Source organism: Sulfurimonas sp., from assembly GCF_016744025.1.
Lineage (GTDB): Bacteria > Campylobacterota > Campylobacteria > Campylobacterales > Sulfurimonadaceae > Sulfurimonas.
Map to the genome: position 1 here is coordinate 1 of NZ_JADGFC010000005.1, position 57,671 is coordinate 57,671.

48 protein-coding genes (1 of these 48 running past the window's edge) are annotated in these 57,671 nt (G+C 31.0%); 9 read left to right on the plus strand and 39 right to left on the minus strand.

Features of this window, described 5'->3' with window-relative positions; translation table 11 throughout:
- From QZZ48_RS01725 to QZZ48_RS01855, 27 genes are all read right to left on the minus strand, one after another.
- A partial coding sequence (locus tag QZZ48_RS01725; protein ID WP_294961190.1) for a hypothetical protein occupies positions 1-1,295 on the minus strand: 1,295 nt, incomplete at its 3' end.
- A gap of 36 nt (positions 1,296-1,331) precedes the next feature.
- Positions 1,332-2,162 (minus strand): SDR family oxidoreductase, encoded by an 831-nt coding sequence (locus tag QZZ48_RS01730; RefSeq protein ID WP_294961193.1) that lies wholly within the window; start codon positions 2,160-2,162, stop codon positions 1,332-1,334.
- A gap of 8 nt (positions 2,163-2,170) precedes the next feature.
- Entirely contained in the window at positions 2,171-2,953 is a 783-nt protein-coding gene (locus QZZ48_RS01735) for a nitrilase-related carbon-nitrogen hydrolase (RefSeq protein WP_294961196.1), read from the minus strand.
- Positions 2,954-2,961: 8 nt separating this feature from the next.
- Complete coding sequence (locus QZZ48_RS01740) at positions 2,962-3,705, minus strand: SDR family oxidoreductase (RefSeq protein WP_294961199.1); 744 nt, start codon at positions 3,703-3,705, stop codon at positions 2,962-2,964.
- Between the two features lie 3 nt (positions 3,706-3,708).
- Positions 3,709-4,536: a sugar phosphate isomerase/epimerase family protein gene (locus QZZ48_RS01745; RefSeq protein WP_294961200.1), complete on the minus strand. Its 828-nt coding sequence runs from the start codon at positions 4,534-4,536 to the stop codon at positions 3,709-3,711.
- The gene (locus QZZ48_RS01750; protein ID WP_294961204.1) at positions 4,533-5,468 is read right to left on the minus strand and encodes a class I SAM-dependent methyltransferase; all 936 of its coding nucleotides are present in this window, start codon (positions 5,466-5,468) and stop codon (positions 4,533-4,535) included. The genes QZZ48_RS01745 and QZZ48_RS01750 overlap by 4 nt, the downstream gene beginning before the upstream one ends.
- On the minus strand, positions 5,465-5,896 hold the full coding sequence (locus QZZ48_RS01755) for a VOC family protein (protein WP_294961207.1): 432 nt from the start codon (positions 5,894-5,896) through the stop codon (positions 5,465-5,467). Before QZZ48_RS01755 ends, QZZ48_RS01750 begins: the two co-directional genes overlap by 4 nt.
- Entirely contained in the window at positions 5,889-7,271 is a 1,383-nt protein-coding gene (locus QZZ48_RS01760; RefSeq protein ID WP_294961209.1) for an aspartate aminotransferase family protein, read from the minus strand. The genes QZZ48_RS01755 and QZZ48_RS01760 overlap by 8 nt, the downstream gene beginning before the upstream one ends.
- Complete coding sequence (locus QZZ48_RS01765) at positions 7,271-8,008, minus strand: acylneuraminate cytidylyltransferase family protein (RefSeq protein ID WP_294961211.1); 738 nt, start codon at positions 8,006-8,008, stop codon at positions 7,271-7,273. Before QZZ48_RS01765 ends, QZZ48_RS01760 begins: the two co-directional genes overlap by 1 nt.
- A complete protein-coding gene (locus QZZ48_RS01770; RefSeq protein WP_294961214.1) occupies positions 8,005-8,577 on the minus strand; it encodes an SIS domain-containing protein in 573 nt (190 codons plus the stop codon). Before QZZ48_RS01770 ends, QZZ48_RS01765 begins: the two co-directional genes overlap by 4 nt.
- Entirely contained in the window at positions 8,574-10,463 is a 1,890-nt protein-coding gene (locus QZZ48_RS01775; RefSeq protein WP_294961217.1) for an N-acetylneuraminate synthase family protein, read from the minus strand. Before QZZ48_RS01775 ends, QZZ48_RS01770 begins: the two co-directional genes overlap by 4 nt.
- On the minus strand, positions 10,460-11,821 hold the full coding sequence (locus QZZ48_RS01780) for a CBS domain-containing protein (RefSeq protein ID WP_294961219.1): 1,362 nt from the start codon (positions 11,819-11,821) through the stop codon (positions 10,460-10,462). Before QZZ48_RS01780 ends, QZZ48_RS01775 begins: the two co-directional genes overlap by 4 nt.
- Positions 11,808-12,521, minus strand: a complete 714-nt coding sequence (locus QZZ48_RS01785; protein WP_294961221.1) for a sugar phosphate nucleotidyltransferase — start codon at positions 12,519-12,521, stop codon at positions 11,808-11,810. Before QZZ48_RS01785 ends, QZZ48_RS01780 begins: the two co-directional genes overlap by 14 nt.
- Complete coding sequence (gene gmhB / locus QZZ48_RS01790; protein WP_294961223.1) at positions 12,514-13,038, minus strand: D-glycero-beta-D-manno-heptose 1,7-bisphosphate 7-phosphatase; 525 nt, start codon at positions 13,036-13,038, stop codon at positions 12,514-12,516. The genes QZZ48_RS01785 and gmhB overlap by 8 nt, the downstream gene beginning before the upstream one ends.
- A complete protein-coding gene (locus tag QZZ48_RS01795) occupies positions 13,035-13,991 on the minus strand; it encodes a GDP-L-fucose synthase (protein ID WP_294961225.1) in 957 nt (318 codons plus the stop codon). The genes gmhB and QZZ48_RS01795 overlap by 4 nt, the downstream gene beginning before the upstream one ends.
- Positions 13,991-15,112 carry a GDP-mannose 4,6-dehydratase gene (gene gmd, locus QZZ48_RS01800; RefSeq protein WP_294961227.1) on the minus strand — a complete coding sequence of 374 codons (1,122 nt, stop codon included), beginning with the start codon at positions 15,110-15,112 and terminating at the stop codon, positions 13,991-13,993. The genes QZZ48_RS01795 and gmd overlap by 1 nt, the downstream gene beginning before the upstream one ends.
- Complete coding sequence (locus tag QZZ48_RS01805; RefSeq protein WP_294961230.1) at positions 15,113-16,489, minus strand: mannose-1-phosphate guanylyltransferase/mannose-6-phosphate isomerase; 1,377 nt, start codon at positions 16,487-16,489, stop codon at positions 15,113-15,115.
- A 119-nt stretch (positions 16,490-16,608) separates the two neighbouring features.
- On the minus strand, positions 16,609-16,857 hold the full coding sequence (locus QZZ48_RS01810; RefSeq protein ID WP_294961232.1) for a helix-hairpin-helix domain-containing protein: 249 nt from the start codon (positions 16,855-16,857) through the stop codon (positions 16,609-16,611).
- Between the two features lie 58 nt (positions 16,858-16,915).
- Positions 16,916-18,127 carry a glucose-6-phosphate isomerase gene (locus QZZ48_RS01815; RefSeq protein WP_294961235.1) on the minus strand — a complete coding sequence of 404 codons (1,212 nt, stop codon included), beginning with the start codon at positions 18,125-18,127 and terminating at the stop codon, positions 16,916-16,918.
- 11 nt (positions 18,128-18,138) lie between these two features.
- Positions 18,139-18,930, minus strand: coding sequence for a DNA ligase (locus QZZ48_RS01820; RefSeq protein ID WP_294961236.1), 792 nt, complete (start codon positions 18,928-18,930; stop codon positions 18,139-18,141).
- A gap of 6 nt (positions 18,931-18,936) precedes the next feature.
- A complete protein-coding gene (locus QZZ48_RS01825; RefSeq protein WP_294961239.1) occupies positions 18,937-21,066 on the minus strand; it encodes an STT3 domain-containing protein in 2,130 nt (709 codons plus the stop codon).
- Complete coding sequence (locus QZZ48_RS01830) at positions 21,063-21,872, minus strand: glycosyltransferase family A protein (protein WP_294961242.1); 810 nt, start codon at positions 21,870-21,872, stop codon at positions 21,063-21,065. The genes QZZ48_RS01825 and QZZ48_RS01830 overlap by 4 nt, the downstream gene beginning before the upstream one ends.
- A 5-nt stretch (positions 21,873-21,877) precedes the next feature.
- Complete coding sequence (gene mqnE / locus QZZ48_RS01835) at positions 21,878-22,939, minus strand: aminofutalosine synthase MqnE (RefSeq protein WP_294961243.1); 1,062 nt, start codon at positions 22,937-22,939, stop codon at positions 21,878-21,880.
- Positions 22,940-22,944: 5 nt separating this feature from the next.
- On the minus strand, positions 22,945-24,552 hold the full coding sequence (locus QZZ48_RS01840; RefSeq protein ID WP_294961246.1) for a class II aldolase/adducin family protein: 1,608 nt from the start codon (positions 24,550-24,552) through the stop codon (positions 22,945-22,947).
- 97 nt (positions 24,553-24,649) lie between these two features.
- Entirely contained in the window at positions 24,650-25,849 is a 1,200-nt protein-coding gene (gene metK / locus QZZ48_RS01845) for a methionine adenosyltransferase (RefSeq protein WP_294961248.1), read from the minus strand.
- 75 nt (positions 25,850-25,924) lie between these two features.
- Positions 25,925-27,487: an autoinducer-2 kinase gene (gene lsrK / locus QZZ48_RS01850; RefSeq protein ID WP_294961250.1), complete on the minus strand. Its 1,563-nt coding sequence runs from the start codon at positions 27,485-27,487 to the stop codon at positions 25,925-25,927.
- A gap of 4 nt (positions 27,488-27,491) precedes the next feature.
- Positions 27,492-27,779 carry a putative quinol monooxygenase gene (locus tag QZZ48_RS01855; RefSeq protein ID WP_294961252.1) on the minus strand — a complete coding sequence of 96 codons (288 nt, stop codon included), beginning with the start codon at positions 27,777-27,779 and terminating at the stop codon, positions 27,492-27,494.
- A 95-nt stretch (positions 27,780-27,874) separates the two neighbouring features.
- Between QZZ48_RS01855 and QZZ48_RS01860 the strand changes: the two genes are divergently transcribed.
- The 3 genes from QZZ48_RS01860 (at position 27,875) to QZZ48_RS01870 (ending at position 34,180) form a co-directional block, all read left to right on the plus strand.
- A complete protein-coding gene (locus tag QZZ48_RS01860) occupies positions 27,875-30,382 on the plus strand; it encodes an HD domain-containing protein (protein WP_294961254.1) in 2,508 nt (835 codons plus the stop codon).
- Positions 30,383-30,386: 4 nt separating this feature from the next.
- A complete protein-coding gene (gene glmS / locus QZZ48_RS01865; protein ID WP_294961257.1) occupies positions 30,387-32,204 on the plus strand; it encodes a glutamine--fructose-6-phosphate transaminase (isomerizing) in 1,818 nt (605 codons plus the stop codon).
- A 122-nt stretch (positions 32,205-32,326) separates the two neighbouring features.
- Complete coding sequence (locus QZZ48_RS01870) at positions 32,327-34,180, plus strand: GGDEF domain-containing protein (protein WP_294961259.1); 1,854 nt, start codon at positions 32,327-32,329, stop codon at positions 34,178-34,180.
- 276 nt (positions 34,181-34,456) lie between these two features.
- Here QZZ48_RS01870 and QZZ48_RS01875 read toward each other — a convergent pair whose 3' ends face one another.
- Entirely contained in the window at positions 34,457-35,566 is a 1,110-nt protein-coding gene (locus QZZ48_RS01875; RefSeq protein WP_294961261.1) for an Mrp/NBP35 family ATP-binding protein, read from the minus strand.
- 142 nt (positions 35,567-35,708) lie between these two features.
- Positions 35,709-37,106 (minus strand): phosphomethylpyrimidine synthase ThiC, encoded by a 1,398-nt coding sequence (thiC, locus tag QZZ48_RS01880; protein ID WP_294961264.1) that lies wholly within the window; start codon positions 37,104-37,106, stop codon positions 35,709-35,711.
- Positions 37,107-37,288: 182 nt separating this feature from the next.
- On the opposite strand from thiC, the gene QZZ48_RS01885 reads away from it, so the two are divergent.
- Genes QZZ48_RS01885 through QZZ48_RS01900 form a run of 4 tightly spaced genes read left to right on the plus strand, consistent with a single transcriptional unit; the run spans position 37,289 to position 40,994 of the window.
- On the plus strand, positions 37,289-38,428 hold the full coding sequence (locus QZZ48_RS01885) for a bifunctional 2-C-methyl-D-erythritol 4-phosphate cytidylyltransferase/2-C-methyl-D-erythritol 2,4-cyclodiphosphate synthase (RefSeq protein WP_294961267.1): 1,140 nt from the start codon (positions 37,289-37,291) through the stop codon (positions 38,426-38,428).
- Positions 38,425-39,312 carry a response regulator gene (locus QZZ48_RS01890; RefSeq protein WP_294961268.1) on the plus strand — a complete coding sequence of 296 codons (888 nt, stop codon included), beginning with the start codon at positions 38,425-38,427 and terminating at the stop codon, positions 39,310-39,312. Before QZZ48_RS01885 ends, QZZ48_RS01890 begins: the two co-directional genes overlap by 4 nt.
- Positions 39,290-40,480 (plus strand): sulfate adenylyltransferase, encoded by a 1,191-nt coding sequence (locus QZZ48_RS01895; protein ID WP_294961270.1) that lies wholly within the window; start codon positions 39,290-39,292, stop codon positions 40,478-40,480. Before QZZ48_RS01890 ends, QZZ48_RS01895 begins: the two co-directional genes overlap by 23 nt.
- 7 nt (positions 40,481-40,487) lie before the next feature.
- The gene (locus tag QZZ48_RS01900) at positions 40,488-40,994 is read left to right on the plus strand and encodes a phosphatidylglycerophosphatase A (RefSeq protein ID WP_294961273.1); all 507 of its coding nucleotides are present in this window, start codon (positions 40,488-40,490) and stop codon (positions 40,992-40,994) included.
- On the opposite strand, the gene QZZ48_RS01905 is transcribed toward QZZ48_RS01900, so the two are convergent.
- The 8 genes from QZZ48_RS01905 to QZZ48_RS01940 all read right to left on the minus strand — a co-directional run bounded on the left by QZZ48_RS01905 (position 40,995) and on the right by QZZ48_RS01940 (position 53,217).
- The gene (locus QZZ48_RS01905) at positions 40,995-42,083 is read right to left on the minus strand and encodes a 4Fe-4S binding protein (protein ID WP_294961275.1); all 1,089 of its coding nucleotides are present in this window, start codon (positions 42,081-42,083) and stop codon (positions 40,995-40,997) included.
- A complete protein-coding gene (locus QZZ48_RS01910; RefSeq protein ID WP_294961278.1) occupies positions 42,083-43,801 on the minus strand; it encodes a mechanosensitive ion channel family protein in 1,719 nt (572 codons plus the stop codon). Before QZZ48_RS01910 ends, QZZ48_RS01905 begins: the two co-directional genes overlap by 1 nt.
- A 119-nt stretch (positions 43,802-43,920) precedes the next feature.
- Entirely contained in the window at positions 43,921-45,276 is a 1,356-nt protein-coding gene (gdhA, locus tag QZZ48_RS01915) for an NADP-specific glutamate dehydrogenase (RefSeq protein WP_294961280.1), read from the minus strand.
- 23 nt (positions 45,277-45,299) lie between these two features.
- Positions 45,300-47,321, minus strand: coding sequence for a dynamin family protein (locus tag QZZ48_RS01920; RefSeq protein WP_294961282.1), 2,022 nt, complete (start codon positions 47,319-47,321; stop codon positions 45,300-45,302).
- On the minus strand, positions 47,314-49,686 hold the full coding sequence (locus QZZ48_RS01925; RefSeq protein WP_294961285.1) for a dynamin family protein: 2,373 nt from the start codon (positions 49,684-49,686) through the stop codon (positions 47,314-47,316). Before QZZ48_RS01925 ends, QZZ48_RS01920 begins: the two co-directional genes overlap by 8 nt.
- A gap of 50 nt (positions 49,687-49,736) precedes the next feature.
- Complete coding sequence (locus tag QZZ48_RS01930; RefSeq protein ID WP_294961287.1) at positions 49,737-50,456, minus strand: fumarate reductase iron-sulfur subunit; 720 nt, start codon at positions 50,454-50,456, stop codon at positions 49,737-49,739.
- Positions 50,456-52,438 (minus strand): fumarate reductase flavoprotein subunit, encoded by a 1,983-nt coding sequence (locus tag QZZ48_RS01935; protein ID WP_294961290.1) that lies wholly within the window; start codon positions 52,436-52,438, stop codon positions 50,456-50,458. Before QZZ48_RS01935 ends, QZZ48_RS01930 begins: the two co-directional genes overlap by 1 nt.
- Positions 52,435-53,217 (minus strand): fumarate reductase cytochrome b subunit, encoded by a 783-nt coding sequence (locus QZZ48_RS01940; RefSeq protein ID WP_294961292.1) that lies wholly within the window; start codon positions 53,215-53,217, stop codon positions 52,435-52,437. The genes QZZ48_RS01935 and QZZ48_RS01940 overlap by 4 nt, the downstream gene beginning before the upstream one ends.
- Positions 53,218-53,706: 489 nt before the next feature.
- Between QZZ48_RS01940 and QZZ48_RS01945 the strand changes: the two genes are divergently transcribed.
- Positions 53,707-54,153, plus strand: coding sequence for a hypothetical protein (locus QZZ48_RS01945; protein ID WP_294961294.1), 447 nt, complete (start codon positions 53,707-53,709; stop codon positions 54,151-54,153).
- Between the two features lie 37 nt (positions 54,154-54,190).
- Here QZZ48_RS01945 and QZZ48_RS01950 read toward each other — a convergent pair whose 3' ends face one another.
- A complete protein-coding gene (locus QZZ48_RS01950) occupies positions 54,191-54,562 on the minus strand; it encodes a hypothetical protein (RefSeq protein WP_294961296.1) in 372 nt (123 codons plus the stop codon).
- A gap of 65 nt (positions 54,563-54,627) precedes the next feature.
- Here QZZ48_RS01950 and QZZ48_RS01955 point away from each other — a divergent pair, with 65 nt between their 5' ends.
- Complete coding sequence (locus QZZ48_RS01955) at positions 54,628-55,023, plus strand: rhodanese-like domain-containing protein (RefSeq protein WP_294961297.1); 396 nt, start codon at positions 54,628-54,630, stop codon at positions 55,021-55,023.
- A 66-nt stretch (positions 55,024-55,089) separates the two neighbouring features.
- Here QZZ48_RS01955 and QZZ48_RS01960 read toward each other — a convergent pair whose 3' ends face one another.
- Positions 55,090-57,671, minus strand: partial view of an efflux RND transporter permease subunit gene (locus tag QZZ48_RS01960; RefSeq protein ID WP_294961299.1) — the 3' portion only. The gene runs 544 nt beyond the window's last position; the window shows 2,582 of its 3,126 coding nt (coding positions 545-3,126); the start codon falls outside the window, past its right edge; the stop codon is at positions 55,090-55,092.

Genomic DNA, 57,671 nt, shown 5'->3' on the forward strand with positions numbered 1-57,671 from the left:
GTATAATTAGTATAATTTATTTTATTGTCAAATTCTATTCTGTTGATAGCTAATCTACATTCTGATAAATTATTAATATCATTAACTCCTTCAACATTTGTAAACGGTGTAGTTTCTTGGGAAAATATCAATAAAGGCTTATTATTATTAATAGATTCTACGATTACTGTTCCATTTATACAAGCTATTGCTTGTGCATGCTTTACGATAATCTTACTATCAACTTCAAGACTCAATAAATATACATTTTTTAATTTACTTATTTCATCATAAAATCTTTTCGTTCTAAATTTTTCTATTGTTGTTAAAAAATAATACCTTGATGCATTATTTAAGTCTTTAGATTGGTGAGGATGATCTTTAACATATAATATCCATCCATCTGGTAAGCATTGAGAAATTGTTTTTATAATTACTAATTGATTATAAAAAGCAACTCTTGCTAGAGTTGATGCTTCAGGTTCAACATGTAAAGAATAATAAATATATTTTTTATTTGTATCAATTTCAACACATTTCAACTTATAATATTTAGATAAGTTCTTAGTATATAAATAATTTTTTAGATACGTCCAATAACTTACTTCAAAAGAATGATGGATACTTCTAAATCTACCCAGTAATTGATTAATAAAATTAATTAATAAATAACCACCAACTTTATTGAGAATTTTACGTACTAAATCCTTCATAGATTTACTCTTTATATTTGGTACTATCTTATGGGCATTAAATAAAAAATCGTTTACATTTAATGGTTTTAGACCATTACTAATAGGATTAATTTTCATATATTTCTTAGTTACATAATTAAATAATTGATTTGCACTGATAGTCCCATTATCCATAGCAACTTCCATTATAAGCACTTTCTTATTATATTTTTTTGCTATATCATATATTACAGTATCAAAAGTAGATCCATATTCTAAACCCGCTGAAAATACAGCATATATATCATCTGATTTAAATTTTTCATACCAATAACTTAAAGCACTATAGTAAATGTATTGAATACTATTTATATCAGTAGTTACACGAGAGAAAAAATGTTCTACTTTAAGCTGTGTATCTCGAAAGTTTTTTATTAAATCATAATCTAGGTTAATATCTTCTGTAATATAAAATTCATTAATGCTCTCCATACTAAAAACATTTTTAACTTTATATTTTTCTTTAATATAACTGATCTTGGAATCAAAACCAATAATAATAGTATCAATCTCCAATAGTTTAGATTTAGATAGAGAATCTATCAATATACAATTTAAATCTATTAATATAATTTTTTTCATTTCATCCCACCCCATTTTTTATTTTCACTAATTAATTTACCAAACACTTCTACCACCATCCATATTAAGTGTTGCTCCATTCATATAACTACTAGCATCACTACATAAAAAAAGTATAGATGATTTATATTCATCTATATTGGCCATTCTCTTCATAGGTATTAAGTTCGTTACTTTTTCTAAAAAATCATCAGGATGATTATTAAATACACCACCTGGTGCAAAAGCATTACATCTTACTCCCTTATCTGCCCAATAGGTTGCTATATATTTTGTTAGACCTATTAATCCATGTTTAATAACAGAGTATGTTACAGGTTTAACATTTTGTTCCTCATCACTTAGTCCATCCTGTTTATATAGTCTTTGATCAGGAGCAATTACACCAAGGTCAGATGCTATATTTAAAATTACACCTTTATTATTTTTTGCCATCTCGTATCCAAAAGTTTTACTACATAACATAGCCCCAGTAAGCCCAACAGATATTTCTAAGTTCCATTGATTTAATTCAAAATTCTCAAATCTTGATTTGTTTACTTTACTATTTTTTTCAAATTTAGGGTCTATTGCTGCATTGTTAATCAAAATATCTGGGTATTTATTATATTTATCAAATATTACCTCTTTTGCTTTTTCTAATTCATTTTCTTTAGTTATATTTACATTTAGTATTAAAATTTCTTTTTTGTATTTGTCTAAACAATATTCTTTTACTTCTTCTAATGCTTTATCATTGATATCAAAAACTATTACATCTGCATCTGCTTCAAGTAAAGCTTCTATATGTTTTCTTCCAAGAAGTCCTGCACCACCTGTAATAATTGCAAGGTTACTTTTTAAATTAAAATTTTCTATTGCATTCATTTTTTATCCTATATTGAGTTTTTATATAATTTTATTTTTCTATCATTAGTAGTATTGAATTTATCTTTAAAAATTCTAGTAAAATCTTTATTTATATCATATACTTTCATATCTTTTATACCTTTAAATGACAACACATCACCATTTGCATCAAAAATATTACTACTTTCTTCATACTCTAAATTATTTCCATCTATACCTGTTCTATTTACACCTACTAAATAAATTTGATTTTCGATAGCTCTTGCTTTTAATAAGGTTTCCCAATGATTAAGTCTTAATTTTGGCCAATTAGCAATATTTATAATAACATCTGATTTTTTTGAAAGCGAACTGTATAACTCAGGAAATCTCAAGTCATAACAAATTGTTAAACCAAAATTATAATTTTTATAAGTTACTATCTCTAGCTTTTTACCTGCTTTAAAATATTTATCTTCGTTGGCAAAAGTAAATGGATGTATTTTTGTATATTGACCTATTACTTTTCCCTTATCTGATATAAAGAAACTGTTATTTGTAGCTCTGCTTTTACTTTTTATAACAGCTCCAAATAAAATAGCTATTTTATTATCTTTTGCCAGTTTTGACATTCTTCGTAAAGTAATACTTTCTTTTTTATTTTCTGCTGAATATGAGATATTTGTAGAAAATCCAGTTAATGTCATTTCAGGAAAAATAATTAATTTAACATCTTCTTTTAATGCTAATTTAATATATTCTAAACAATTATGAAAATTTTTATCTTTATCTTCCCAAACTTGATCTAATGATACTATTGCTATTTTCATATTATCACTTATATTATTTTATTTAGCTGTCCACCATCGACAACAATATTTGATCCTGTTATAAAATCACTTTCCTCTAAAAACATAACTGTTTTAGCTATATCACTAGGTGTAGCAAAAGTATTAAGCGGTACATTATTTTGGATGTAAGTTTCAACTGATATTTTATCATTTTTAATTTTATCATCCCACGTACTACCCTCAAACATAACATTACCAGGGGAAATAGTATTTACTCGTATATTCAATTTAGCAATATTTTTTGACAAAGCTTTGGCAAAACTATACAAGGCTGTTTTTGCACTACTATACGCTATAGGTGCACCTATTGATTCACATCCTGCTATAGATGCTATAAATATAATATGCCCTCTACTATTTTTCATCGCTTTAATACTATGATTTGCTAAAGATACAGCACTAAAGAAATTGACATCAAAAACTCTTTTATGTTCTTCTATACTCACATCCCAACCCATTATTGACTTCCCACTTCCAATATTTGAGACGACAAGATCAAGCCTTTTTTCAGTTTTAATAATATTTTTTATAGCCTCTTGAATATTTTTATCATCTGACAAATCCGCTTTTATTGTCTTAACTTTATTCTCTAACTCTTTAGCTGAATTTTCTAAGTCTTTAGAATCACGACCATTAATGTAAACAATATAATCGTTTTCAACTAAAATTTTAGCTATACCTTTACCTATTCCTTTGCTAGAACCTGTTACTAAGGCTACTTTTTTATTCATTTTTTATAAATACTTTTTAATATATTTAGAAATAAATTTCTTTTGTTCTTTTAGCATAGATAAATCATCAATATAAGAATCATCTTTTGCCGCTTGCATTATAATATTTCCATTAAATTTGTATTTTTTAAGTAATTTAAATACTGTTTCAAAGTCAGCATTACCAGTTCCAAGTTTTACTGAGGCACCATTTAAAACTCTATCTTTTATATGTAAATCTGATATATACTCACCATATGCTTTAAACTCTTCTTTTGGAGAATACCCTAATGCCGCAGAATTTCCTATATCATAGTTTACTTTTATATTCTTTGAATTAAATTTACCTAATAACTCTTTAAATCTATCTGGGGACAAATCTGTTTCAAAATTAATATATATTCCATGTTTTTTTGCTAGTGGCAATACTTTGTTGATTGATTCTACAAGCATATCCATATCTTTCTTATTCTTCAATGTCGACTGATCAACACATGGAATTACTATATCAACTATATTTAAAGATTTAATATTTGTTATTAATCTTTTTAGTATTTTTTCACTCTGTTTTTGATGTTTTGAATGAAATGGTGCTTCCATAAAGTAATCTGCACATATAGATTTTACATCTGTTCCTGTACTTTTAATTGTTTCTTTTATCTTTTTTATTCCATCTGTAGACATTAGTGGATTATTTTCATATTCGTTATAATCCAAAATAAATTCAACTTGATTAAGTCCTAATTCTTTAGCAATATTAAATTCTGCTTGCCAGTATTGAACTGGATGTGCCTGGTATCTATTTTTATATTTTGGAAGCAATCTTCCTTGCATTATTCCTAGTTTTTTCATTTTTTCACCACCATTAATATGTTTGATGTTTTTTTTGATTCTGCTAATTTTTCGAAATATTTTTCATTTAGTAAATTCAGTTCATTGTTTAGCCAATTTGTAATTTCAGGATCTTTTCCTTGAAGTGATGGTTTATTTAATCCCCCAACACAATCATTTTGTGGTGAATCATTAAGTATCCAGTTAATATGATTTAAAATATTGTAATCCTGAGTATAAACAAAATCTAGAACTTCAAATTCTGCTTTTTTTGCAATAATACTTAATGATTTTTCTGAAAAATAAAAGCTATGTGCTGAATGATAATAAAATGTATTATATGCAGGTACATCCCATACCGAAATTAATGGATCGTATAAATTTGGAACCTCAATTAAAGCTATACCATCATCTTCTAGAACATGATGAATAGTTTTTAAAAAACTTATAGGATCAGGGGTATGTTCCAATACTTGGAAGGCACTAACTACACTAAAATTGTCCTTTATATTAAATTTAGATTCTTCTAAATAGTTACTATCTGTTGCTATTTTAAATTTTTCCTCGACAAATTTACAACAATTAGAGTCTAACTCAATAGCATTTATAGATTTAAATTTATCTTTTATATGAGATAAAAACTGTCCTGCTGATGAACCAATCTCTAAAAATGAGTCATCATTGTTTTTATATTTATTTAGTGCATCAATTCTTTCTTTTTGATAATTAACATAAATATCAAATATCTCTTCTGCATTTGTTTCGTTTTCTTCAGCTTTATGTGAGTATTCTTTTCTATACTCATTATCATAATAATCTTTTGTATCAATTATCATATTTTGTAAGAAACCTAAATCACAATCCTTACAATAATATACTTTCCCAAGTCCTCTTCTCAACTTATCTGTTAAAACTTCATCTGTCTTTGTATCGCAAACCGGGCATTTTATCATTTTAATTCCTCTACTACTTCTAAAATCGTACCATCTATATCATGACCATACATCACTTTAACATTTCCGTCAGGTGAAAATAATGGCTTACTATTACATTTACAATTATACTTTTGTAGTTTTTCGTAAATTTCATCAATATTTTTTACACTCACCGCAATATGTGAACAACCTAGTCTGTTTGCTGCATAGTTGTTTTTTTCTTGTTTTATAGTGTTTTGGTATTCTAATAATTCAAGAACCGTACCATCTTTAGCTTTTAATTTAGTCCAACTAATAGATGCATCTTTAATAGCAACTAATTCATCGATATATTTACCTTCTTCTATCATCTCTTTTTGAACTTCTAAATCAAATAAATCTTTATAAAATGCAACAGAATCTTTTAAATTTCTTACTACAATACCTATATGTCTAAGTTTAAACATTGTTTCTTTCTTCTAACAGCTCTATTAAACATTCTTTATAAACATCAATTGCTTCACTTAAGGCATCCATTGGAATTGATAATGGTGGTCCTAGTTTAATAGTACCAGATAATGTTCTTACTGAATTTACACCTTTTAACATTGCTCTATATATTAAACTATCTACTAATTCAATATCAAGTTCATTTGTTCCAAGCTTCACAAAAAATACTGCTGCAACTAAACCTTTACAACTTATATATGAAATAATTTCAGGAAATTCTTTTTGGAATGATAATAGTTTTTTTTCTAGCATTTTACCTTTTACTTTAGATTGTTCTACTAGTTTTTCATCTATTAATACATTAAGTGATGCTAATGATGCAGAACAAGCTAATGGATTACCACCATGAGTACTATTCATAGATGGATCAATATTTAGTATATTTGCTCTTCCTATAATTGCAGATAAAGGTAAACTTGAAGATATAGCTTTTCCCATACAAACAATATCAGGTTCCATATTATAATGTTGAAAACCAAACAATTTCCCCGTTCTACCAAAGCCTGCTTGAACTTCATCTACGGTGATAAGTGTTTTATTTTCTTTTGCCCATATAACCATAGCATCTATATAAGATTGTGGATAAAATAATGCTCCCCATCCTTGATATGACTCCATTATAATTCCAGCGATATTTTTTAAGTTTAAGCCATTTTCTTCTAATGTTTTTAGATCTCTTAAAAATAATTCTCCAGCATCCAATAAACTGTCTTTAACATACCATTCAGTTGGAAAAGGTAAATGATAGATGTCTTTATCTTGGTTTACAATCCACTCTTTTCCACCTTCTTTTCCACCTAATTGCTGTGAACCAGTAGTTTTTCCATGAAATGAACCATCAAAACTCAAAATAACAATTTTATCATTGTCTATTTTTCTTCCATTTTGTCTCATTGTTTTAAATGCGGCTTCTGTTGTTTCTGAACCTGTTGTATACAAAATACATTTATCCAATTGTTTTGGGGTCACTTCTATTAATTTTTTAACAAAGTCTCTTCTTTCTAAAGATGGGTAATAATAATTGTTCAATAAATTCTTTTTACAACTATTCTCTATTGCTTCCACAACTCTAGGATGTGAGTGTCCTATATTTGCTACAAATATTGTTGATGTTAAATCAATAAAACAATTTCCATAGCCATCAAATATCTGATAATCTTTTGCACTATCCCATAATATCGGTAATTGATCATGCATAGAATCTGTTTCATAAAGTCTCAAGTCATTCATTATCTCAATTGAGTCGGGATGTGGTATTGGTGAACAAACTTTTCTATGTTTCGTTTCTATATTTTTTGTTTTTTCTGGTATTAAATCATAATGAATTTTCATTATTTATTCTCCTTGATTTTATTAAGATATTTAAATAAGGGGGTACCTTTTTTTGAGATTTGGAATTCAATATATTCAAAATCATCCAAAGTATCAACCTCATATCCCATAGGCGTAATAAACCCAAAAATATGATTTCCATAGAGTGAATTATGCATTTTTACAAACTGTGTTCTTAATATATCTACATATCCATTTGGTATATAAACATCAGGAAAAAACTGTCTTGGTCTCTCCGTATCTTCTAACTTATATTTTTCGCAGATAGGTGTATAAAACTCATTTCTTAATGAAAACCATTTAAAAGGTGATTCTGATACTACATGTGAAGATCGCAAAGAAGTAGCAACATTATTATTTTTTAAGGATTCTATTGCATCATCAATATATTTAATATCTCTAAGAGGAGTAGTGGGTCTTAATAGTACAACTAAATCTGGAATATAATTTTCGTTTTTTTCTAACCACTCTAAACTGTGTAATACAAAATCGATATCGGTTGCATGATCAGTGGATATTCTATCAGGTCTTAAGAAAGGAACTTCAGCATCATATTCTAAGGAGATATCTACTATCTCTTTAGAATCCGTACTAACAATAACTTTATCTATCGTTTTTGATAATTTTGCGGCAGCTATTGTATAGCTAATCAATGGAAAGTTTTCCAATAATTTTATATTTTTTTTAGGAACTCCTTTTGAGCCACCTCTAGCAGGAATTAAAGCTAACACTTTCATTTAAAATCCTTAAAAAAGTCTCTTTCTACAATTCCACAAACGATATGACCTATAAGAATATGACTCTCTTGTATCCTTCCAGTTACTCTAGATGGGACATTTACACACTCGCACAAGTCGCTCACAGCAACGGGTGCTTCACCTGTTAAAACAAAAGTTTTTATTTTCTTCTGGTTTGCTACTTTTATAGCTTCAATGATATTCTTACTATTACCACTTGTTGTGATAGCTATAAATATGTCATCTTGATTTCCAATTGATGAAAGTTCTCTAGAAAATACTTTGTCATAGCCATAATCATTAGCTATGGCACTTATTGCTGAATTATTAGTTCCCAAACAGATTGATGGTAATGAATCTCTATCAAGAATATACCTAGAAGTAAATTCAGCTGATATATGTTGTGCATCTGCGAAACTACCTCCATTACCAGCTAAAATTATTTTTCCACCATTTATTAACGATTTCAAACATTCATTAGCTATATTCTCAATTTGTTTTATTAAATTATTATCATTTAATATTTTATGTTTTACTTCAATAGAATCTTGAATCTCTTTTTTTATCATATTCTATTTTCCATTCGCTCAAGACTTACCCAAAAACCTTCACCATTATTTTTATGCCCTTGCCAAACTTCAGGGATAAAGGATGCTTCTGGAGACAAATCATTGATAATAGGATATATGTTATCAAAATCTACATTACCATCACCTATTTGAATCCCTTCTCCATCTACACCTGTGCCATCAGAAATATGATAATGAGCTGTGTATGGTGCAAGTTTTCTTGTATATTCTATATGATCCCATTCAAATTTATTACAAGCGAGATGTGAATGTGAAATATCTTGACAAATTTTTAAATTAGTTTTGTTACAAAAATCTATAATTTCATCAGCATCTATAAAAATATTCTGGTATCTTTGCCCTCCAAAAAGCCATGGAAAAGGTGCCATATTTTCTGGCAATAATTCTATACCATCTAAATTTAATTGTTTAACGGAATCAATAAGGTTAGCATAATGTACATCTCTATCTTCAAATGGCATAATTTCATCTTTTGTGAACCCACCACAATGCACTACAATCTGAGGTATTTTTGTTCTTGGAAAATACTTTTTCATAGTTAAAGTTTTATCAATAACTCTTTGTAAGTGTGCAATTGATAGTTTTCTATACTCTTCATTTGGTGTACAAAGATCTAATAGATGATCATCTTCAAATAATTCTGGAGCATGTACAATATATTCACAAGAATATTCTTGTGTTAAAAACCTTGATAAATCTTCCTTGATATCTTTAAAACTCATATGAAATTCTACTGAATCCGGTTTAGTATTTTCCATTAAAGAATTAATATCGTGAAATCTTACGGGTAATGCCCAAGTTCTATTAAAACTATAATTCTTTTTAGCTCTTATCAATCCACCTAAATCAGATTTGAATAATGCTTTCCCTTTTTTAATATCTCTTATTGCTTTATATCCAATTATCTTATTTAAATATTGAGGATTCAGCCCTTGCCCAGGACTTTTTATCTCAAACATATCTTTTGCAAAAGTTTCGCCCTCTTTAATATCACTTTTAGCATAAATGCTTTTTGATAAATTTTCTCTATTAATTAGTTCACCTTGAGTAACTATTCTATCATTAGAAGTTCCTAAAGACAACTCAACTTCTCTAATCCCATCAACTAGTTTCTTAAAATCAGCATATTCTAAACTAGCTGAATGATCTGGACCTTCCATATTTCTATCAAGTGTAAAGTGTCGTTCAATTATTTGTGCTCCCATCGCGACTGCAGCTATTGATATTGCTATTCCTCTTTCATGACCTGAGTAACCAATTGGAATACTATATTGTTCTAAACGATTTAAATATCTAAGATTGATGTCTTTAAATGGTGCTGGATAAGTTGAATTACAATGAAGTAGTGCAAAATTAGCATCTAATTTTGTAAGAAACTCAACAGTTTCATCTATCTCGTCTTTTCTACTCATGCCTGTTGAAAGAATTAAGGGTAAGTTTTTATTAACTAAATGCTCTAATAAATCAAAATTTGTCATATCAGCAGATGCTGTTTTAAAAGCTGGCACACCAATTTTTTCAATTAAATCTGCACTTGACTTATCCCAAGGAGTACACATAAAAATTAAATTTTTACTTTTTGCATACTGCGCTATAGACTTGTATTGTTCAAAAGTTAATTCAAATTTTTCTAATAATCCCATTGTATATTGTGTTGATAAATCACTACTAGTCATATCTAGTGCATCTTGAGTATATAGCTCTTTTAAATTCCTCATTTGAAATTTAACACAATCTACACCCATTTGCGAAGCCTGATCTATCATTTTAATAGCATTCTCATAAATACCATTATGATTCATTCCTATTTCAGCAATTATGAATACTTTATCATTTTTACCTATTTCAACATGCTCTATTATCATATTTTTTCCTTAGTAATCCAACTTCTTAACCCTATATTATCAAAGGTAAACGATTCTATACTTAAACCTCTTTCTCTAATAGCGTTCATTAATTTAATTTTATAAAATGTGGGTACATAAAATAAAAAATACCCACCACCGCCTGCACCTAAGAGTTTTCCACCTAATGCACCATTTTCTAAAGCAAATTCATAAATATCATCTAAAAAAGGTGTTGTTATTTTATCTGAAAAATGTTTTTTTGTTTCCCATGCTTTATGTAATAATTCACCAAAATTATCAAGTTGACCTTTCAATAGTTTCGATTTCATCTCATAAGCTATATTCTTTGATATTTGAGCAAATTCTTTTTGCTCACTCTTCTTCATATTATCTTTTTGATTATCATGAATATCACCTGAATTATGGTTTAATCCTGTATAACATAGGACAAGTGAGTCTTCAAGTTCGTTAAGTATATCATCAGATATTCTTAATGGATTAACTATATTTTCATGGTTTTTAAATTCCATAAAACTAAATCCACCAAAAACAGTAGCATACTGATCTTGCCAACCACCCGATAATCCAAGTTCTACTCTTTCTGCATGAAATGCCAATTCAGCTATCTCATAATCATTAAATTTATTTTCTCTAAAATTATTAAACGTACCAATTATTGCTGAAAGTAAAACAGCAGAACCACCTAGTCCTGAACCAGGGGGGACATCACTATATGTATATAATTCAAACCCAAAATCTGGATTTAAAAGTTTAATTACAGATTTAATCAAATCAAGTTTCCCATTGAAATTAACTTCTGTTATATCGGTACATTCTACTTTTATATTTAAATCATTGGAAAATATTTTAATTATATTATCATCTCTTTTTTCTAATACTGCATGAGCAAATTTATTTATTGTTGTATTTAAAACAACACCATCTTCCTCTGTAAAGTAAGTAGTTAAATCTGTTCCACCTCCAGCAAAACTAATTCTTACTGGAGATTTGGCTTTTGAAATTATTTTTTCTTTTTCATTCCAATTAATATTTTTTTGAGATGTAACTGATATGAATTTATGATTATTATCTAAAATTGGTATTGCTTTAATTCTAGTATCTAGTAGCTTTAATATATTTTCTTTTGTTCCATTATCTTGAAATAAAAATACAAAGTTTCGATTTATACACTTAACTATTGGTAATTCAAAATTTTTGTTTTCTAACAAAAATCGTCTAATATCTCCATCTGTTGCACAGCCAACAACCTTGTTTTTATCTTCTATAAAAATAACACCTAAGTGGTTATTATCTATTTTAATTAATGCACATTCTATTGTATCATTTATGTTTATTAAATATTTATCTTTCTCCATTATTCAAATCCTTGATATATTTTATCATCTTATCATAATCTTCAGGAATTCCTATATCTATAAATATATCATGATATCTAAATAAATCTATTTTTTTATTTAAAAGATATTCTTTAAACTTATCTTCTATTGCAAATATTTCTTCTTTAATTTTAGTGAAAAATTCTAAATTATTAAAATAATAACATCCAGCATTAATATAAGAATTATTTATTCCAACCTTTTTTTCATTAAAGTTTGTGATAAAATTATTTTCTATTATTAAAGTTCCATATCTATCACAATTATTTTGTAATGAGCCTAAGATAGATATTTTATTTTTAGAATTTTTAACCATACTATTTAAGTCTGGTGCTATATATGTATCGCCATTAAATACAAGTATAGATTCAGATTCTATAAGTTGTAATTGATTTATTGCATTCTTAATACTTCCACCCGTTCCAAGTGGTTTTTTTTCCTTTAATACTATAATAGATTTATCACTTCGAAAATAATCTTCAATAATTTCAGATAGATAATGTGTAAGTAAGTATATTCTACTACTTGGAAAATATTTTCTAATTTCTTTAATTTGATATTCTAAAAATGGAATATTGAGGATAGGAGCCATTGGCTTTGGTACATCATTTACAACACTCCGGAGTCTTGTTCCAAAACCACCTGCAAGAATAAATATATTAATATTATTTTTATCCAAAAATACCCTTTAGTTCAATTAAATTATTTAATATTCTAATATTAAATTTATTTTTATCTATTTTATGCCCTGTAGATATCAAATAACTATTCCCTATTTTAGCATTTATACCTGCCTCAACATCAGTATTCTTATCACCAACTAGTATTGATTTATCTAAATCAATATTAAACTTCTTTTTAGCATCTAATATCATTTTAGGTCTTGGCTTACGACATTCACAAATAATATCATATTCTGGATGATGAGGGCAACAATAAACTTCACTTATTATAATACTTTCTCTCGCAAATTTTTCTATCATCCACTTATTTAATATATAAAAATCTTTTTCTGTGTATTTACCTCTAGCTATTCCTGCTTGATTTGTTATTACAATTATTATATAACCAATTTTTTGAAAATATCTGCAAGTTTCAAATACACCATCAATAAACTCAAACTCATCTATTTTATATAAATAATTTTTCTCTTTATTGATCACGCCATCTCTATCTAAAAACAGTGCCTTTTTCATAAATTATTGTTATACCATTTATACATCATTTTAATCCCATCTTCAAGCTCAACCTTATGTTTCCAACCAAGAGAGTGAAGTTTCGAGGGGTCTGTTAGTTTTATCATCGTGCCATCAGGTTTAGTATCGTTGAAGTATAGTTCACCTTTAAACCCAACTATTTTTTTAATAGTAAGAGCTAATTCTTTGATGGAAATGTCTACCCCTGTACCAATGTTGATATGTGTATTTCTTATCTCTTTATCATCGTATGTATCTTTTGCATCTCTACTTTCAAGTAAGAACACACAAGCATCTGCCATATCTTCTGAGTAAAGGAATTCACGTCTTGGTTTACCGCTTCCCCAGATTTCTACTTGAGCAGTTTTGTTTAGTTTTGCTTCGTGCATCTTTCTAAGTAATGCTGGTAATACATGAGAAGTTTCTAAGTCAAAGTTATCGTTTGGTCCGTATAAATTCGTAGGCATTACAGATATGAAGTTAGTTCCATATTGTATGTTGTAAGACTCACACATTTTTATACCTGCTATTTTAGATATAGCATATGGTTCATTTGTGTATTCTAGTTCTGATGTTAGCAGGGAGTCTTCTTTCATAGGTTGTAGTGCATTTTTTGGATAGATGCAAGTACTTCCTAGGAAAAGTAGTTTTGTGACTCCATGAACATAGCTTTGGTGAATAACATTGTTCTGAATTTGTAAGTTTTCATATATGAAGTCTGCTCTGTAAGTGTTGTTTGCAACTATTCCACCTACTTTCGCAGCCGCTAGTATGACATACTCCGGTTTTTCATTTTCAAAGAAGTCTGCTACTGCTTGCTGGTTTAATAAGTCTAGTTCTTTATGAGTTCTATAAACTAGATTTGTGTAGCTTTTGCTTTGTAAGTTTTTTACAATAGCAGAGCCTACTAAACCTCTGTGTCCTGCTATATATATTTTACTAGTTTTATTCATTATTCGAAATAGCTCAAAGTCTTATATCCACCATCTTGAAGGTAAACATCTTTTGTCATAAGCTTTAGGTCTGATTTCATCATATCGTTTACTAGTTGTTCTAGTTTATACTCTCTACTCCAGCCTAGTTTGGTTTCTGCCTTAGTTGGATCACCAAGAAGTAAATCAACTTCTGTTGGTCTAAAGTATTTAGGATCAACACAAACTACTTCTTTTCCTATTTCTACTTGGTACTGATGGTTTGAACAAGATACTACGTAAGCTTTTTCATCTACGCCTACACCTTTAAACTCTAACTCTATACCTGCACAAGCGAAACTCATTTTTACAAAGTCTCTTACAGTTGTAGTTTGTCCAGTAGCTATAACCCAGTCTTCTGCTTTGTCAGCTTGAAGTATCATCCACATCATACGAACATAGTCTTTAGCATGTCCCCAGTCACGTTTAGCGTCAAGGTTTCCAAGGTAAAGTTTATCTTGAAGCCCTAGTGCTATTTTAGAAGCTGCTCTTGTGATTTTTCTAGTTACAAATGTCTCACCTCTAACTGGTGACTCATGATTGAAAAGGATTCCATTACATGCAAACATTCCATAAGCTTCTCTATAGTTTATAGTTATCCAATATGCGTACATTTTAGCAACAGCATATGGACTTCTTGGGTAAAAAGGTGTTGTTTCACTTTGAGGTGTTTCTTGCACCTTTCCGTATAACTCAGATGTAGATGCTTGGTATATTTTTGTTTTTTTACTTAGACCTAAAAGCTTTACAGCTTCAAGTATTCTAAGTGTTCCTGTACCATCTGCATTTGCAACATACTCCGGTGTTTCAAAAGATACTGCTACATGGCTCATAGCTGCAAGATTATAAATTTCATCAGGTTGAGTTTCTTGGATAATACGAGTAATGTTCATACTATCTGTCATATCACCATAGTGCAGAATAAGGTTTCTGTTCTCTACATGTGGATCTTGGTATAAATGATCAATTCTGTCAGTATTAAACATAGAACTTCTTCTTTTCATACCGTGAACTATGTAACCCTTTTTTAGTAAAAATTCAGCTAAATAGCTTCCATCTTGACCTGTTATACCTGTTATTAATGCTACTTTTTTATCAGTCATTTATATAATATCCCTTTTATAATCATCTTCAATTCTTAATATATCATCTTCGCCAGTATATTCACCAACTTGTGCTTCAATAATAACTAATAGTTCATTAGTATCATTTAATAGTCTATGAATATCACCTGCCTTAATGTATGTAGATTCATTCTGATTTAGTATGAATGTATTATCATTTACACTAACAGTTGCTACACCACTTACTACAATCCAATGTTCATTCCTATGTTTATGACTTTGTAAAGATAGCCTTTTTTTAGATTTAACTTCTATGCGTTTTATCTTATAGCCTTGACTGTCTTCAAGAACTGTGTAGTTTCCCCATGGTCTATGACCAGTTAAGTGAATATTATGAAGTTCTGAACCCATCTCTTTTAGTTTTTGTACAACTTTTTTTACTTTTTGAGAAGAACCTTTTTTAGAGATCAAGAGTGCATCGCCAGTGTCTACAATGATAGTATCTTCTATATCTATAGTTGCAATTTTTCTATCGCTTCCATAGACTAGGTTGTTTTTAGAGTCTATGCTTATAAGGTTTTCATTTTTAGTATTGCCATTTTCATCTTTAGGAAGTTCATCGTAAAGAGCATCAAAACTACCAACATCTGACCAGTCTATATCCGAAGCTATTACTTTTACTTTTGAAGATTTTTCCATTACTGCATAATCTATGGAGTCTTCTGGTATTTTCAGCATATCTTCGTGTTTAATTCTAACTATATTTTCTTTATTTGCATTCTTAAATGCTTTTTCACATTCTACATAAATTTCTGGAGAATATTTCTGAAGCTCTTCTAAAAACGCCCCTGCTTTAAAACAAAACATGCCACTGTTCCAGTAATAGTTTCCAGCTTGAAAATACTCAGTAGCCTTGTCAAAGTCTGGCTTTTCATGAAAAGCTATCACATTAAATTCATCAGCTTCAATATACCCAAAACCAGTCTCAGCAAATGATGGAGTTATTCCAAATGTTACAAGATTATCTTCTTGTGCTAACTTCTTAGCTTGAATTAAAACTTTTTTATATTCTAATTCATCTTTTATAAGATGGTCAGATGGTGTAACTAATACTATTTCATCAGGGTTAAGAGTCATACAAGCCAAAGCAATGGCTGGTGCTGTATTTCTCCCTATGGGTTCTAAAAGATATCTATTATTAGTTTTATTTATCTCTTCAAGTTGATCAAGTGCTAAAAAATATTGCTCAGTATTTGAAACTATAAATTGACTATCACAAACCTTAGAATTTCTTTCTACCGTTAACTGGAATAATGACTTTTCTTCAAATAATTTTACAAACTGTTTTGGCATAAGAGTTCTGCTTATTGGCCATAGTCTTGTACCATTACCACCACATAAGATTATATTCGTCATTAACTTATTCCTGACTTTTTTGTTTTAATAGAATTATATCTTAACTTTCTTTTTGTATATTAAAATATGTAGGGGAATAATTTAAGTAAACTATATAAATACAACAAATGTTATGTCTTTTATTTTTTACAAGGACTTACTAATAAGTTACTCATATTTTTTTCAACTGTTTTACTACCAATACCTTTAACATTTACAAGTTCTTTGATATTTTTAAAACAATTTGCTTTTCTATAAGAGATAATTGCTTCTGCTTTTGTAACACCAATACCATTTAAACCTGTTAACTCTTTTTTAGAAGCCGTGTTAATATCAACAGCACCAAATAACACACTAAGACCTAAAAGCATAACTACAAAAAATTTCATTGTATATCCTTAAAATTTATTTATAACAGTATATAATAAAACCCAGAAAATAACAAATTCAATTTTTAAGCTTATTCTTCAATATTATTTTTCCACTTTCAACACCAGGTTGGTTATAAGCATCAATATACATAAACTTAGCACATATAGAAGTTAATAGTTCATATTCATACATTAGACTTGCTATCGCTCTTTCACTAACATCATCTATTGTTATTACATCACATGGTATGTCATTTAGGTTATTTATAGATTCTATTGTTGCATCTGCTTGAGAATTTATAAGTGATGAAAATTTCAATCCATCAATATAGTCTAACTCCTCTAGTCCATATAGTTTAATGTGTGGTATATTTAAATCACTATCAAAGTCATCTACTTTAATAACAGTTACTGTTTTATCTCTCTTACCCTCAACTATAAGCTGTAAAAAAGAGTGTTGATCTATCGGTCCTATAATTCCTATGGGAGTGAGACCTTGTCTTGTTGAGTTTATATCAACTTTTCCTAGGCTCTCACCCCAAAGCTGAATATACCATTTGTTAAAACCTTCAAGTCTTGATGAGTAGGAAAAAACTACATTTATATTAAAACTATTTTTATACTCAACAAAAAATCTAGCTTTTTTTATAAGTTTTTCATAAACAGCTCTCTCATGTGTTACGCCAAAGAAAGAGTCATGTATCTCTTTTGTACCCCTAAGCAGTTCATCTATATCTATTCCTACAATTGCTAGTGGAAGTAAACCAACAGCACTAAATACAGAAAATCTTCCACCTACATTTTTCGGTATTTCAAAACTTTTTATATAATTAGTTTTTGCAAAAGAGTTAAGCTTAGAATCATTTTCAGTTATGACTACTGTATTTATTTTATCACATTTAACAAGAGAATTTATATACTTAAAAATAGAAACTGTTTCTATTGTTGTACCAGACTTTGATATCACAATAAACAGAGTATCATCTAAGTCAATAGCTTCAACTTTTGATTTTATATCTATAGGATCCGTTGTTTCTAAAAAATAAAGATGTTTGCTCAGAGATTTAGAATGTTTTAAAAACTTATAGATTGCATATGTACCAAGAGTACTTCCCCCTATTCCAATAACTACAATATTTGTCTGTTTAACACTCGCTGCATACTTTTTAAAGTCACTGGTCTCTTGATGAACAAGATTATAATAACCTATTGTCTCTTTTTCTTTTTCTATCTCATTAAAAACGTCTGCATCTGATATACTTGGGTTAAAGTTGTGTTGGTATTTCATATCTCTTCTTTTTAGTATCTTTCATGTAGGAACACTGGGAATCTAGGATTACCTTTTGATGTTAGTCCATAATATTTAAATGTTATTATAGCACCTATTTTTGGTGGATTTGTTCTTTGTTTATTATTTAAACCACTTCCAATCTTTATAACTTTCTTATCTTTCATACGACAGGACAATGAGCCTACGGCATTTTTATACTTTCCATTGCCCTTATTGTAAGCGACTATTTCACACTCTGCATCTATGAAGCTCTTTACTTTTAAAGAATTATTATCTCTACCAGTATAGTAACTCAGACTGCCATCACGCACAACAACACCCTCTGCACCTTTTTTCTCGACACTCTTTAAAAACTCATATAAATACTTTTTATTTTTAACTTTTATCTGTTTAATCACTTTTATATATTTAGATGTTTTAATATGACTGAGTCTCTGTAAAAGATTTCCCTTTGCATCTGGAACTTCAAATATATTATAAGTAATACTTCTCCATCCACTATTCGGCTTCTTCTTATTTACGATTGAAGATATATTTGAGAAGTCTCCTCTCTTGCTCCATAGTTCTCCATCTAACTTATGTTTAGGAAATTCTTTTGTAAAAAAAGATGGAACTGCAAAAACTTTTCCACCTCTTGATATGAGTTTTTCTCCATCCCAGTAAGCTCTAACACCATCAAGCTTTTCACTCATATACCAAGAAGTCACATTTATATCTTTAGTATATTTATTTAATAAGAAGAGTTCAGGCTTCTGTGCGAATAGTGATGTAAAGAATAAGATTAGTAATAACGGTTTCATCTACATCTATATCTTTAGTTTATATACTTTAGCATGAGGATTTGTTATAACTTTTTCAAAAAGTGTTTTATCATACTCTTCTAAAACCATCAGTTGAATATAGAGTGAATTATATGTTTTTTCATCTAAGATTAAAAAGGTTTTATAGTCTGCCATATAAATAAGACTTAATTGAGCACTAAAATCAATAAGTCTAATGTTTTTTTGGAGTTTCATCTCTTTATCATAAAAAGTATTTACTACTCTTCTTAGGGCTATTTTCTTACCACCAACAATTAAACTATTATTTCTTTTATTTAAAGAGACACCTCTTCCTAACTCTATACTATTTTTACTATCTTTAAAGTTCTTACTTATAAAGAAAAATGGTGCTTTACCTTGTTCCCCGTTCATTAGATTTATATTTGAAAAAATATTTACTGTTGGAAAGATACTTAACATTCTATAAGGAAGATAAAAGTAGATATCCCTTGTCTTCTTTGGCAGTTTAATATCAGTTGGTAGTGATAGCAAAAAGTCGTTTGTATCATCAAACCCATATTCTTTTGTCATCTCTTCTATATTTGTAAAGAATTTTACTTTTTTAGATTCATTCAAATCTTTGTTTTTATCTATTAACTCAAAAGCTTTTTCAGTAAATTCTACATCTAACCTAGCCATTTTTGAAGCTACAGTTTGAGAATGATTTAGCATAAAACTAACTGGGAAGTTAACACTTCCACTATGTTTACCACCATCAACTAAAGTTTTTACATCTGAGTAATAACGGATAGGGTAACCATAGTCCCACCAAGAGACAACGTAGTCTTGTCTACCTGCTAGAGTTTTTAGTTTATCCAAAACTTCTACTTCACTAGAGTTAAATACAGTTGGAACCTTATATGAATCTATATGTTTATAGTTTGGATATAAAATTGCTAGAGTGAAAGTTATCATACTAAGATATTTTAATTTTGTTGTTGGCATCTTTTGTGAAAGCTCAGTTATTAAAAAAGCTACTCCAAAGGCTAAAATAGGAACAGCATAAATGGTAAATCTTAGTCCTCCAACTAGGGCTAAAAAACCAAGACCAATCATAGGAAGTCCAAAAAGCATGATTCTATGTTTATATGCTAAATAGATGTATCCGAGTATAGATAAAATAAGTGTAATAGTATGACCGCTTATACGATTTGCAAATGTCTCAAATGGAATTTTACCAGCTTCTCTAACGGTTTGCATAACAGAGTAAAAATGAAGATTCAGACCATCTTTAGCCATGCTAATAGCATCTGTAAATACATAAGCTTTTAATTTGCTCCAAATAGGATTAAAGCCACCAGTTGCAAAAAACGCTAAAATAGATATAACTAAAATATGATAAATATATTTTTGAAATTTTTCTTGTTTAAAAGTATAAAATATACCAATAACAATAGGGAAACGGATTAGGGCATCTATATTTAACATGGCAAACATCATAATGGCTAATAATTTATAGTTATAAAGATTTTTTCTGTCAAATATTAAAGCATAAAATAGTATCAGTGTAAAAAATGAAAATTCTAAAGCATAACTTTGAGGGTACCACCATCTATATACTAAAATATCAAAAGCAGTAATAAGTAAATACTTATCTTCATTGATCTTTATCGCCCAGATTATAGACCATAACAAGAACATTGGTAAAACTATATTTAGCATATCTGTATCATAATAGCCTACCATAGTACGGTTATAATAACTCCATGCTATTGATGCCAAAAGAGCTGCAATAAAACCAAGTTCCAAATTGTCTATACTTTTAGCAATTAAAATAATTGGAACTACAACTAACGAACTTAAAACAACTGGCATATAGAATATAATAGTTTCAAAAGTAAAAGGCAATATATAGGCAAAAAATGCTGTTAATTGAGATACTGCAGTTGTAATAGGAGAATAATCATTTTCCTGAGAGACACAACTAAGGATATCTCTTGCACCCTCTGCCCAAAAATAACCATCATTTGTATTTATCATAAACTGACCGTTAAAAATAAATGGCTCAAAACCATTAAACTGATAAACCCAAATCATACGCATAGCTACTGAGAATATAAATGCGATTGCTATATAGCCAATCGTCAATTTTATTTCTGATGATATATTATTCAACTCTTCAAATCCTCTATCTTTTTTTCATAAATTTTAATTTCTTGTATTTTATCATGTTTTTGAGCACCTGTTAGTAGTAGGCTGTATTTTTCAATTAATGTATTATTTATAAGTTCTTCTTTAGAGTTTGAAATTTTTAAAAGTTTTTCTAATGATTTAACTCTAAACCGATCCATTCCCCAAAACTTCATACTAAGCTGATCAGCATCTCCACCATACTTTGTAATTAATTTTTTATCTACTAGCCCTATCTCATTTATCATAGCCACTCTCAACCAAAGGTCATAATCCTCACAGACTTCTAGACTCTCATCAAAAAGCCCTACTTCGCTAAGTAAGTTTTTATGAATAATAGTTGAAGATGGAGCTATAAAACAATGAGAAAGGCACTCTTCAAAAATGTCTCCACCAACTTTTCGATACTTTTTAGGTATTTTTACCTCTTTTAAATTACGTATCCATTTTTCATCAGTATAACTAATCTGTAGTTTTGGACACTTTTGATGTAACTTTAAATGTTCTTGAAGCTTCTGGGGATGCCACTCATCGTCTGAGTCTAAAAATGCTATCCATTCAAAGTTTGATTTTTTTATACCTAAGTTTCTAGCACTTGAAACACCTGAATTTTTTTGATAATAATACTTTGCATCTGGAAAAGTTTTTAAAATTTGTGAAGTTTTATCAGTTGAGCCATCATCAATAATAATGACTTCTTTTGGTTTATGTGTTTGTGCATAGACAGATTTAAGTGCACGTTTAAGAACTTCATATCGGTTATAGGTTGGAATGACAACCGATACATCCATCTATACTACCACTCTTTTATTTCGTTATATAGACTATCTCTCTCTACTGGAGTAAATCCACTATTTTTAATAAGTGCTACAAATTCTTCTAAGTTTACACCATTTGCACTAGCGGCACCTGCGGCTGAGTTTATAGACTCTTTTTCTATTGTTCCATCTAAATCATTTGCTCCAAACTCTTGAGCAACAAGAGCTAAGTTTACGGTTGAAGTAACCCAGTATGCTTTTAAGTTTGGAACATTATCTAAAACTATTCTACTAATTGCCATAGTCTTTAAAATCTCATTTGCAGTCATAAACTCTGTAACTTTAAGGTAGTTGTTTTCAGTCTGATACACAAGAGGAATAAAAGCATTAAAACCTTTTGTCTTATCTTGTAAATCCCTGATTCTCATCATATGGTCTATTCTATGTTCTCTTTTTTCAACATGTCCAAAAAGCATAGTAACGTTTGACATCTTTCCACGTTCATGCCATTTTTGATGAATTTCAAGCCATTGTTCTGATGTCAATTTACCCTTGCAAATATAGTCTCTAACTTTTGTATCAAAGATTTCAGCACCACCACCTGGCATTGAATCAACACCATTTTCTATCATCAAATCTAGTATCTCATCATAAGTTTTTCCATACTCTCTTGCTAAAAAATCAACTTCAGCAGCAGTTAGAGCTTTTACATGCATATGAGGATAAGCATCTTTAATTTTTTTAAATATTTCTAAGTACCATTCTAATCCAGTATCTGGATTATGCGCAGACACAATATGCACCTCTTTTGCACCACGAGAATCAACATCTTTTACGATACCCATAATTTCATCATGAGTCATAGTATATTCATTTGGATTTTTTCTATTTGCGGAATATGCACAAAACTTACATATATCTGCACATTTATTAGTAGGGTTAATATGACGATTTATATTGAAATATGTCTTATTTCCATGAAGTGCTTTTCTTTTAGCATCTGCTAACTCTCCAAGCTCAAAAAAATCCATATCATAAAGGCTAAGAGCTTCATCAAACGAAACTCTTTCCCCTGCTAAAATCTTCTCTTTTAATGTCATTTCTATTATCCTATATTGACTTGTGAACCAGTAATATTAGCAAACGGTTTTGAAGCCATTGCACAAACAAGTTCAGGTATGTTTTCTAAGTTTTTACTTACTAAAATTGTATTTACTCTAACTCCAATATTTTCATACTTTACTTCTTTTTCATTTTCCGATGCCAGTATAATTGCCGAAGCATCTATTCCCAATTTTAGAAATGGAATTGTCTCTTGTATTAACTTTACTTTTGACACAACAATATCAATTCCACCAAAGTTTCTTACTACAGTTGTAATCGAATTTTGTATATCAGTATTAGAATTAAGTGTAACTACTGAAGCACCTCTTGCTCTTAGTATCTGAGCTATCTCTTTTGCTTTGCTAAGCTCACCATCAACTAATACAATCTTACCATTAAACTCAGGAGTGCTTCCAGATTTTTTTAGTTTAGCCTGTTCAAGTTCCCAATACTCTACTTCAAAAATTTTTGCAGCACTAAGTGCTTTATATCCACCAAGTTTTTCAGCTTTTAAAATCGCTTCAAAGGTGTGGTCGTTTATATCTTTGATGATATTTGCTTCTTTAGCATTTTTACCAAAAGATAGAGTTCCATTGTTTTTTAGTATTGCAAAATTTGGTGCAGGGTTTAGAAGTGTCTCGTTCGTTTTATTATCTTCAAAATATTTCGTATATTCTTTAACATAAAATGCCAAGTCAGCTTCAAAATCTTCGCTTATAATTGCAGGGATACGTTTTGTTCTAATAACATGATCTGGAGTTAAAGGACCCTGTGTTGCAATTTTTTCAATATTTTGTTTTGAGAAGTTAACAGCTCCATTTGAATCATTCAAGATTGAGATGGTAGCACAGCCTTTTATCTCTGACATCTTACGTCTGATAGATGCTAGTTCTAAAAGCTCGATATTTATACTTTCTTCACTAACTTCTAAGTTAGCACCATTAGATGTTAAATATTTTTCAGCTTTATCAACCAACTCAATAGTCTTCTCATAAGATTTTTTCGCGTTATCATCAAAAGTAAAAAGACCGTGATTCATAAGAACCATTCCCTCTAACTCATCCCAGTTTACATCTCTTGTCATGTCATAAATAAGTTTTGTAAGAACAAATCCCGGCATAATGTAAGGAATAATAAGAACTTTATCACCATAAAGCTCTTTTATTTTATCTTCACCACCCTCTGTATTTGTGATAGTCACAATAGCATCTGTATGAGTGTGATCTACAAATTTATAAGGAATAACAGCATGTAAAATTGCTTCAACAGATGGATTTGGAGCAGATGGATTAGTCATAGCAAGTCTTTGATACTTAACCATATCAGTATCATTGAGCTCTTTTAACTCAGCCATACGAAGTAGCATCTCCATCTTTACAGGAGCAAACCCCTCAGCTTCTATAGTTGCTAAATCCCAACCACTACCCTTTACATATAAAATATCTTCTGTCTCGCCAAAAAGATTTGTTGCAGTTAATTTTACAGATGTGTTTCCACCGCCATGCAGGACTAAAGAGCTATCACGTCCAAGTAGTCTTGATGTATAAACTCTTAAATCTAAATCTGTTTTAAACTCACTTGATTCTTTGTCATTGTATAAGCTCTTCATTTTTTCTCTTTTTGTTATATTTTCGAAGTATTTTATTTGTAAAAGGTTTTGAGTGGTATCTATAGGATGGCTAAAACTCAGACTAAGTGTCTGAATTTTATTTTAGTTTATTGAATACATCCATAGCATCTAGTTTTTCCCAAGGATAGTCACTTTGACCAACTTGACCACGAGCAGCAACATCTGCATAAAGAAAAGTCTCAGCACTTGGCTTATCCAGTCCAAACTTCTTAGTAATCCAGTTTGGAGTTAATGAGAAGTTTTCACTTACAAAAGTAGAAAGCTTATCATCATCAATACCATCACAAACTGTTCCATATGTGTCTACAGAAACTGAAGTTGGTTTAGCTACGCCGATTGCATAAGAAAGTTGAACTGAACATTTTTTTGCAAAACCAGCAGCAACAATATGTTTAGCTACCCATCTAGCAGCGTAAAGACCACTTCTATCAACTTTTGTGTAGTCCTTAGAAGACTGAGCACCACCACCAATAGGAGCGTATCCACCAAAACTATCAACAATTAGTTTTCTACCAGTAAGCCCTGAGTCGTGTAAAGGAGAGTGACTTACATATCTACCAGTTGGATTTAAGTGAACTATAGTCTTTTTAGGATCATAAAGGTCAGTTGGAAGTCCAGCATCATTTATTAGTCCTTGGAGTAATTCTCTAACTTCAGTGATATCCATATCTTCATGTGATGGAGCAGATACTACAATAGTATGAATTGAAAGAGGATTACAATTTTCAAAATTTTCTTTATTTCCATAATCAAGAGTAACCTGTGTTTTAATATCAACACCAAGTTTATGATTGTGTTTTAGAGCATAGTGGTAAACTTTATCACTTAAAATTCTTGCATAAGTAATAGCAGCTGGCATATAATCAGCTGTTTCACTTGAAGCATAACCAAACATAATTCCTTGATCACCAGCACCTGTTTCACCATCTTCTTGGTCAACACCTTGATTAATATCAGGAGATTGTCTATTTAATAGAATCTGTACTTTCACATCTTCAGGAAACAAGCACTGTTCTCTTGTAAAAGCACTTTTACCATCATAACCGATGCCTATAAGTGCATCTTTTACAATTTTCTCATACTCAGCATCACTAAGGTTAGCTTTTGAAGTAACCTCTCCACCTACTATTACATGTTTTCCAGCTACAAATACTTCAGATGCAACTCTACTTTGAGAGTCAGCAATGATTAATTTATCAACTATACTATCTGCTATGATATCCGCACACTTATCTGGGTGTCCTGGGGCTACTACTTCACTTGTAAATAAATACATTTATTTCCTTGAATTATTATCAGTATAGAGGGATGTCTCCCTATAAACTAGTTTGAAAAGCAACTTTAATCTAGGCTATAAGCCTGGTGCTTTCCACATTGAAGATGTGATATTATCATCTACTAACTTTAGTTGTGCTTCATAAGCTTTTTCGAACTTTATTTTAAGCTCATTATATGTCTTATTATTTTTCATATTTGGTTCATAAACTTTATCCCATACAACTAACTTTTTTGCTGCAGCTGAGATTGAGTCATATATACCAGCACCTACCCCAGCTGCCATTGCAGCACCAAGTGCTGTTGCTTCTGTTACTTTTGGAATACGAATTTCACAACCCGTTACATCAGCTAAGATCTGGGACCATAAAGCACCTTTACTAGCACCACCAGCAAAAACTATTGTGTTAATTTCTAAATCTGTAAACTCTTTTATTTTATCCAGATTTATACTTGAGACAATTGCTGCATTTTCTTGTAAACTTCTAAACATAGAAGCACGATTACAAATTTCAGGATCAAGGCTAAGATTTAAAAAGCTTGGACTTGCGTGATACCATTTTCCATACTTCATTGAGTCAGAAAAAACTGGAATAATTCCATAAGAACCTACGGGTATATCTTTAGCTTTTTGTTCTAAAATCTCATAAGCATCTACCCCCTGCTCTTTTGCTTGAAGTTTTTCCATCTCACAGAATGCATCTCTAAACCAACGCATGACTAAACCACTAAAAAAAGTAATTCCTTCTGCTTGGGATTGATTTTGTATAACATGAGGATTTACTCTAATTCCCATATCTTTTGGAGGTTGAGTAGCACTTGGGATATTTACAACCTGTTGCCAGAATGAGCCACCAAGTATTGCCACATCACCGAGTTCTACTACACCTAAACCTGCAGAGCCTAGTTGAACATCTCCACCACCCATAACAACTTTTGTACTCATTGCAAGTCCTGTCTCAGATGCAGCTTCTTTAGTTACAGTTCCAATAAGAGTTCCAACTTCTAAACAAGGAGGGAAAATATCATCTTTTAAACCGACTTTCGTAGCCATTTCACTCATCCAATCGCGTGACTCTAGAGAGAAGATTCCTGTAGTTCCGCCGTTGCTTGGATCAGTCGCTATTACAGCGCTAAGACGAGCTAATATCCAATCTCCAATCATAGAGATTTTACTAACCTTCTCATAAACTTCAGGTCTATTGTTTTTTAGCCACATGATTCTTGGAAGTGCTCCCAGTGCAAAAGTCTGCCCAGATGCTTTGTAAAAGTCTTCTTCGATGCCAGCAAAATTTTCTTTAAGATACTTAACTTCTTTATCAGCCCTTGCATCTACATTTGCAACGGCCCAAAGTTCTTCTACATTTTCATCATAAAGAACTATACCTTCTCTCATACTTGTAGCACTTAGAGCAATTATATCTTCGCCACTTAGCTTAGCATCTAAAAGAGCTTTTTTTATACATCCAACTACAAGTTTCCAGTTAGCTGTAAAATCAAAACTCATAGAATTAGCTACACCATCTTCTGCCAAATGAGTCCATTCTTTTTGTGCAGCAGAAATTTGATTTCCATCTGTGTCAAAGATAACTGCTCGAACACTTCCAGTCCCTGCATCTATGGCCATTAAATAGCTCATAGTTTTATCCTAAAATCTCTAATTCATCACTATATTTACTTTCACAATATGGCTCATAACTTGATTTATATACTGCATAGTGCGCAGATGCTTTATGACCATCAAGTGCAACCTCATTTCTCCAAGTCTCAACTGCCATAAATTTTTTAGGGTTATTTTCGTACTGAAAAATATCATATAAAAGACATCCCTCTTCTATCTTACTAGGTTTTACCATAGCTGTTAAAAGCTCTTTCATCTTTGCTTCACTACCCTCTTTTGCTATAAATGTTACTCTTTTTGTAATTGTCATTATATTTGTCTCCATATGCTTAATTTTTAATCTTGAAGATTATATCTAATTTATACAACTACACTATAATAGTAAAAACAGATGAGGATTTTTTTTTGGATTTACTACTAAAAATAGAAGATATCATAGATAATAATGGTTCAGACTTTGAACTTTCAAAACTTTTCAAAGCTTATATTAACGAGTATAAAGCTTCACTGCCAGAGCTTTTTGAAAGCTCTCAAGGTAAAGATTTTTTAGTTAAACACACAAAAAAGCTAGACTCTGTCATCTCTTTAATGTACAAAACAGTTTTAAGACGTGTCTTTGGAAACTACTTACCTATGAGAAGTTCTATCCCAGTAGCTATTGTAGCTCTTGGAAGTTATGGAAGAGAACAACTATGTGTGAATAGTGATATTGATCTTCTAATTGTTTATGAAGATGTTGATGGATTTAATACTCAATTGATTATAGAAAAACTTTTCTACTTAGCCTTAGATGCAGGCCTTAAACTTGGGCATAGAGTTCACGAAACATCTGATCTTTTTAAGGCTGCAGGTGAAGATATAACAATAAGAACTTCACTAATGGAATCACGTCTTATAACTGGTTCTGCTTTTACTTGGCATGCTACTCAAAAAGAGCTAAACAAAATAAGACTTTTCAATCAAAAAGAGTTTATACTTGCCAAAATAGATGAGGCTCAAATAAGAAGAAAGAAATACTCAACATCAATGCAGCCAAATATAAAAGAGAGTGTTGGAGGTCTTCGCGACACTCAACTTCTTCTATGGATAGCACAGACTATTTATGGTGTACAAAGTTTAAGAGATTTAAGTCCAAAAATGTTTTCTGATGATGAGTACAGAGAGTTCAGAATAGCTTTAGAACTTTTATTTCGTGTTAGAAGTTCCTTGCATCTAATAACACATAAACAAGAAGACAGACTAATTCTCGATCTCATGCCACAAGTAGCAAAAATGCTGGGATTTAAAAATGAACAAAAAATGCTTACAAAAGTTCTTCATGCTCAGTGGCGTATAAGCAACTTCACTCAAATTTTTGTCAAAAAAATGGTTAGACCATATATTGCTGATATGAGTTATGTTAAAAAATTTAGACATAATCGTTTAAGCCGTGGAATCTATCTTTTAGAAGACAGACTCTTTGCTTCTTTCAACCTTAAAATCCAACCAATCAACACTCTGTTGAAACTTCTAGTATCTCTGCCTGATAAGTTTTACCATTTTGATGCAGGTTTTTTAAACCAGTTAACATATACAAAAGTAACTTACCCTCTTACAAAAAAAACTTATATACTACTAAAAGCCTTACTTTCCAAAGATAATATTTACTGCTTTTTAAAATTATTTTATGATGCAGGAATTTTACATGAACTTTTTTCTAGTTTTAGAAAAGTTCTGCATCTCCCTCAATTTGACGGATATCATCACTATCCTGTAGATTTTCATTCTATAAAGTGTATTGAAGCACTTGAAAATATAACAGAACCTTTTATACAAGAACTCCATGATGAACTAACAGTTGAAGAAAAGCTTTTACTAAAAGTAGTTGTATTATTTCATGACACAGGAAAAGGTCGGATACAAGACCATTGTGAAGTTGGAGCAAAACTTGTCGTCCCATTTGCAAACAAATTAAATTTTAGTAGTGAACTAACAGAAAGAGCAGTTACTCTTATTAAACATCATATTCTTATGAGTAACGTCGCTTTTAAAGAAAATATTCACAACGAAAAAACTCTTTATAAATTTATGTCTAGCGTTAAAGATACCAAAAACTTAAAACTTTTATATATTATTACTTACGCAGATATTAATGGTGTGGGCGAAAATGCATATAATTCTTTTAACTCTAGACTTCTTCATGACTTATACTCTAGTGCATTAGAAGTTTCAGAAAATAGCGAAAGAATTACAGATGCTTTAAAACGAGTTACTATAGAAAAACGTATTAAGAATTCTGATGCTTTTAAAGAATTACCAAAACTTCTTCAGACTAAACTACTTAATGTAGAATCAAATATGTTATTTTTTAAACATACACCTCTAGATATAGTTAGAATTGCAAAAAAAGCAAAAGAAACAAAAGCGTATGAGTATAATATTTATGCTAAAAAATCTCTAAGTATTGAAATTTTCAGAAAGGTTCCACTAAATGTTGGATATCTTTTAGCAACACTAAGTCATTTGGATGTTGCATCTATGGAAATATTCACCCTATTTGATGGTATCAAATATTTCAAAATAGAGTTCATAAAAAATGTAGATGGTAATGAGCTTATAGAAGTAGAAACAATTGTTAACAATGCATTTGATATGAGCAGGCATGTGACAATGAAAGAAGTAAGTATTGATAAAAAAGAGATCATTATAGATTGTGATCATTCATTAACACATGCTGAGCTTAAGGTAAATACTAAAAATCAGATTGGTCTTCTTGCCTACATTATGGAGTGTTTCGAAGAATTAGGAATAAATATTGTAACAGCTAAGATTCACTCCACTAAACATAAGGTGCGTGATAGCTTCTTAATGGAAAAACAAAATGATATATGCAATAATGTCGCAAAAATATATGAACTATTAACTAAGGACTAACCTAATGTGCGGAATTGTTGGATATCTAGGCGAAAAAAACACTAAACAAATTTTACTTGACGGACTTAAAGAGTTAGAATATAGAGGTTATGATTCAGCTGGAATCGCTGTTTTACAAAATGGTGAGTTTTCAAACTATAAAGCAATTGGTAAACTTATAAACCTAGAAAAGAAAACAAAAGACTTTGTTACAGAGGGCTTTGCTGTAGGTATCGGACATACTCGTTGGGCAACGCATGGCAAACCTACAGAACTTAATGCACATCCTCATCTAGGGGAGAGTTCTTATATTGTTCATAACGGTATTATAGAAAATTATGCCCAGCTAAAAAAAGAGCTAATATCTGATGGAGTTACATTTCTTAGTCAAACAGACACTGAGGTTATAGTTCATCAGTTTGAGAAGAATTTAAAAACTCAAAAAAATGCTTTTAAGGCTTTTGAGAAAACTATAAATGAGTTGGATGGTGCTTACGCTATTTTACTTACAACTAAATCAGAAGAAGATACTATCTTTTTTGCAAAACATGGTTCACCTATGCTTGTTGGAATCAATTCTGAGTATGAAAAGTTTTTTGCTTCATCTGACACTCCCCTTATCGAACATGCTACTCAAGTAAACTATTTTGAAGATGGAGATTATGGTTTTGTAAATTCTAAAGAAATTTCTATCTTTGATAAAGATGCCAAAAAGAAGAAAGCTATTTTTACAAATCTTTCTCAAAATAAACTTTCAGCTCAAAAAGACGGCTTTAGATTTTTTATGGAAAAAGAAATTTATGAACAAAGTGATGTTATTGCAGATACTCTTATGGGAAGACTTAGTGATGATGAAGTCATATTCGATGAATTTGATAAAAGTCTATTTGATGATGGTATAAATGAAATTAAACTTTGTGCTTGTGGAACCTCTTATCACTCTGCTCTAAGTGCTTCTTATCTTTTTGAGCGATACTCAAAAATCAGAACCTCAGTTGAGATAGCAAGTGAATTTAGATATAGAGAACCTATAATGTGCAAAGACACTCTGTTTATAGTTATTTCACAGAGTGGAGAAACAGCAGATACTCTTGAGACACTAAAAATGGCAAAAAAAGCAGGATTAAAAACTTTAGTTATCTGTAATGTAGACAATTCATCAATGGTTAGATTAGCAGATGCGACAATTCTAACACGTGCTGGAATAGAAAAAGGCGTTGCGTCTACAAAAGCCTTTGCTACTCAGGTTACAATTTTTTGGATGCTTAGTTTATACATAGCAAAACTCAGAGACTCTTTAAAAAATGAAGAAATAATTAGACAAATATCTCTTCTTCGCGAAGTTCCTGCATCTGTAAAAGTAACAGATGAGATGCATGAAAAACTAAAAAGACTATCTAAAAGATACCTACACGGACATGGGTTCTTTTTCATTGGTAGAGATATATTTTTCCCATTAGCCTTAGAAGGGGCATTGAAATTAAAAGAGATTTCTTACTTACATGCTGAAGGTTACCCAAGTGGAGAGATGAAACACGGTCCTATCGCGCTTGCCGATCCAGAACTTTTTACTATTGCCCTACTTCCAGAACATTTGCACTATGAAAAATCAAAAAGTAATGTAGAAGAATTAAGTGCAAGGGATTCTACAATCTGTGCTATTAGTTCACAAGAATTTGATAAAGCAGATGACTTTATTCGTATTTCTAAATGTAAAGATTATATGTTAGAATTTTTTGAAATGATGGTTGTCGTACAATTACTCTCTTTAGAGATTTCTGTTCGTCTTGGGAACGATGTTGATATGCCAAGAAATCTTGCTAAGAGTGTTACCGTAGAATAAGATATTATAACAAAACATAACTATTATTAAAAAAAGTGATATTTCTTGCAGTTTCATATTAAATTTATTTTTTATTAGATATTATCTACGCTTCTATTTAAATTTAATAAAAGTGAAGCTGTATGAAAACAAAATCAAAACTCATTTTCATCGTAACTATAATGCTCCTTGTTCTAACAACCGCCACAATCATAAATGTATCACTAAACTTTCGAGACTATAGCATCAAAAGTGCTATAGAAAAATCAAAAATGACTGCTACTATTGTAAAGGACGGTTTAACTGCTCATATGGTCAATGGTATTATGGACAAAAGAGAATACTTTTTAAATCAAATATCAGCAAATAATGATGCAGTAAAATCTTTATGGCTTGTAAGAAGTGAGAATGTTATTAAGCAATACGGGAAGGGCTTAAACGACGAAACACCTAGAGATGATATAGATAAAAAAGTTCTTAGTAGCGGAGAAACACTTAGAGAGGTGATAGAAAATTCAAACGATATTACTCTAAGAGTTACTATTCCTTATAAAGCAACAGTAAGTGGGGGAAACACAAACTGTCTAACATGCCATGATGTACAAAGAGGAGATACTCTTGGGGCTATTAGTATGGAGTTTGATATCAGTGATATGAGAACAACTGGTATGCTTACTATACTGAAAATATTTGGAATTAATATGCTATTTTTAGTTATTGTTCTTCTTTTATTAAACTACTATGTTACTCCTTTTATGAGATTATTTACTAACTTACAAAATGGAATTAAAAAAGCCTATAGTGGTGACTTTACTCATAAATTTGAAACTACCGTTGGTGGAGATGCTAAAAATATCGTAGATCAAATGAATTCACTCTTTGCTAAAATGCAAGAAACATTTGGAGATATAAAATATAACCTTGCAACATTTATACCTCAAGGCTGTGTCTCCTCAGCCGACCCTTTACATGAAGCTAAAACGATTATCAATGAACTATCCGATGTGTATAAGTTTAAAAAGACTATTGAGCTTGATTCTTCAAAAGATGAAGTTTATACAAGAATCATTGATATACTAAAACTTAAATACAATCTTAATAGATTTGCCTTATATGAGGTAAATAATATAACTCAAGAGAGAAAACTTATCTTTAGTTCAGACAAAGAATCTCTTATCTGCCAAGAAAAAGTAAATAAAGACGCTCAGGGCTGTAGAGCATTTAGAACAAAAAGCGTTACGATTTCTAGTGAATTTCCAAACTTATGCCAAGCATGTTTATCAGAAAGACAGAACTATATATGTATTCCATTTACAATTAATAATGATGTTTCACTAACTATATCTATTACTGGAGACAGCGAAGATGAAATAGAAAAAATCAGAGCTCATATAACAAGTGTTAAACATTATCTTGAAGCTGCTAAGCCTGTTATAGAAAGCCAAATTTTAATGGAGAAACTTAAAGACACTTCACTTAGAGATGGAATGACAGGTCTTTATAATAGAAGATTCTTAGAAGAGATAATCGACAAGATTATGCATCAGGCGAAAAGAACAAAAGAGACATATGCAGTAATGATGCTAGATGTTGACTTCTTTAAAATGGTAAATGACACTTATGGACATGATGTAGGTGATAGAGTTATAGTAGAAATTGGTAAGGTATTAAAAGACAATATACGTGAGTCTGATTTAGCTATACGCTATGGCGGGGAAGAGTTTGTTGTAATGCTTCACAATGCAAGTGAAGAAGGAACTCAAGAAGTTGCTAAAAAGATTCACTCTGCCTTTGCAGCACTATCTTTTGATGTTGGAACAGGAGAGACCCTGAGAAAGACTATGAGTATAGGTATCTCAAAGTTTCCTGAAGATGGTGATACTATTTGGAAAAGCATTAAGTTTGCAGATACTGCACTCTATGTTGCTAAAACGACAGGTAGAAATAAAATTGTTCATTATGAAAAAGAAATGGCTGATAGCGACGACTTAAGATAGATTTAAATCAAATTAATGACGCAATTCTGCGTCGTTACATTCGTCACACATATTAGTGCACTCCCTCTCTAAACTCCTTACATTTACATCACTCTTTTGATTTTATTGTAAAAATATTAAAACAATTGAACAAAAATATTTATAAATAAAATTCTAGAGTAAAAAATTTAAAGAGTGGTGTAATTGCTAGGCAGAGAGAAGGAAGTGTGCTGTAGCACATGACGAGGAGCTAACGACGCAAGTGCGCCGCTATTTGAATTTGTGTTAGGCTAAGCCTTAAACACTACAAGCACTAACTCCAGGAGGTGTTGTTGGCTGTACAGAATCGTTAGTAGCACCACCATCTGCATTAATAGATTCGATAGTAGCCCAGATAGACTCAGCTGCTGCTATATATCTCTTTGCACTTTCTGAAGTTGGGTTAACAAAAGTAATTGGTTTACCTTCATCTCCACCAGTTCTAATACTTGGCTCGATTGGAATTTCAGCAATAATCTCAGTATCAAATTCTTTAGCCATTGGACCAGAAGTTCCTTTACCAAAGATATCATACTCAACACCAGTATCTGGTGCAATAAATCCGCTCATATTCTCAACGATTCCAGCGATAGGAATATTAAGTTTTCTAAACATATCTAAAGAACGACGAGAGTCATCAATAGAAACTGCTTGAGGAGTTGTTACAGTAAGACCTGCCGTAACGGGTACACTTTGAGCTAATGTAAGCTGAGCGTCACCAGTTCCTGGAGGCATGTCAATAACTAAAACATCTAACTCAGACCAAAGAATATCTCTTAGGAATTGCTCTATTGCTTTCATAATCATAGCACCACGCCACATAAGTGACTGACCCTCTTCCATTAGTGAACCCATAGACATTACTTCAATACCATAAGCTTTAATAGGAAGAACTTTGTTTCCAGTAACTTCTGGTTTAACATCTGCTATACCCATCATACGAGGTATATTTGGACCATAGATATCAGCATCTAATAGACCAACTTTTTTGCCTTGTGCAGCAAGAGCTACAGCAATATTTACTGATGTTGTTGATTTACCAACTCCACCCTTACCAGAACTCACCATTAAAAAGTTTTTAACTTGTGGAGCAATATTTTTGCTTTTTGGAGCAGGTGTTGCATCTGGTATTTTTGGAGCTTTGATATTACAGCTTACTTTAGAAGCACCAACTGCTTTAAGCTCTTTAGTTGCTTCGTCTGTAATTTGCTGTGCTACTTCTGGAGCACTTGATGTAATTTCTACGTTAAAACTCACATCCTTACCATTAATCTCTATGCTATTAACAAAACCAAAAGTTACGATATCTTTAGTAAAACCCGGATACATAACTTTTGATAGTGCTGAATTTACAATTTCGTTAGTCATAATATATATTTTCCTTGAATTTGATTTTGTGTCATAAAATAAAATGAAGTAAAGTTTTACTTTTATAAGTAAGACTTTAATTCTTAGAAGCATATCATATCTAAATAAGACAAATATTGTCTTATATCAATAATCTTACTTTTTAAGCTGTAGCTTTTGCCGCCTCAGCTGCTTCTCTTTCTTTGTTTTCTCTTGATATTTGCTCAATAGCTTCTGGATTATCCATAATATTTTGAGTTATTTTATAAGAACAAAACTTTGGTCCACACATAGAACAAAATTCTGCTTCTTTAAATACATCTTGAGGAAGAGTTTCATCATGATACTCACGAGCTCTTTCACCATCAAGTGCAAGCTCAAACTGTTTTTCCCAGTCAAAGCCATATCTTGCATCACTCATAGCATCATCTACATCTCTCGCACCCTTACGACCACGAGCTATATCAGCAGCATGAGCAGCAATTTTATAGGCAATGATACCTTCACGTACATCATCTGCATTTGGAAGCCCTAAGTGCTCTTTTGGTGTTACATAACATAACATACTTGCTCCATGCCATCCACCAACAGCTGCACCGATAGCTGAAGATATATGATCATATCCTGCAGCAATATCTGTAACTAATGGCCCAAGAATATAAAATGGAGCCTCATGACAAAGTTCACGTTGAAGTTTCATATTACGTTCAACTTGATTAAGAGGAACGTGACCTGGACCTTCAATCATTACTTGAACATTTTTCTCCCATGCTCTTAGAGTTAAATCACCTAAAACTTTAAGCTCACCAAGCTGTGCATCATCAGATGCATCTGCTAAACAACCTGGACGAAGTGAATCACCAAGACTTAGAGAAACATCATATTTAGCACAGATATCTAAGATATCATCAAATGCAGTATAAAATGGATTTTCTCTATGGTAATGCATCATCCATGCAGCCATAAGTGAACCACCACGGCTAACGATACCCATTTTTCTTTTTGCAATTTTTGGCATAGTTTCTAGCAAGAAACCTGCATGAATTGTAAAGTATGAAACACCTTGTTGTGCTTGACGTTCTAATACTTCAAGCATTACTTCTATACTAAGGTCTTCTATCTTATTACCAACATCATGAAGGATTTGATAAATAGGAACAGTACCAATTGGAATCTTTGAAGCTCCAATAACTGCTCTACGAATCTCATCAAGGTCTCCACCAGTTGAAAGGTCCATTGCTGTATCAGCATTATAATGCTGAGACACTTGCATCTTTTCAACTTCACCTTGAACATCAGATGCTATAGCAGATGAACCAATATTAGCGTTGATTTTACATTTAGATGCAATTCCAATCGCCATTGGTTCAAGAGATGTGTGATTTACATTTGCAGGTATGATTAATCTACCTCTAGCAATTTCACTTCTTACAAGTTCAGGAGATAAATCTTCTACTTTTGCAACATACTCCATCTCCTCAGTTATTATGCCTTGTTTTGCATAATACATTTGAGTTCTAACAGTATCATTTTCACGTTTATTTACCCATGACGTTCTCATATTTGTCTCCATATATTATATATTAGTATGTGGAAATATAATCAAATAAAGTTAAAGTAGCATTAAGCACTTCTTTAAAAAAAAATCTCAAAGGCAATATAGCACTATATGGTAACAAACAAGATAAAAAAAAGCTTTCCAAGTGTATAATTTCGTAACACTTTTTAAGAGAAGGAATATATTTGACGGACACAACACTTATTTTACTTGCTGCGGGTAGTTCTAGTCGTTTTGAGTGTGATGTAAAAAAGCAGTGGTTAAGAATCGGGCATCTACCTTTATGGCAATTTGTCGCTCGTAAGTGTGTAGAAACTAAACTTTTTAATAAAATCATTATCACTTCTTCTAGTGATGACATTGAGTTTATGAAAAGTTATGATTCTTTTACCTTTGTAGAAGGTTCTAGCACTAGGCAAAAATCTTTAAAAAATGCTTTAAAAGAAGTAGATAGTGAATATGTTCTTGTTAGTGATATAGCAAGATCTTGTGTAAACGAAGAATTTTTAAAAAAAATCATCTCTAAAAAAGGCGAAGCTGACTGTATAGTTCCATACTTGAGAGTCAGTGATACTATAGTATATAAAAATGAGACTATAGATAGAGAAGAAGTAAAGAGAATTCAGACTCCTCAACTCTCTAAAACTTCTGTTATTAAAGAAGCTCTTGAGAGAGATGAAGAGTTTACAGATGAAAGTAGTGCAATAGTTGCTAATGGTGGTTCAAGAGAATTTATACTTGGAGAGAATGAAGCTAGTAAAATTACTTATATCCGTGATTTGAACTCTCTTTCATGTTTATCTCAGCCATCAAGTGACATACTTAGTGGCACAGGCTTTGATGTGCATGCCTTTGATGACAAGGAAGAAATGTATCTAGGTGGAGTAAAGATAGATTCAACTTTTGGATTTAAAGCTCACAGTGATGGAGACGTAGCAATTCACGCCTTAATAGATGCTCTTTTAGGAGCAGCTGGAATGGGTGATATTGGTATGATGTTTCCAGACAGTAGTGATGAATACAAAGATATTGACTCAAAAATTTTACTTCAAAGAGTTGTTAAAAAAATATACAACTTTGGTTTTATTATTGTTAATGTTGATTTAACAATAGCGGCCCAAACGCCAAGGATTGGCAAGTACAAATTGCAAATGAGAAAGACTATAGCAGAGATTTTAAATTGTGATAGCTCTAGAGTAAATATAAAAGCTACCACAACTGAAAAGCTTGGCTTTATTGGTCGTAGTGAAGGTGTTGGCGTTATTGCGAATGCAAATTTAAAATATTTTGATTGGACTAAAGTTCAGAATAAAGGTAACAATTGAAAATACTAATTATAGAAAACGAAGTTTATTTAGCACAGAGTATTGCTACAAAGTTAAGCGAGTTAGGTCATGTATGCGAGATGTGTACATCCACTAGAGATGCGATAAAAAGTAATAACTATGATGTAGTTTTACTTTCTACCAACATCAACGGTCAAGACTTTAACCCGGTTATTGAGACATTTAAAAATTCTATTATTATATTAATGGTTTCATATATCTCAAATGACACAGTTTCTAAACCACTCAGTGCAGGTGCGAAAGACTATATCCTTAAGCCTTTTATGATTGAAGAACTCATTAGAAAGATAGACCACTATCAAGACTATGAGAAACTAAAAAATAGAGATGAGGCTTATAAGAAGTACTTAACTCACTCTTTTTCTACCGTGACACATGAGCATGATCACGATGCAATTGAACTGCCGATTTTTATCTCATCATCATTTCAAAAATACTCAGATGCTTTTGCCTTTGAGCATGCATATAAAAAAGATTTGCCAATACACTTTATAACACTTAGTGATCCTAAGGCTATGAGTGAAATAGAATCTATAAATCAAGATTCTATTCTATATATTATAGATTATCAAACTCTTAAAAAAGGTGATAGAAAAACTTTTGCTTCTCTTATACATAATAAAAAAGCAATTATTTCAAGTACCGACAAGATTGAAGATGTAGAACATAAAGTGTTAGAAATAAAAAGTGAAAACAATATTTTTGACCAAGGTGACATACTTCCAATTGAAGATTATGTAAAGTATATTGTTCTTAACTATCAATACAAATTTCCAGATATTGAACTATCAAAAAAATTAGGTATAAGCCGTAAAAGTTTATGGGAAAAACGAAAGAAATATGACATCATCAAGAAAAAATAAAACTCTTTTAATAGATAAAGAAGCAGCCTGTGCTTTAGAACTACTAAAAGATGGCTTATTAGCACCAGCTACTTCATTGATGAACTCAAAAGAGAGTCAAAGCGTTTTAAAGACAAGATTAATAAATGGAAAAACATTCCCTTTTCCTTTTATTCTTGCACCATCAGGTAAAACTAATGCTCTAGTTCTTGAATCACTCAAAGAGGGAGAAGAACTAACTATCTTATATGATGGCAAAGTGTTTGCAACTCTAATTGTTAAAGAAGTTTTTCATATTAATCCTAGCGATAGAATTAAGCAAATTTATGGAACAGATGATCTTAATCATCCTGGTGTATCAGCTACAATGAGTAGACTTGGACCATTATCTGTTTGTGGAGAGTATGAGCTTGTAAATAAATCTAGCAATAACAATAAAGAGATCATAGAAGATGCAAAAAAACGCATTAATGCAAAACATACAACATCTCTTGTTATGGCAGCTAATCCTTTACATCGTGCACATGAAAGATTAATACGCCAAGTTCTTGAAAATACAGACCTGCTTGTAATATTTTTACTCAAACCATATACTGAGTCAAATCTTTCATATGAAATACGAAAAGAATCTCTAGAATTTTTTATAAATAACTTCTTAACTAAAAATCATGTGGTGGTTGTTCCTCTGGATAACAACTATATATTTGCTGGTTTTAATGAAATAATTCTAGATGCCATAGTAGCTAAAAATTATGGTTGTGATAGGCTAACTATTGGTAGTAACCATGCTGGAGTTGGTATGTTTTATGACGCTAATTCTAATAAGTCAATCATAGATAGAGTAGTTGGAATAGATATAGAAATTACGATTACAAACGAATATGTATATTGCGATAAATGTACAACTCTTGTAAGTAAAAAAACTTGTCCACATGGTCAACACCATCAGATATCTTATCATGCAGACTCTATCTTAGAACTTTTAGAACTTGGGCTTCTTCCTCCAACTATTCTAATAAGAAAAGAGATTTCAGCACAGATATTATCTAAGCTATTTCCAAACAGATTTAAAAATTTGGAAAAACTATACTACGACATCTTGCCAGTTGAAGGTCTTTTAGAAAAACACACTGAAAAAGGTTTCTACTTAGAGTTAATGAAACTCTACCAAACAACATCACTTACATAGGAATATAATGAACTGGTTTTTTATAACACTAGGCTTTAGCGGTCTAGCTCCAAAAGCACCTGGAACGGTAGGAACTTTAGTTTCTCTGCCTCTTGGAATGCTTATACTAATATACTTTGATGCACGAACTCTATTCTTAGCATCTCTTCTTATCAGCATTATTGCTATTAAGTCTATAAATAAATACGAAGAAAAAAGTGGCATACATGATGACAAACGAATTGTTATAGATGAACTTGCAGGAATGTGGTTTGCACTAAGTGTATCTCCAGCAATAAGTGTTGGTATGGGTGAAGTTACAAGCTTAGAAAATGGTTTTTTAATTCAGTCTATCTTATCCTTTGTTCTTTTTAGATATTTTGATATCGCAAAACCTTCTATAATAGGAAGAATTGACAGAGAAGTTAAAGGTGGAATCGGTGTTATGGGTGATGATATCATCGCAGGTTTTGCCGCAGGAATCATGAGTTCTCTTATATGGCAAGCTTGGTTACAGATTCAAACTATGACTTAATTAAGAAGAGGATTTAATTCCTTCTTCTTTGCATCTACTACATATTTTTTCTTCTTTACTTGTACTAAATATCATATTACATTCATCGCATCTACGTACATTAAAAGAGATAAGATTTTGAACTATCGGCTCAAAAAACTCTTTTATATTATATGCAGGACTTAGAGTAATAGCATCACTTTCACAGACATCATGGCAGATACTACATTTAACACAAAGAAATGGATCAAAATCTATCTTAGAGTTCATAAGATCAGATGTTAAAGCACCTGTTGGACATAGTCTATAACACATTTGACAAGCAGTACAACTCTCTTTATTTAAAAGCTTTTGCGAAGTAAAAGATACTTCATTGGCATCTACAACATGAAATTGTGAAGGACGCTCAACTCTTTTTATAGCTGTAAATAAAATCTTACGTTTTTGAGGAATTACTTTTTTCTTTAATAAGGCAATATCCTCTTTTTCTAAAGTATGCTCTACTAACTCATTTGTGGCTTTTTTAAATTCTTTTTCAAAAGCACTATTGCCTTTTGCAACATTACCAAGAGTTATAGAGTTAAAAAAATCTCGTCTATTGCTTTCTTGATTATCTTGTGTTTCATCACATTCAAAACAAATATTTTCAAGTCTTATATCAGACTTATTTTCCATTGCACTTAAAAGATAAATCGCTTCTTCATAATTTTTAAGGATTTGAGTTTTGCATTTATGAGAGATTGAGCAATCATCGCAATGCCCCATGTCAAGAATTATTTCTTTTTTAAATATTGCCAAAGAGATAATATACTCAACACTAAGAGCTGCTATACAAGGAACATTTTTATGACAAGAGATAAGACTACTTTTATCATCTACAAACTCAACTAAAAAATCTCTTGGTTTAAAGTTATCAAGATATAGTGCCTCATTAGGGCAAATTGCATCACAGGCACCACAACCTATGCAAGATGCAGTATTTATCACAGGAAGAGGCTTCCCTGTTACTCTGATTGCATCTGTTGGACAAATAACTTCACACTTATCGCATTTACTCTCTTTATCAAGTGAGTGGACACATTTAATTGCAGTTAATGATATTGATGACATCAGGTTTTGCTATGCTCATTTTCTCGGTAGATGCTCATAGATGGAAATGCAAATTCTAATGAGTTTTTCTCAAATATTTCCATTATTTTATACATTACATCTTCTTTCGTTTCTAACCATTCATTCCATTTTATACTTTTTGAAAAACAGTAAACAAGTATATTAATACTTGAATCTGAGAATTCATCTAGATATACAAGTAGATTTTTTTTGATACCCATCTCATCATCTTTAGAAACAAGTTTAGAACTCTTATGATAAGAATATTTATACTGAGTATTTTGAGTGGCAATTTGAGGATGTTCATCTAACATATGACGAATCTCTTCTATAGCAATTTTTATATCCTCAGGACGAGAATCATACTTAATACCAAGACTCATCTTTATTCTTCTACCAAGTGAACGTCTGTTCCAATTTTTCACATCCTGATTAGCTAAGATAGAGTTTGGAATTGCGATTATTGAATTATCAAAAGTTCTCAAAGTTGTAACTCTTAAACCAATCTCTACAACTATTCCTTCTTGTCCATTTACAGCTATCCAGTCACCTTGAGAAAAAACATCACTAAGTAAGATAGATAAAGTACCAAAGAAGTTAGCTAAAGAATCCTTAGCAGCAAGAGCAACAGCAAAACCACCAATACCTAGACCAGATAAAACTGTAGTTAAATTAGCACCTGCAAAGTGTAAAATAACTAAGAGTCCAATAACCATAATAATGAAATTAATTATTTTAATACTAACATTAATTATTTCACTTTTGATTTTTTTATCAGCTGTATTTATTTCATGTATTTTTATAGTTGAAATAACATCTACTGTTTTGTAAACTATATATGTTAGAAAAATCACATAAACGATAGTAAAGAACTTATCAAATGTGCCAGCACCTGTAAAGTCATTATATATATAAATAGTAAGTTCTATATTTATAAAAATAGCAATATATTCTAATGGTTTACGCACACAATTTAAGATATCTATAGAATATTTTTTTAAAGACTCAATATCAAAAACATATGCTTCTAGTTCTTTGTAAAGGTATTTGCGAATCAAATAAATTATTATGTACACAAAGAGTATAAAAATAATTTTAACAATATCAAAACCATATGGGCGGATAACTGAGTTTACCTGTTTAGCAAAATTTGTATTATTTATTGAGATAACAGGATTGATTAGATTATAGTTCGAGTATTTATTGAGTCTATACATCTTTTTTTCAAACAGTGAAAGGTATTTAATAGTATCTGCATTTAATTCTACTAATGCATAATAATCTTGGATATTCTGTTTAGCTTGCTTTAGGGTTATTGATGAATCATCAATTTGTAATATAGACTCATAATCAACCTTTAATATCTTCTCGTTATCAGCCTTATTTTTGGCAAAGGTATCCATCATATAGATTTGAAACTCTTCAAAGCTCATTCTATCTAATGACTTTAAAATATTCCTAACCATAGTGTTTTGAGCATTTAAAAGTTTATATGATTTGACTAGGACTTCATCTCTAATGGTTGCATATGTATTGCCAAGACGTTTATTCAATTTTATAATTTTTTCTAAGGCAAAAATTTCAGAATCATAGACTCTTGATTTATTTATAAATCTAGCTTTATTTTTTAAAATGTCGTCTAATGATTTGGAATATAGGGCTTCTTGTTCTATAGCAATTTGGATGATTTTTTCTTGAGTTACATTATTATCATTCATCTGCTTTATTATAAAAAGCTGTTGTTTTACAAATGTAGAATAGTCTGGTTCCGAGATAGCCAGTAGCGGTAAAACTAAGGCTAAAATTATCAGTAATTTTTTAATTTAAGATTCCTTACTTAGATTCCCTCAGCAATCATAGCATCTGCGACTTTTTTGAATCCTGCTATATTTGCTCCATCTACATAATTACCTTCAACTCCATAATCTTTGGCAGTCAAAGCAACTCTTTTACAAATTTCTTGCATTACATTTTTTAATTTTGAATCAACTTCTTCAAAGCTCCATTTACTCATAGAAGCATTTTGAGCCATCTCAAATTCACTAACTGCAACACCACCAGCATTTGCAGCTTTTGCAGGAGCAAAGCATATTTTATGAGATAAAAAATCACTAATTGCTTTTGGTGTTGAAGGCATATTTGCACCCTCACTTACACTTACACAACCATTAGTAATAAGGTTTTGAGCGTCAAAGCCATTTAGCTCATTTTGAGTAGCACAAGGAAAAGCAGCATAACATGGGATATCCCAAACAGGATGACCCTCTTCTGGATAATCTGAAACTGGAATATATTTAGCTTCTGGATGTACTTTTATATATTCTTGCAAAGAAGCTCTTTTTTCTAACTTCAACTCTTTAAGAAGTGCTAAATCAACACCTCTAGAGTCATGAATAGTCCCTCTAGAATCAGTACATGTAACAGGAATAGCTCCTAAATGATAAAGTTTTTCTATTGCATGAAGAGCAACATTTCCTGCTCCACTTACAGTACAAATCTTCTCTTTTAAACTCTCTTTACCTTCCATCTCAAGCATAGTTTCTGTAAAGTACACAGTTCCATAACCTGTAGCTTCAGGTCTCATAAGAGATCCTCCAAACATGAAAGGTTTACCTGTTAGAACACCTTCATATGATGAAGTAATCTTTTTATATTCACCAAAAAGATATCCTATTTCTCTTGCACCAACACCAATATCTCCTGCTGGGATATCTATACGAGGTCCAATATATTTGTGAAGTTCAGTCATAAATGCTGAACAAAACTTCATAACTTCAAAGTCACTTTTCCCCTTAGGGTCAAAATCACTTCCACCTTTACCACCACCGATAGGAAGACCAGTAAGTGCATTTTTTAGTATTTGCTCAAAGCCTAAAAATTTAAGTATTCCCTCATTTACAGATGGATGAAAACGAAGTCCACCTTTGTATGGCCCAAGTGCATTGTTAAATTGAACTCTATAACCTGTATTAACCTTGATATTTTGATTATCATCCATCCAAGTTACTTTAAATTTAAAGATTCTATCTGGAACAATAAACCGCTCTAATATTGCATGTTTTTTATATCTATCATCTGCTTCTAAAAGTGGTGCAATAGAGTAAATAACTTCTTCCATCGCCTGATAAAATACTTTATCTTGATCACAGTTACTTGTCTCGAATTTTTTAATTCTATTCTCGGCTATCGTCATTTCATCCTCTTTAAGTGCCTATATTAAATCTTATCATGATATGTTTTTAACATATCTGTCATCTTTATATGACGCTCTTTATGTTGTTGTATCATCTCTTGTCTTTGTTCATTTATACTCTTAAATTCATTAACAAGTCTATCATAATTTTTATTTAAAAATGTATTGTTTGTATTCATCATATTATTAAGCTCATACAAATAAAAACTACTTTGTAATCTATCTTTTATATCCTGTATTATAGGCTGATATAAAGAGAATTTTGCAGGGCTATCTTCATATAATTTTATAGACTGCTCTATACGTTTTTCCAAAGATGCAACACTCATTTCTGTAGCATTTTGATAGTTAAAACTAACAGCACTACTTAAGTGATTAAACTCTGAACTAATCTTTGCATAAGATGCATGTATTTCATCACTAAAAGGTTTTAAAATATTCTCATATGCCTTAGATGCAAACTTACGCATATTGGCAAACTCTATATCAGAGTGCATTGCTTCTGATTTTCTTATAAACTCATAAGGAGATTGCCATTTTTTGATTTTACTGGTTAATAGTTCATAAACTAGAGCATTATTTTCATTAACTTCTATTTGTATCTCTTTTAAATTTCTAACATACTTTTTAAACATTTTTCCAACAATATCATCATCATGAAAAAGTCTTTTATATATTAGATTTGTTTCAATTTTTGCAGCTTGATACTCTACAGCTTCATAAGTCACTTTACTCTTTAGAAAACTACCTTTTTGTTGAGCATATCTCACTCTAGTCTCATTTGTAATGTGGTTATAAATATCATTTGCTATAGTGTCAATAATCTCTTCAATTGAACTATAAGAGCTTTTTAGTTTTTTAGTAAATTTACCTTTTAACTCATCAAACCTTATCTTATACTCATTTTCAAAATCATTTAACTCTTTTTCTAATTCACCATATATATTTAAGAAAAGTTCATGTTGATCTATAAGTTTATTACATATAATTTTTATATCTTTTTTGATAGCAAAATCTTTTGATGAGTTTGCAATAGGTCTTATTTGCTTATCAATAAAATCTAAAACTAGTTCTATGTTTGACTCTTTTAACTCATTTAGGTTTTTGTTTAAATCACTATCTAAAATAGCTTGTACTTCAGACTTATACTTTGCATAAGGTTCTTCCACAAGCTCACCTATTTCTAAAGAGTTTGTAGCCTTTAGTTTTTTTGAGAGTGATTTTAAAAACTCGTCTAACTCATCTTCTATCAAAATATTCTTATCATGACTTCTTGAATCTAAGGCTTGCTTAGCAGAGATAGGTATTACTTCACTAAAGTACTCACTAAATCTATCTTTTACATAAAGTGTAGTTTGAGATATCTCCTCAGTAGTGAATTTATCTTTTTGATTTAGTACACAAAGAGATTTATTTTGATACTCATTTAAATACTCATCTAAAACCTTTGCTTCACTCAATTTACCTGCATTATCAATTAATGAAAGCCAGATTATTCCATCTACTTCTTTTAAAACTTTTTGAGTAGTTGTTGTGTCTGTGTTGGCTTGAGAATTTAGACCAGGAGTATCTACAAAAACTACATCTTTTAAAAGCTCTAGTGGAGCATAAAGAGTTAAATATTCTATTTCTTGTACCACCTCACGCTGATCAGTAAACTTAGAAATATTTTCAACACTTTGATATTCATCTCGTCCATCTTTATATCTAATACGAATTTTTAACTCATCCGCATATCTTATGTAGTTTACTTTAGATGTTACAGGCGTTATTCCAGTTGGAAGGATATTTTTTGAAAGAAGTGCATTTAAAAAAGTTGATTTACCACTTGAAAATTGGCCAGTAATTGCAACTTTCATCGGTTCTTTTGCTCTTATTTCAAGTTTTAAAAGAGCTTCTTTTAACTCTTTACTTGATGACATATTTTCATCAAGCATTGTATAACTTGTCTTTTTTATTAAACCAAGAAGATTCTCATCAAACTCTGGAACGACCTCAATAAACTTTGCTTTATACGAAGCAATAAATAAATCTAATTTACTCATGAGTTTTTCCTAAATAAGTTAAATCATCTTTTACTTTATCAATAAGCATAACTTTTTGCTCAATTATAGATAATCTTTTTGAAGTATCAAATGATTTATCTTGTACTCTTTGTTTGGCCTTGTTAATATTTTCTTCTTTTGTTTGCATCTCAAACTCTATCTCTTTGAGAGGTTTTTTACATGTAAGTTCAAACTGATTTACTAAATCTATATTTATTTTTTGTGCTTTGTCATCAAACTTACTATAAAGTTCATCAAAAGCTTGAATAAAGAAAGCTTCACACTTTTTATCAATACCCTCTATATCTTTTTTAGAAGCTGATTTTATTGCAGCATTAACTTGCTCTATAAGTATAAGATTACTATTTACTAGATTTAAGTCACTAAAGTGTTTTTGGAAAAACTCTTTTGCATCTTCTGTATTATTATTTGAGTCAATAAAACCTTCGAAATCCCTTTGTATCTTTTCAAAAGAATCTTGCATCCTCTTTTGAAATTGATATCTATAATCTCTAAGCATATCTATAAAGCCATCTTTTATACCTGTTTCTATGATAGATGCTATTCTGCTCTCTTGTGGTTTAGTCTTATTTTTTCTTAATTCGTAAGAAACATCGTCTATAACTCTTCTTTTAACTACTGTTTTAAGTGATATCATTTTATTTTTAGAAATATTTTTAAGTGTTGAGAAGTAACTAATTAACTCATCCTTAGCCTGATCTATATCTTGATTTAGTTTTGTTATTTTAGTTTTTATTTCTACTATATCTTCTTGATATTTATTATATTCATTTTCAATCTCACTAGCACTTTTACCTAGTAAATCTTTTTCTATTTGTAATGTATTTTTAGATATATTAGCTATGCCCACTAACTCTTTTGTGTTTGATTCTATTACAAGCTGAGCTTTTTGTGAATTATCTCCAAAAAGTACATCACTTAAATAATTTTCTATATTGGAGATTCCTGTTTTTTCAATAGGATAGCCTAACCTTGTAGCTTCTTCACCCTCACCTATTCTATGCATAAGTGCCATTTTTCCAGCGATTGGAATAAAGTCGATCTTGTCTATGATGGAATTAAACTGAGCTTCTTTATTTAAACTTTGTAGTTTTGTTTTTATACTTGATTTTGTATACTCTATAACTTCGTCTAGTTCTTTTGTACTTACTGTATCTATTCTTGTTATTACTATTAAGAGTCGGGCAATGCTTTGATAAAGAAGTGTATCTACTATAAACTCTATGTCTTTTTGAGTAGCTGATTGATTTACATTCATTAGATGACACATTAGGTCACACTCAAAAAGATAACCTTTTGTAATCTCTTCTCTTTGTATTACAGGATCATCTAAACCTGGAGTGTCAACTATTTCAACTCCATTTTGTACAAATTTTAAATCTGTATACAACTCAACACTCTTAACTAAATTACATTTTTTGTCTGAATGTTCTGCGGAAGTATATGATGGAAGTTCATCTATATTTATCTCTGCGCTAAAACCATCTTCTGTAATAAATGATTCTAGATTATCTTTAAAATATTTTTTTGTTTCTTGAACAAATGGTTTCATGCTCTCAAGCGTTAAAGCACTTTTTTCTATATTTTGCCACTCTTTTGTTGTCCAAAAATTAACTTTTGCACTTGGAGTTTTAGCATGTTTGATAATACTTAAGTTCGCTGTTTCAGGAACAACAGAAGTTCCCAATATCTCTTTTCCCAACAAAGCGTTAAGAAGTGTTGATTTACCAGCATTCATAACACCAGTTATACCAATAGAGAATTTCTCATTTCTTATTTTTTGAGGTATTATTGATAATCTTTCATTTAGACTTTCATCTTCAACAGCATTTTTTAGATTATCTACTGCTGTACAAAGAGAGTTAATTGCACTTTCAAAGAAGTTTGAACCACTCTCAGCTTTTATAACATGGATTGGTTTAATCTTTTCTTCTTTTGACTCTATTAAAGCGAGTAAACTTATAAGTCGTCTACTAGTTTCATAACCTATAATATTTTCTTTTCGTAATATATCTAATCTTTGTTCTATCTCTTGGTTTAGCTCAATATTTCCATTTGAACTTAGGAAAAAAAGAAGCTCTTTTTGAATGTATTGAACACTCTGTTTATCCCATTCTTCAAGGCCAACAAGAAACTCCATAGCTTCTCTTGCTTCACTAATAGTTGAAAAATTATCAATATTTAAGGGGGTTACTATGAGTAAAATTGAAGCATAATCACAAAAGGTCTCTTGATTTGAGTCTAATGTAGAGGTTAAAAAGGTTTTAATATCACCAAAACTAGAAAATATTTGTTTTGCATCTTCTTCCCAAGTAAGAAGAAAAAAGTCATTGATTATGTGCATAGGCTCTCTTTGTGGAGGATAACAAATTAATGTTATCCTGTATGGAAGTTTTAACGAAGTGCTACAAGTTTACGTCGCATGAAAGCAATTTTACTTTGCAGAGGTAAATGTTTAGGACAGTTGTCTTCACAAGCAACTAGTGACATACAACCAAATATACCATTGTCATCACCAACTAACTCATAATAATCTTCGTCAGTTCTATTATCATGTGGATCAGCGTAGAATCTTGCGACTCTGTTTAGTCCAACAGCACCAACAAAGTCTGGACGCATAAGTTTTGTTCCACAAGCAGCAACACAAATACCACACTCAATACAACGATCTATTTCAAAAACTTCTTCTGCAATTTTTGGATCAGATGGAGCTTCGAGTTTTGAAATATCAACTTCTTCATTTGTATGAATCCAGCTCTCTACGCGCTTACTCATATCATTCATCCAGTTACCAGTATCTACAGATAAATCTTTTAAAAGTTTAAAAGCGGGCATTGGGAATAGTTCAAGTACACCATCGTCATAATCTTTAGTAAGAGTACGACATGCAAGTTGAGGAGTACCATTTACCATCATTCCACAACTTCCACAGATACCTGCACGACACACAAAGTCAAAAGATAAATCAGGATCCATAGTTTCTCTAATCTTGCTAAGAGCAATAAATAGAGTCATACCTTCAGTTTCTTCTAATTTATACTCAACCATATGTGGTTTTGAAACCACTGAATTTGGATTATACTTCAGTGCTTTTATAGTTACAGTTCTGCTCATTATTTATCTCCAAGTCTTTCGTTTAGTGCTTTAAAAAGTGGTTGTAATTCAAAAGGCATTAACGCATCTTGAATTTCAATTCTATCTTTACCATCTGCTTCCATCTCTTCGCGCTTTTTGTCAACTTCTTCTTGACGTTTAACACTTAGTTCATTCTCAATCATCATACCTTTGGCACCATAACCACGAAATGCTGGAGGCATTTCCATTTTCATAATATCTAAGTCTTCATAAGATAAAGTTGGTAAAGTATCACCTTCATTCCATGTAGCAAGAGTTCTTTTTAACCAGTTAGCATCATCACGTTTTAGGTAATCTTCTCTATAGTGAGCACCACGACTCTCTTTTCTCTCTAAGGCACCAAGTGCTACACAAAGAGAAAGTTTAAGCATCATTGGAACTCTGTACGCTTCTTCAAGTTGAGGATTAGCAGTTAGAGTTTTTGATTCTATTTTAACATCAAGTGATTTTTTATATAGTTCTTCTAATTTTTGCACAGCTTCGCTAAGACCTTCTTCATCACGGAAAATCGCAACCTTGTCCCACATAATAGCTTTCATTTCATTTTTGATTTCAAAGATATCATTAGTACCTTCTTTTTCAAGAAGATCGTTCATATATTTTGTTTTATCATCAATACTAGCTTGAAGAGTTTTTGAGCTAATGTCTATATCATGTGAAGCACAAAAATCAGCAAAATAATCTCCAACAATCATACCAGCAACAACAGTTTCACTTACTGAGTTTCCACCAAGTCTATTAAAACCGTGCATATCCCAACAAGCTGCTTCTCCACATGAGAAAAGTCCATCTAGTTTTTGAGACTCACCAGTAGGTTTTGTTCTGATTCCACCCATAGAGTAATGTTGCATTGGAAGAACTGGAGCCCAGCCTTTTGGACCTTCATCTGCAGGATCAATTCCATTAAAAATTTCACAAATTTCTTGAACATCACGAAGATTTTTCTCAATATGTTCACGACCTAAGATAGAAATATCTAACCATAAGTGATCGCCATAAGGAGATTTAACACCTTTACCATTTCTAATATGCTCAAGCATACGACGACTTACAACGTCACGAGATGCAAGCTCTTTTTTCTCAGGTTCATAGTCTGGCATAAAACGGTAACCATCAACATCTCTAAGAATACCACCATCTCCACGACAACCTTCAGTAAGAAGAATTCCAGATGGAACAATTGGAGTTGGGTGAAATTGTACAGCTTCCATATTTCCAAGTGTTGCTATTCCAGTTTCAAGAGCGATAGCCGCACCGATACCTTCACAAATAACAGCATTTGTAGTTTGCTTATAAAGTCTTCCGTATCCACCAGTTGCTATTAGTGTACCTTTAGCAACATAAGCAGTTAATTCACCAGTAACTAAGTCTCTTACGATAGCACCATAACAACGATTGTTTTCATGGATAAGAGAGATAGCTTCTTTTCTATCTTCAATATTTACATTATGTTTTAAAGCTTCATTAGCAACACCAAAAAGCATAGTATGCCCTGTAGCATCTGCTGTATAACAAGTTCTCCACTTTTTAGTTCCACCAAAGTCACGAGAATGGATATAACCATGTACTTCATCATCTTCAACTAGAGTTGTTCTCTCAGCATTCATAACAACTTCTCTTGGACCTTTTGTTATTCTTGTCCAAGGAACACCCCAAGCAGCCAATTGGCGAATTGCTTTTGGTGCAGTAGTAACGAACATACGAGCAACTTCTTGATCACAGCCCCAGTCACTACCTTTTACAGTATCTGCAAAGTGAACATCTTCATTATCACCTCTACTCATTTTAGAATTACCTAAACTAGCTTGCATACCACCTTGAGCAGCAGCTGAATGAGAACGCTTAACAGGAACAAGACTTAAAACTGTTGTACTTAAACCTTTTGACTGACTAGCAACTGCAGCTCTTAGACCTGCTAGTCCACCACCGATTACTAATGCATCGCAATATTTTACATTCATGCTGTTACCTCTGTGTTTGCGTTATAAATTTTTTCTATTTGTGTAGTTGGATGATATTTTTCACCAGCATTATCTGAATGATCCATACCAATTTTTAAGTATGCTAAAAGAGTAGTAAGACCAAGAACTAGGAAAAATATTGTTATAGTCCATTTAACTTTTTTCAAAGTTTTTCTTGTTTCTTTTGAATTTTCACCTTCGAACCATCCCCATTTAATACAAAGACGATAAAGACCAATACTTCCGTGTAATTCTACAGCGAAAAGAAGCATAAGATAAAAAGGCCATAGTGTTAACATTCTGTCGCCTGAACCGTATGGTCCAATTGAGCCTGGTTGAGTTAACATTAAGAACAGGTGAGCTGAACCAAGGAAGAACATTGAAAAACCAGTAACGGCTTGAATAAACCACATACTAGTTTCATCATGTTTCATCATTTTCATATGAGTTCTGTATACTTGCCACTGTCTAAAGCTTGCAGGAAGTTTTCTCATACCCATAGCAGCATGAACAATAAATATAATGAAGACTACAGCAACAGCAAGAGATACTAACCCTGGCTTAGGCTCTTCAAAGAACATACTACCTTCCATAAACTTAGTAAGAGAATACATAAAGTCTTTGCTTATCAAAATAGTTGATACAAAAAACATATGCCCCCACATAAATAAACCTAAAAACAATCCTGTTGCACTTTGTATATAATCTAACTTAGCTGGTAGTCTACTTTTTTTACCATCCACAGACTTGCCTAAAAAACCTTCAATTAGGTTGCTCACTCTATTTCCTTTTCATTGCCACGCAAATGCGATATAACACTTCTAAAAGCCATCTATAAATTACCTATAAATTTATATTTTATGCTAATACAATTAAAACCCAAATTGTGCAATAAAGATAAATATCTTCATTGCACAACCCAAACAAAATAAAATCTCACAGTTATATCAAATTTTTAACATAAAAAGAGAGATTTAATTGCGTAAATTATATCCATCATTATCAAAAACTTAACTTAAGTCCTAATGGAAATTTGGATATATAATGATTATTATTTCTTATAATACACATATTCATTTTTCTTATGCTCTAGGCGTTTGTAGAACAATATAAAAAGTATTAAAAATCTCTTTATTGCCTATTAAATTATGTTCCTTTTTTTTTGCCATTTATATCCTTTTATAATTTTATTTATGCAAGAATTTTATACCTCCAAGATGACTTAAAAGTTACTTTTTGATATAAAGCAATCTTGTTTAGTTAATCTTATGCTAAAATTCAAAAAAAAAGGACTAGCCATCACTTACACAATTATTCATACAATTCACATTTTCTCAGTATTTATATATGGAGGTTTTTTATTTATAGATATATTGTTTATATCTAAGATGCCACAAACTCTAAGCCCAGAAGAGAATACAAAAGCTAGAGAAGCAATTATGATGCATGTTAGAAAGGTTGTTCCTAAAGCTCTTATTGTAGCTGTCGCAACTGGCCTTTATATGTTTTTTCAAGTATTTGGAGAAATTTCGGATAGTGGAATGACAAGCTTTCAAATACTACTTAGCATAAAAGCTTCTTTGGGACTCTGTTTAGGATTTAGAGGAATCAATCAAGTATTTTTTGGAATTCAGCCATGGGTATTTAAGAAGCATTATTTCCCATTTACTTTAGTTGTAATGATTATTTTATTGTCACAATTTATGTACCTATAAAATTAAGAGATTCTTATCTCTTAATTAAGGAATAAAACTATTCCCACTCATCATATTTAGCATTAGTATGTTTATCTTTTTTGTATCTTCTAGCATTTTTACTTTTATCCAATTGGTTTGAACTATACAAAATATCATCTTTTATATCTTCTACACTTTTTTCACTATCTTTAAATGCTATCATTTTTTTAACAAGCTTTTGCAAGTCTTGTAACTCACCTTTATATAAAGCAATCTCTTCAACTCTATTTAAAACTTTAAGAGCATTATCTATTTTTTTGATGAAGCCGGGCATTGACAATTGAGGTGTATTATTGAGATAAGATATTATACTATTATGAAATCTCTCTAAAGATCTTATATATCTAAGTCTATTTGAGTTTTCTATAGCTTTAGTAGATGCTGCCATGTTATGCCTATTATTTAATTATCGTTGGTATAATTATACACTTAAATTACCATATGGAGAACAACTTGAGAAAAATATTACTATCATTAATGATTTTAAGCCTAACACTCTTTGCATCTATGAGTAACCAATACCCTTCACAAAAGATTTTAGACTCTAAAATCCCTATTGTTGATATACGTACACCAGGTGAATGGAAAGAAACAGGATTAGCAAAAGGTGCAATCCCAATAATGTTCTTTGATGAAAAAGGTGCATATAACGTAAATGCATTTTTAGATGAGTTAAATAAGAAAGTAGATACTAAGAAATCTTTTGCCATTATCTGCAGAACTGGAAATAGAACTAAAATGGTAGCAAATTTTTTATCAAAAGATCTTGGTTATGATGTTATCAATCTTCAAGGTGGTATGGTTTACTTTAAAGCAAGTAAGTTACCAATAGTTCCTTATAAGAAATAATGAGCTTTTTAAAATTTCTTTTTCATTTCACAATAAGAGTTATAATCTTCTTCGGAATTATATCTCTTATTGTTTTTCTACTATGGGGTGCTTTATATCTTGCTTTCTTGAAAGAGGCTTGATATCATTTACCAAAGCATAAAGAGTTGGTAAGTATAAAAGATTTAAAAAAGTACCCCACACTAAACCAAAACTCAAAGAGACCGCGATAGGCTGTAAAATAACAGCTTGTCCAGTTGCATAAAATACTAGAGTAAATAATCCTAAAAATGTAGTCACAGAAGTAATAACAATAGGACGAAGTCTAAGTTTTGCTCTTGTAAAAAAATCTTTTGTCTCATGCGTTCCATGTAAGAAATCAAGCATTATAATTCCATCATTAATTACAACACCTGCAAGTCCAAGTATTCCTATTACAGAGGGCATACTAAGGTTTATTCCAAGTAGTTTATGTCCCACTAAAGCACCTAAAGCAGATAGTGGTATTACACTCATTACCATTAATACATATTTGATTTTTGAAAAAATTAGAAGTAGTGTTAAAAAGATTAAAAATACTGCTAAAAATAGAGCATTTTTCATATCCTCTTTAAGTTGTTTCTTTTTCTCTTTTTCTCCAAGAAGATTTACCTCTATGCCAGAGTCTCGAATCTCATCAAGTTCAGGTTTAATACTTTCTAAAACCTCTGTTGGAGTAATTATTCTCTTATCTACACTCGCATAAACTGTTTTTACAATACTTCCGTTTAGCTTATCTATCTTTTCATAATCTTGAATCTGGATTATAGTAGAGACATCCGTAAGTTTTACATATCTACCATCATCAAGAGCTATGCTGAAATCTAAAAGAGTGTCAGTACTATCTTTTGCACTATCTCTAGTTTTTATCTCCATTACACCGCGTTCATTAAAAGTAGTTGATTGTTTCTTCTCTAAAAAGTATGTACTTAAAACTCTAGCTATAGATGCTTCACTAAGACCTAAACTCTCACCATAAGAGTTTATCTTTATCTTATACTCCATCTTTCCATATCGAATATTATTACTAAAGTTTTTGATACCTTCTAGTTTTGATATTGATCCTTCTAGTTTCTTCACCGCCTTTTCAAGCTTGACATCATTACTACCGGAGAGATTTATCTGAATATCACTTCTTATAAGTCCTGGCTTATCTTCCATAACTCCAAGATTTACCATCTTGTACTTCTCTTTAAAAGGCATCACCAGTTCTTTAGCTCTAGGTGATAATTCAAAAGTCTGCTTTTGTCTTATCTTCTCAGGATTATTAAAATCAAAACTAAAGTTTAGTACCGGACTTACATATTTATTTATCCAACTTGTCTCTTCTCTATCGTAAAGTTCCATGGTGATAAAGAAAACGCTATTGTTTCTTTGTGTATCACCAGATAGACTTCTTCGATATCCACTTGTTGAAGAGATAGATTTTAGTGAAAATTCTTGGGAATGTTTCATCATTTCTGTTTGTATTTCACTTGCGATTTTAAATGTATCTTCTAATGGAGTATTGATATCCATCTTACCTGATATATAAAGATTATTACCATCAAAATTTGGAAAGAACTGAAACCTCATAGACTTTGCAGTTAACACAGTTACTATAGGGATAAGAATAACAAATAAAATTAGAAATGTTTTTTTATACTCTATGAAAAAAGAGAGTGTTCTTCCATAAAGTTCTTGAAATGGTTTCCAATCAACCATGTTATTACTTTTTTTAAGGAACTCAGATGCATGAAGAGGTAAAAAGATAAAACTCTCTAGAAGTGAACCTAAAAGAATCATAACAACAACTATAGGTATAAGTATTAGAAATAGAGCTATTTCTCCATTTAACATAAACATAGGAAGAAAAGCTGCTACCGTTGATACAGTAGCAAGTGAAACTGGAAGAATCATCTCTTTTACACCAAGCATTGCAGCTTCACTGTTTTCCATCCCCTCATCTATGTGACGTTGGATGTTTTCACTTACAACAATGGCATCATCAACGACAATACCAATAACTATAAGTGCTCCAAGAAGCGAAACAATATTTATAGAATATCCCATATAGTATATAAATAACAAACCTATTATAAATGAAAATGGAATACCTAAAGCGACTATAATTGCTATTCTAAGATTAATCAGAATGTACATAGACAAAAACACTAAAATAAGCCCAAACATTAGGTTTGAGATTACTGTATTTAGTCTACTCTCAACTGGTTTGGATGTATCTTGATAAAAATTAAAGATAACCTTGGGATAACTTTTTTGTAGTTTTTTTGTATATTTTCTAAGCTGTGCTGAGAGTGCAATAGAATCACCAACTTCACCTTTTGATATAACAAGAGTAAGAGTTTGTTTATTGTTAAAAGATGCTAAGGTATCTGTTTGAGGGTATTCTATCTTTACCGTAGCGATATCTTTTAATTTAATATATTTACCATCTATATTAAGGACACTATCCTCCCATTCAGATACATCAGCTTTACCATTTGCAGTTGAGAGGTATACAAAATTTCCTCGCTCTTCTATATCTCCAACAGGAAATATATATGAAAGGTCAGAGATTGCTTTAAGTACACTTGCATGTTTTAGCTCATAAGCTAAAACAGCTTGTGAGTCTACTCTTATAGAGACTT

Bases quoted from the DNA above. Each gene is read 5' to 3' on its own strand.
- QZZ48_RS01730 (WP_294961193.1), bottom strand. From the start codon at position 2,162: ATGAATGCAATAGAAAATTTTAATTTAAAAAGTAACCTTGCAATTATT.
- QZZ48_RS01735 (WP_294961196.1), bottom strand. From the start codon at position 2,953: ATGAAAATAGCAATAGTATCATTAGATCAAGTTTGGGAAGATAAAGAT.
- QZZ48_RS01740 (WP_294961199.1), bottom strand. From the start codon at position 3,705: ATGAATAAAAAAGTAGCCTTAGTAACAGGTTCTAGCAAAGGAATAGGT.
- QZZ48_RS01745 (WP_294961200.1), bottom strand. From the start codon at position 4,536: ATGAAAAAACTAGGAATAATGCAAGGAAGATTGCTTCCAAAATATAAA.
- QZZ48_RS01750 (WP_294961204.1), bottom strand. From the start codon at position 5,468: ATGATAAAATGCCCGGTTTGCGATACAAAGACAGATGAAGTTTTAACA.
- QZZ48_RS01755 (WP_294961207.1), bottom strand. From the start codon at position 5,896: ATGTTTAAACTTAGACATATAGGTATTGTAGTAAGAAATTTAAAAGAT.
- QZZ48_RS01760 (WP_294961209.1), bottom strand. From the start codon at position 7,271: ATGAAAATTCATTATGATTTAATACCAGAAAAAACAAAAAATATAGAA.
- QZZ48_RS01765 (WP_294961211.1), bottom strand. From the start codon at position 8,008: ATGAAAGTGTTAGCTTTAATTCCTGCTAGAGGTGGCTCAAAAGGAGTT.
- QZZ48_RS01770 (WP_294961214.1), bottom strand. From the start codon at position 8,577: ATGATAAAAAAAGAGATTCAAGATTCTATTGAAGTAAAACATAAAATA.
- QZZ48_RS01775 (WP_294961217.1), bottom strand. From the start codon at position 10,463: ATGATAATAGAGCATGTTGAAATAGGTAAAAATGATAAAGTATTCATA.
- QZZ48_RS01780 (WP_294961219.1), bottom strand. From the start codon at position 11,821: ATGGAGAAAGATAAATATTTAATAAACATAAATGATACAATAGAATGT.
- gmhB (WP_294961223.1), bottom strand. From the start codon at position 13,038: ATGAAAAAGGCACTGTTTTTAGATAGAGATGGCGTGATCAATAAAGAG.
- QZZ48_RS01795 (WP_294961225.1), bottom strand. From the start codon at position 13,991: ATGAATAAAACTAGTAAAATATATATAGCAGGACACAGAGGTTTAGTA.
- gmd (WP_294961227.1), bottom strand. From the start codon at position 15,112: ATGACTGATAAAAAAGTAGCATTAATAACAGGTATAACAGGTCAAGAT.
- QZZ48_RS01805 (WP_294961230.1), bottom strand. From the start codon at position 16,489: ATGACGAATATAATCTTATGTGGTGGTAATGGTACAAGACTATGGCCA.
- QZZ48_RS01810 (WP_294961232.1), bottom strand. From the start codon at position 16,857: ATGAAATTTTTTGTAGTTATGCTTTTAGGTCTTAGTGTGTTATTTGGT.
- QZZ48_RS01815 (WP_294961235.1), bottom strand. From the start codon at position 18,127: ATGAAATACCAACACAACTTTAACCCAAGTATATCAGATGCAGACGTT.
- QZZ48_RS01820 (WP_294961236.1), bottom strand. From the start codon at position 18,930: ATGAAACCGTTATTACTAATCTTATTCTTTACATCACTATTCGCACAG.
- QZZ48_RS01830 (WP_294961242.1), bottom strand. From the start codon at position 21,872: ATGGATGTATCGGTTGTCATTCCAACCTATAACCGATATGAAGTTCTT.
- mqnE (WP_294961243.1), bottom strand. From the start codon at position 22,939: ATGACATTAAAAGAGAAGATTTTAGCAGGGGAAAGAGTTTCGTTTGAT.
- QZZ48_RS01840 (WP_294961246.1), bottom strand. From the start codon at position 24,552: ATGAAGAGCTTATACAATGACAAAGAATCAAGTGAGTTTAAAACAGAT.
- metK (WP_294961248.1), bottom strand. From the start codon at position 25,849: ATGTATTTATTTACAAGTGAAGTAGTAGCCCCAGGACACCCAGATAAG.
- lsrK (WP_294961250.1), bottom strand. From the start codon at position 27,487: ATGAGCTATTTAATGGCCATAGATGCAGGGACTGGAAGTGTTCGAGCA.
- QZZ48_RS01855 (WP_294961252.1), bottom strand. From the start codon at position 27,779: ATGACAATTACAAAAAGAGTAACATTTATAGCAAAAGAGGGTAGTGAA.
- glmS (WP_294961257.1), top strand. From the start codon at position 30,387: ATGTGCGGAATTGTTGGATATCTAGGCGAAAAAAACACTAAACAAATT.
- QZZ48_RS01870 (WP_294961259.1), top strand. From the start codon at position 32,327: ATGAAAACAAAATCAAAACTCATTTTCATCGTAACTATAATGCTCCTT.
- QZZ48_RS01875 (WP_294961261.1), bottom strand. From the start codon at position 35,566: ATGACTAACGAAATTGTAAATTCAGCACTATCAAAAGTTATGTATCCG.
- thiC (WP_294961264.1), bottom strand. From the start codon at position 37,106: ATGAGAACGTCATGGGTAAATAAACGTGAAAATGATACTGTTAGAACT.
- QZZ48_RS01895 (WP_294961270.1), top strand. From the start codon at position 39,290: ATGACATCATCAAGAAAAAATAAAACTCTTTTAATAGATAAAGAAGCA.
- QZZ48_RS01900 (WP_294961273.1), top strand. From the start codon at position 40,488: ATGAACTGGTTTTTTATAACACTAGGCTTTAGCGGTCTAGCTCCAAAA.
- QZZ48_RS01905 (WP_294961275.1), bottom strand. From the start codon at position 42,083: ATGTCATCAATATCATTAACTGCAATTAAATGTGTCCACTCACTTGAT.
- QZZ48_RS01910 (WP_294961278.1), bottom strand. From the start codon at position 43,801: ATGAATGATAATAATGTAACTCAAGAAAAAATCATCCAAATTGCTATA.
- gdhA (WP_294961280.1), bottom strand. From the start codon at position 45,276: ATGACGATAGCCGAGAATAGAATTAAAAAATTCGAGACAAGTAACTGT.
- QZZ48_RS01920 (WP_294961282.1), bottom strand. From the start codon at position 47,321: ATGAGTAAATTAGATTTATTTATTGCTTCGTATAAAGCAAAGTTTATT.
- QZZ48_RS01925 (WP_294961285.1), bottom strand. From the start codon at position 49,686: ATGCACATAATCAATGACTTTTTTCTTCTTACTTGGGAAGAAGATGCA.
- QZZ48_RS01930 (WP_294961287.1), bottom strand. From the start codon at position 50,456: ATGAGCAGAACTGTAACTATAAAAGCACTGAAGTATAATCCAAATTCA.
- QZZ48_RS01935 (WP_294961290.1), bottom strand. From the start codon at position 52,438: ATGAATGTAAAATATTGCGATGCATTAGTAATCGGTGGTGGACTAGCA.
- QZZ48_RS01945 (WP_294961294.1), top strand. From the start codon at position 53,707: ATGCTAAAATTCAAAAAAAAAGGACTAGCCATCACTTACACAATTATT.
- QZZ48_RS01950 (WP_294961296.1), bottom strand. From the start codon at position 54,562: ATGGCAGCATCTACTAAAGCTATAGAAAACTCAAATAGACTTAGATAT.